General features: G+C 70.3%; 57 protein-coding genes (2 of these 57 running past the window's edge). 21 read left to right on the top strand and 36 right to left on the bottom strand.

Annotated features, from left to right (window positions below; genetic code table 11):
- Both M4960_RS04465 and M4960_RS04460 read left to right on the top strand, forming a co-directional pair.
- Positions 1-1298: the 3' portion of a DNA/RNA helicase domain-containing protein gene (locus M4960_RS04465; protein ID WP_248703564.1), read on the top strand. The gene continues 259 nt to the left of window position 1, outside the view; 1298 of the gene's 1557 nt are visible here — the last part of the coding sequence; its start codon lies beyond the left edge, outside the window; it ends in the stop codon at positions 1296-1298.
- 379 nt (positions 1299-1677) lie between these two features.
- Positions 1678-2472, top strand: a complete 795-nt coding sequence (locus M4960_RS04460; RefSeq protein ID WP_248703563.1) for a hypothetical protein — start codon at positions 1678-1680, stop codon at positions 2470-2472.
- Here M4960_RS04460 and M4960_RS04455 read toward each other — a convergent pair.
- The 10 genes from M4960_RS04455 to M4960_RS04410 all read right to left on the bottom strand — a co-directional run bounded on the left by M4960_RS04455 (position 2457) and on the right by M4960_RS04410 (position 11180).
- The gene (locus tag M4960_RS04455; protein ID WP_194648632.1) at positions 2457-2864 is read right to left on the bottom strand and encodes a (deoxy)nucleoside triphosphate pyrophosphohydrolase; all 408 of its coding nucleotides are present in this window, start codon (positions 2862-2864) and stop codon (positions 2457-2459) included. The two genes, M4960_RS04460 and M4960_RS04455, sit on opposite strands and share 16 nt — an antisense overlap.
- Positions 2828-3313: a DNA mismatch endonuclease Vsr gene (gene vsr, locus M4960_RS04450; protein ID WP_123672538.1), complete on the bottom strand. Its 486-nt coding sequence runs from the start codon at positions 3311-3313 to the stop codon at positions 2828-2830. The genes M4960_RS04455 and vsr overlap by 37 nt, the downstream gene beginning before the upstream one ends.
- Before the next feature lie 64 nt (positions 3314-3377).
- On the bottom strand, positions 3378-4403 hold the full coding sequence (locus M4960_RS04445) for a MupG family TIM beta-alpha barrel fold protein (protein WP_248703562.1): 1026 nt from the start codon (positions 4401-4403) through the stop codon (positions 3378-3380).
- Positions 4403-5911 carry a PTS transporter subunit EIIC gene (locus M4960_RS04440; RefSeq protein WP_248703561.1) on the bottom strand — a complete coding sequence of 503 codons (1509 nt, stop codon included), beginning with the start codon at positions 5909-5911 and terminating at the stop codon, positions 4403-4405. The genes M4960_RS04445 and M4960_RS04440 overlap by 1 nt, the downstream gene beginning before the upstream one ends.
- A gap of 46 nt (positions 5912-5957) precedes the next feature.
- Entirely contained in the window at positions 5958-6881 is a 924-nt protein-coding gene (gene murQ, locus M4960_RS04435) for an N-acetylmuramic acid 6-phosphate etherase (RefSeq protein ID WP_248703560.1), read from the bottom strand.
- 8 nt (positions 6882-6889) lie between these two features.
- Entirely contained in the window at positions 6890-7786 is an 897-nt protein-coding gene (locus tag M4960_RS04430) for a MurR/RpiR family transcriptional regulator (protein ID WP_248703559.1), read from the bottom strand.
- A 187-nt stretch (positions 7787-7973) separates the two neighbouring features.
- Positions 7974-8561 carry a hypothetical protein gene (locus M4960_RS04425; RefSeq protein ID WP_248703558.1) on the bottom strand — a complete coding sequence of 196 codons (588 nt, stop codon included), beginning with the start codon at positions 8559-8561 and terminating at the stop codon, positions 7974-7976.
- On the bottom strand, positions 8543-9148 hold the full coding sequence (locus M4960_RS04420; RefSeq protein ID WP_248703557.1) for a hypothetical protein: 606 nt from the start codon (positions 9146-9148) through the stop codon (positions 8543-8545). The genes M4960_RS04425 and M4960_RS04420 overlap by 19 nt, the downstream gene beginning before the upstream one ends.
- Positions 9145-10437, bottom strand: coding sequence for a hypothetical protein (locus M4960_RS04415; protein ID WP_248703556.1), 1293 nt, complete (start codon positions 10435-10437; stop codon positions 9145-9147). The genes M4960_RS04420 and M4960_RS04415 overlap by 4 nt, the downstream gene beginning before the upstream one ends.
- Entirely contained in the window at positions 10437-11180 is a 744-nt protein-coding gene (locus M4960_RS04410; RefSeq protein ID WP_248703555.1) for an ATP-binding cassette domain-containing protein, read from the bottom strand. Before M4960_RS04410 ends, M4960_RS04415 begins: the two co-directional genes overlap by 1 nt.
- 94 nt (positions 11181-11274) lie before the next feature.
- Here M4960_RS04410 and M4960_RS04405 point away from each other — a divergent pair, with 94 nt between their 5' ends.
- Positions 11275-11703, top strand: coding sequence for a hypothetical protein (locus M4960_RS04405; protein ID WP_248703554.1), 429 nt, complete (start codon positions 11275-11277; stop codon positions 11701-11703).
- Positions 11704-11746: 43 nt separating this feature from the next.
- Here M4960_RS04405 and M4960_RS04400 read toward each other — a convergent pair whose 3' ends face one another.
- A complete protein-coding gene (locus M4960_RS04400) occupies positions 11747-12391 on the bottom strand; it encodes an NUDIX domain-containing protein (RefSeq protein ID WP_248703553.1) in 645 nt (214 codons plus the stop codon).
- Between the two features lie 91 nt (positions 12392-12482).
- Between M4960_RS04400 and M4960_RS04395 the strand changes: the two genes are divergently transcribed.
- Positions 12483-13424: an ADP-ribosylglycohydrolase family protein gene (locus M4960_RS04395; protein WP_248703552.1), complete on the top strand. Its 942-nt coding sequence runs from the start codon at positions 12483-12485 to the stop codon at positions 13422-13424.
- 181 nt (positions 13425-13605) lie between these two features.
- On the opposite strand, the gene M4960_RS04390 is transcribed toward M4960_RS04395, so the two are convergent.
- From M4960_RS04390 to M4960_RS04375, 4 genes are all read right to left on the bottom strand, one after another.
- Positions 13606-14082 carry a DUF4395 domain-containing protein gene (locus M4960_RS04390; protein ID WP_248703551.1) on the bottom strand — a complete coding sequence of 159 codons (477 nt, stop codon included), beginning with the start codon at positions 14080-14082 and terminating at the stop codon, positions 13606-13608.
- Positions 14079-14543 (bottom strand): co-chaperone YbbN, encoded by a 465-nt coding sequence (locus M4960_RS04385; RefSeq protein WP_248703550.1) that lies wholly within the window; start codon positions 14541-14543, stop codon positions 14079-14081. The genes M4960_RS04390 and M4960_RS04385 overlap by 4 nt, the downstream gene beginning before the upstream one ends.
- A gap of 322 nt (positions 14544-14865) precedes the next feature.
- Positions 14866-15237: a hypothetical protein gene (locus M4960_RS04380; RefSeq protein ID WP_248703549.1), complete on the bottom strand. Its 372-nt coding sequence runs from the start codon at positions 15235-15237 to the stop codon at positions 14866-14868.
- Positions 15238-15255: 18 nt separating this feature from the next.
- On the bottom strand, positions 15256-15855 hold the full coding sequence (locus M4960_RS04375) for a TMEM175 family protein (RefSeq protein WP_248703548.1): 600 nt from the start codon (positions 15853-15855) through the stop codon (positions 15256-15258).
- 47 nt (positions 15856-15902) lie between these two features.
- Between M4960_RS04375 and M4960_RS04370 the strand changes: the two genes are divergently transcribed.
- Complete coding sequence (locus M4960_RS04370; protein WP_173168319.1) at positions 15903-16148, top strand: DUF1653 domain-containing protein; 246 nt, start codon at positions 15903-15905, stop codon at positions 16146-16148.
- On the opposite strand, the gene M4960_RS04365 is transcribed toward M4960_RS04370, so the two are convergent.
- From M4960_RS04365 to M4960_RS04355, 3 genes are read right to left on the bottom strand one after another with little or no spacing between them, the layout of a single operon-like run.
- Entirely contained in the window at positions 16121-17422 is a 1302-nt protein-coding gene (locus M4960_RS04365) for a hypothetical protein (RefSeq protein ID WP_248703547.1), read from the bottom strand. The genes M4960_RS04370 and M4960_RS04365 overlap by 28 nt on opposite strands.
- A gap of 59 nt (positions 17423-17481) precedes the next feature.
- Positions 17482-18195: an ABC transporter ATP-binding protein gene (locus M4960_RS04360; protein WP_248703546.1), complete on the bottom strand. Its 714-nt coding sequence runs from the start codon at positions 18193-18195 to the stop codon at positions 17482-17484.
- Entirely contained in the window at positions 18192-20567 is a 2376-nt protein-coding gene (locus M4960_RS04355; RefSeq protein WP_248703545.1) for a phosphotransferase, read from the bottom strand. The genes M4960_RS04360 and M4960_RS04355 overlap by 4 nt, the downstream gene beginning before the upstream one ends.
- A 298-nt stretch (positions 20568-20865) precedes the next feature.
- On the opposite strand from M4960_RS04355, the gene M4960_RS04350 reads away from it, so the two are divergent.
- Entirely contained in the window at positions 20866-24360 is a 3495-nt protein-coding gene (locus M4960_RS04350) for a TM0106 family RecB-like putative nuclease (protein WP_248703544.1), read from the top strand.
- Between the two features lie 206 nt (positions 24361-24566).
- Positions 24567-25430: a nuclease-related domain-containing protein gene (locus M4960_RS04345; RefSeq protein WP_248703543.1), complete on the top strand. Its 864-nt coding sequence runs from the start codon at positions 24567-24569 to the stop codon at positions 25428-25430.
- 105 nt (positions 25431-25535) lie between these two features.
- On the opposite strand, the gene M4960_RS04340 is transcribed toward M4960_RS04345, so the two are convergent.
- From M4960_RS04340 to M4960_RS04325, 4 genes are all read right to left on the bottom strand, one after another.
- The gene (locus M4960_RS04340) at positions 25536-25952 is read right to left on the bottom strand and encodes an SseB family protein (protein WP_248703542.1); all 417 of its coding nucleotides are present in this window, start codon (positions 25950-25952) and stop codon (positions 25536-25538) included.
- Between the two features lie 104 nt (positions 25953-26056).
- Positions 26057-26860 carry an SDR family oxidoreductase gene (locus M4960_RS04335; RefSeq protein ID WP_111086996.1) on the bottom strand — a complete coding sequence of 268 codons (804 nt, stop codon included), beginning with the start codon at positions 26858-26860 and terminating at the stop codon, positions 26057-26059.
- Positions 26861-26947: 87 nt separating this feature from the next.
- Positions 26948-27613, bottom strand: a complete 666-nt coding sequence (locus M4960_RS04330; protein ID WP_248703541.1) for a GPP34 family phosphoprotein — start codon at positions 27611-27613, stop codon at positions 26948-26950.
- Between the two features lie 76 nt (positions 27614-27689).
- On the bottom strand, positions 27690-28637 hold the full coding sequence (locus M4960_RS04325) for an HNH endonuclease family protein (protein WP_248703540.1): 948 nt from the start codon (positions 28635-28637) through the stop codon (positions 27690-27692).
- Between the two features lie 56 nt (positions 28638-28693).
- On the opposite strand from M4960_RS04325, the gene M4960_RS04320 reads away from it, so the two are divergent.
- Positions 28694-29470, top strand: coding sequence for an aldo/keto reductase (locus M4960_RS04320; RefSeq protein WP_248703539.1), 777 nt, complete (start codon positions 28694-28696; stop codon positions 29468-29470).
- 13 nt (positions 29471-29483) lie between these two features.
- Here M4960_RS04320 and M4960_RS04315 read toward each other — a convergent pair whose 3' ends face one another.
- Positions 29484-32966, bottom strand: coding sequence for a DEAD/DEAH box helicase (locus M4960_RS04315; protein WP_248703538.1), 3483 nt, complete (start codon positions 32964-32966; stop codon positions 29484-29486).
- A gap of 127 nt (positions 32967-33093) precedes the next feature.
- On the opposite strand from M4960_RS04315, the gene M4960_RS04310 reads away from it, so the two are divergent.
- Positions 33094-33291, top strand: a complete 198-nt coding sequence (locus M4960_RS04310; RefSeq protein ID WP_123292404.1) for a hypothetical protein — start codon at positions 33094-33096, stop codon at positions 33289-33291.
- 12 nt (positions 33292-33303) lie between these two features.
- Here M4960_RS04310 and M4960_RS04305 read toward each other — a convergent pair whose 3' ends face one another.
- Complete coding sequence (locus M4960_RS04305; RefSeq protein WP_248703537.1) at positions 33304-34731, bottom strand: amino acid permease; 1428 nt, start codon at positions 34729-34731, stop codon at positions 33304-33306.
- Positions 34732-34815: 84 nt separating this feature from the next.
- Between M4960_RS04305 and M4960_RS04300 the strand changes: the two genes are divergently transcribed.
- Positions 34816-35307, top strand: a complete 492-nt coding sequence (locus M4960_RS04300) for a DUF427 domain-containing protein (RefSeq protein ID WP_248703536.1) — start codon at positions 34816-34818, stop codon at positions 35305-35307.
- Positions 35308-35313: 6 nt separating this feature from the next.
- Here the strand turns inward: M4960_RS04300 and M4960_RS04295 are convergent, their stop codons facing one another.
- Complete coding sequence (locus M4960_RS04295) at positions 35314-35649, bottom strand: hypothetical protein (protein ID WP_132100618.1); 336 nt, start codon at positions 35647-35649, stop codon at positions 35314-35316.
- A 76-nt stretch (positions 35650-35725) separates the two neighbouring features.
- Here M4960_RS04295 and M4960_RS04290 point away from each other — a divergent pair, with 76 nt between their 5' ends.
- The 3 genes from M4960_RS04290 to M4960_RS04280 all read left to right on the top strand — a co-directional run bounded on the left by M4960_RS04290 (position 35726) and on the right by M4960_RS04280 (position 37389).
- Entirely contained in the window at positions 35726-36106 is a 381-nt protein-coding gene (locus M4960_RS04290; RefSeq protein WP_111086844.1) for a hypothetical protein, read from the top strand.
- Positions 36107-36312: 206 nt separating this feature from the next.
- Positions 36313-36633, top strand: coding sequence for a hypothetical protein (locus tag M4960_RS19870; protein WP_123292409.1), 321 nt, complete (start codon positions 36313-36315; stop codon positions 36631-36633).
- Positions 36634-36951: 318 nt separating this feature from the next.
- Positions 36952-37389, top strand: a complete 438-nt coding sequence (locus M4960_RS04280; RefSeq protein WP_248703535.1) for a hypothetical protein — start codon at positions 36952-36954, stop codon at positions 37387-37389.
- Between the two features lie 28 nt (positions 37390-37417).
- On the opposite strand, the gene M4960_RS04275 is transcribed toward M4960_RS04280, so the two are convergent.
- Entirely contained in the window at positions 37418-38038 is a 621-nt protein-coding gene (locus tag M4960_RS04275; protein ID WP_248703534.1) for a hypothetical protein, read from the bottom strand.
- A 267-nt stretch (positions 38039-38305) separates the two neighbouring features.
- Positions 38306-39760: an APC family permease gene (locus M4960_RS04270; protein ID WP_123292412.1), complete on the bottom strand. Its 1455-nt coding sequence runs from the start codon at positions 39758-39760 to the stop codon at positions 38306-38308.
- Positions 39761-39858: 98 nt separating this feature from the next.
- Between M4960_RS04270 and M4960_RS04265 the strand changes: the two genes are divergently transcribed.
- Entirely contained in the window at positions 39859-40287 is a 429-nt protein-coding gene (locus M4960_RS04265) for a hypothetical protein (protein WP_248703533.1), read from the top strand.
- A gap of 22 nt (positions 40288-40309) precedes the next feature.
- Here M4960_RS04265 and M4960_RS04260 read toward each other — a convergent pair whose 3' ends face one another.
- Both M4960_RS04260 and M4960_RS04255 read right to left on the bottom strand, forming a co-directional pair.
- A complete protein-coding gene (locus tag M4960_RS04260; RefSeq protein ID WP_248703532.1) occupies positions 40310-40930 on the bottom strand; it encodes a uracil-DNA glycosylase in 621 nt (206 codons plus the stop codon).
- 1 nt (position 40931) lies between these two features.
- Positions 40932-42149, bottom strand: a complete 1218-nt coding sequence (locus M4960_RS04255) for a glycosyltransferase (protein WP_248703531.1) — start codon at positions 42147-42149, stop codon at positions 40932-40934.
- Between the two features lie 76 nt (positions 42150-42225).
- Here M4960_RS04255 and M4960_RS04250 point away from each other — a divergent pair, with 76 nt between their 5' ends.
- Genes M4960_RS04250 through M4960_RS19235 form a run of 3 tightly spaced genes read left to right on the top strand, consistent with a single transcriptional unit; the run spans position 42226 to position 43015 of the window.
- Complete coding sequence (locus M4960_RS04250; RefSeq protein WP_131846296.1) at positions 42226-42417, top strand: antitoxin VbhA family protein; 192 nt, start codon at positions 42226-42228, stop codon at positions 42415-42417.
- On the top strand, positions 42414-42758 hold the full coding sequence (locus M4960_RS19615) for a hypothetical protein (protein WP_308221992.1): 345 nt from the start codon (positions 42414-42416) through the stop codon (positions 42756-42758). The genes M4960_RS04250 and M4960_RS19615 overlap by 4 nt, the downstream gene beginning before the upstream one ends.
- A complete protein-coding gene (locus M4960_RS19235) occupies positions 42752-43015 on the top strand; it encodes a Fic family protein (RefSeq protein WP_260095398.1) in 264 nt (87 codons plus the stop codon). Before M4960_RS19615 ends, M4960_RS19235 begins: the two co-directional genes overlap by 7 nt.
- On the opposite strand, the gene M4960_RS04240 is transcribed toward M4960_RS19235, so the two are convergent.
- Positions 42997-43854 (bottom strand): DUF429 domain-containing protein, encoded by an 858-nt coding sequence (locus M4960_RS04240; RefSeq protein WP_248703530.1) that lies wholly within the window; start codon positions 43852-43854, stop codon positions 42997-42999. The genes M4960_RS19235 and M4960_RS04240 overlap by 19 nt on opposite strands.
- Positions 43855-43980: 126 nt before the next feature.
- On the opposite strand from M4960_RS04240, the gene M4960_RS04235 reads away from it, so the two are divergent.
- Together M4960_RS04235 and ligD are read left to right on the top strand one after the other, a co-directional pair.
- Positions 43981-44688: a G5 domain-containing protein gene (locus M4960_RS04235; protein ID WP_248703529.1), complete on the top strand. Its 708-nt coding sequence runs from the start codon at positions 43981-43983 to the stop codon at positions 44686-44688.
- 107 nt (positions 44689-44795) lie between these two features.
- A complete protein-coding gene (gene ligD, locus M4960_RS04230) occupies positions 44796-45815 on the top strand; it encodes a non-homologous end-joining DNA ligase (protein ID WP_248703528.1) in 1020 nt (339 codons plus the stop codon).
- A gap of 19 nt (positions 45816-45834) precedes the next feature.
- Here the strand turns inward: ligD and M4960_RS04225 are convergent, their stop codons facing one another.
- From M4960_RS04225 to M4960_RS04215, 3 genes are all read right to left on the bottom strand, one after another.
- The gene (locus M4960_RS04225) at positions 45835-45978 is read right to left on the bottom strand and encodes a hypothetical protein (protein ID WP_194673287.1); all 144 of its coding nucleotides are present in this window, start codon (positions 45976-45978) and stop codon (positions 45835-45837) included.
- Positions 45975-46136 carry a hypothetical protein gene (locus tag M4960_RS04220; protein WP_248703527.1) on the bottom strand — a complete coding sequence of 54 codons (162 nt, stop codon included), beginning with the start codon at positions 46134-46136 and terminating at the stop codon, positions 45975-45977. Before M4960_RS04220 ends, M4960_RS04225 begins: the two co-directional genes overlap by 4 nt.
- Before the next feature lie 138 nt (positions 46137-46274).
- Positions 46275-47318, bottom strand: coding sequence for an ATP-dependent DNA ligase (locus M4960_RS04215; protein ID WP_248703526.1), 1044 nt, complete (start codon positions 47316-47318; stop codon positions 46275-46277).
- Positions 47319-47477: 159 nt separating this feature from the next.
- Here M4960_RS04215 and M4960_RS04210 point away from each other — a divergent pair, with 159 nt between their 5' ends.
- Entirely contained in the window at positions 47478-48521 is a 1044-nt protein-coding gene (locus M4960_RS04210) for an MBL fold metallo-hydrolase (RefSeq protein WP_248703525.1), read from the top strand.
- Positions 48522-48538: 17 nt separating this feature from the next.
- Here the strand turns inward: M4960_RS04210 and M4960_RS04205 are convergent, their stop codons facing one another.
- The 3 genes from M4960_RS04205 to M4960_RS04195 all read right to left on the bottom strand — a co-directional run bounded on the left by M4960_RS04205 (position 48539) and on the right by M4960_RS04195 (position 52116).
- Positions 48539-49171, bottom strand: coding sequence for an FMN-dependent NADH-azoreductase (locus tag M4960_RS04205; RefSeq protein ID WP_248703524.1), 633 nt, complete (start codon positions 49169-49171; stop codon positions 48539-48541).
- Between the two features lie 160 nt (positions 49172-49331).
- Positions 49332-50975, bottom strand: a complete 1644-nt coding sequence (locus M4960_RS04200) for a putative Ig domain-containing protein (protein WP_248703523.1) — start codon at positions 50973-50975, stop codon at positions 49332-49334.
- A gap of 238 nt (positions 50976-51213) precedes the next feature.
- On the bottom strand, positions 51214-52116 hold the full coding sequence (locus M4960_RS04195; RefSeq protein WP_111086860.1) for a LysR substrate-binding domain-containing protein: 903 nt from the start codon (positions 52114-52116) through the stop codon (positions 51214-51216).
- A gap of 105 nt (positions 52117-52221) precedes the next feature.
- Here M4960_RS04195 and M4960_RS04190 point away from each other — a divergent pair, with 105 nt between their 5' ends.
- On the top strand, positions 52222-55518 hold the 5' portion of the coding sequence (locus M4960_RS04190) for a bifunctional proline dehydrogenase/L-glutamate gamma-semialdehyde dehydrogenase (protein ID WP_248703522.1). The gene runs 162 nt beyond the window's last position; only the first 3297 of its 3459 coding nucleotides appear in the window; its start codon is at positions 52222-52224; its stop codon lies beyond the right edge, outside the window.

Here is a 55518-nt window from a genome sequence, read left to right as displayed (position 1 = left end):
TCGCCGAGATCGAGAACAGCGAGCTGTTCAAGCTCTCGCCGTTCAAAGCGCTCAACCGTGATCAGGCCGTCGTGATGGAGGACATCCTCGAGGGGCTGTTCGACGACTTCCTGGCCGGCTCCGGCAGCACCATCGTCGTGCAGGGCGACCCGGGCACGGGCAAGACGATCGTCGCCGTCTACTTGCTCAAGCTGCTCCGGGACATCGCGAACGGCGTCGGGGTCGACGAGGTGGACGGTGACTCGATGTTCTCGGACTACTTCACCGAGGACAACCGTGACCTGCTGGCTGACTTTCGTGTCGGTCTCGTCGTGCCGCAGCAGGCACTCCGCTCCTCTTTGAAGAGGGTGTTCCGCAAGACCCCTGGCCTCGAGAAGACGATGGTGCTCACTCCCTTCGAAGTCGGGAGGAGCACTGAGAAGTGGGACCTGCTGGTCGTTGACGAGTCGCACCGACTGAACCACCGCGCGAACCAGGCATCGGGACCGCAGAACAAGAGCTTCGGCGAGATCAATCAGCAGCTCTTCGGCGCCGACGCTGATCACTTCACGCAGGTCGACTGGATTCGCGACCGGAGCACACACCAGATCTTCCTGATCGACTCGGAACAGAGTGTCCGACCTGCGGACCTACCGCAGGAACTGCAGAAGGACCTCGTGAACGCGGCGAGGCAGCATGACCGTCACTACCGGCTCTTCACGCAGATGCGCGTCCAGGGCGGAGCCGACTACGTGTCCTACGTGCGCGCGATCATGCGGGGGGAGTCGCCAGAACCGAGGACCTTCGGCGACTACGAGTTCCGCATGTTCGACGATCTGGGTGAGATGCACGATGCCATCCGGGCACGCGATGAGGAAGTGGGTCTCTCACGGCTCGTCGCTGGCTACGCCTGGAAGTGGAAGAGCAAGCACGACAAGAGCGCCATCGACATCGAGATCGACGGTCGCGAGTTCCAGTGGAACCAGACACAGACTGACTGGATCACCTCACCGGGTGCCGTCGACCAAGTCGGCTCGATCCACACTGTGCAGGGGTACGACCTGAACTACGTAGGGGTCATCATCGGCCCTGACATGCGGTTCGACCCGGTCTCGAAGAAGATGGTGTTCGACCGGTCGAACTACTTCGACAAGAAGGGCATGGAGAACAATCCGCGGCTCGGGATCTCGTACTCAGACAGCGATCTCCAACGTTTCGTGAGCAACATCTACTCGGTGCTTCTCACGCGCGGTGTCCGAGGAACGTACGTCTACGTGGCCGACACAGCGTTGCGCCGTCGCCTCGCGCAGTTTCTCTGAGCGCTCTGCAACGACGTGGGTTCTGGCTTCGAGGAGAAGCCACTCCGTGGGACTCGAGTGACGTGTTTGCCCCGTTCGCCGACTTCGCGATGTTGTTGCGGCTCGATGGTCCGCGCTGAGCGGAAGACCGCAGAGACCGCATCGAGGGCCGCGGAGGACCTGGCTCTTCGGAATTCCGTTCGTTAGCCTCTCACCTGTTAGGAAAACGGGCGATGGGGCAAGCGTGCGGATCTTCTGGGTCAACCAAGGGCAGACGTTCGAAGAAGAACTGAAGGCAAGTATGCTCTGGGCGCCGAAACGTTCGCGTCCGAGAGCGGGTCAGAGTACGGGAACTGCTCGCGCGCATTGGGATCGGTTGCTCGACGCTGACGAGGGTGACGTGGTCATCCACTACTCCCGCAAGGCGATCCGCGGTTGGAGCACGGTTGTCCGGCCGGCGTTTGACGGGCCCCCACCGTTCGACCACTCGAGTACGCCATGGTCAGTTGACGGTCGTCGGCTCCAAGTGAGCATCCGGGAACTGGAGCTTCCCATCGTCCTCGCCGACATCCCACACGAGCTACGGACCGAGCGGGACGTCACGAGCTGGCCGTTCTCGAGAGATGGCGCGGTCAAGCAGGTGTACCTGTCGGAGGTGACGGGCTCTCTCGCGAACTGGTTGTTGGATGAGGTCGGGCTGCGGGTCGACGCAGCGCAGCTGACCTCCTGGCCGGAGCTCGATGAAGCGGGAACCACTGTCGACTACCGCGGGGACCGACAGGTCGTGGTTCAAGTCCGCGGCGAGCAGACTCGCTTGCGGAGGTACTTGTTCGGGGCCGATGTCGTGGCTCCCTGCGCCCTCTGTGGCCGTGACCTGCCTGTTGCGATGCTCGTGACTGCGCACATCAAACGACGCGCCGAGACGACGAACGCCGAACGGCACCGCACAGACACGGTGATGGCCGCTTGCCGGCTGGGGTGCGACTCGATGTTCGAGCTCGGCTACGTGGTGGTCGGGCGGAGCGGAGCGATCGAGCGCGGTCCTCGGAGGACTCCGATGAGCGCGGACCTCGGCCTCGCCGTGGAAGCGATAGTCGGCCGGACCTGCGCTGCTTGGAGTGAGACCACGGAGCGGTACTTCGCCCATCATCGCCGTTGGCAGAAGGCTGAGAGCCGACGTTACGGGCTTGACTGACCTTGACGCAGAGCGGCGACCGCTTTCAGGTCAGGTAGCGCCCAGTGCAAGCCATTCAAGTGTTCGGGGCTCGTCCACCGCATTTCGTCGTGGTCGGTACTCCGTAGCGGTTCGTCGCCGATCAGCGCCGTGCGGTAGCAAGCGAGGTCGATCAACAAGTCCCCGACAGCTGTCGTGTCCCGAGTGATCAAGTCACCTATCTCTCCCTCGATGGCCAGCTCCTCACGGAGCTCTCGTCTGAGGGCATCTCGGGCGCCCTCGCCCTCCTCTACCTTGCCGCCGGGGAACTCCCACATCCCTGCCGACGCGCGGCCCACGGCGCGCCTGCAAACGAGGATCTTCCCGTCTGCTCGTGTCAGAACTGCCGCGACGACTTCGATGGTCTGCTGCACCGTTCCGTTGTACACGGGCGACGTCGGTTGATGATCGAGCTCCATCGCTCGAGCTCGTGTTCCACACGATCTGCGGATCGAGAGACGTCGTCGTGCTCCCAGGCTCTGATGACTCGCCAGCCCTCGGCGACCAAGATCGCTTCGTTCTGCGCATCGCGCTGACGGTTGGCCAGCAGCTTCCGGCGCCAAAGGTCGGCATTGGCTTTCGGGAGGTGGGCGTGCTCCTCGCAGTAGTGCCAGAAGCAGCCATCGATGAACACCGCGACCTTGGCGCGAGGGAAGACGAGGTCAGGCCGTACCCGACAACGAGCGCTCACCCGCCGGTCGACGAAGAAGCGCCGCCCACGTCGGTGCAGTTCGCGGCGAACAGCCAACTCGGGCGCCGTGTCGCGACGACCGAATCGGGCCATGTGTCGTCGCCGCGCGTCATCCGCTTCCCAGTGCTCCATTGCCGGAATCTTGGTCGAAGGTCGGCGCCTCGTGGGATGGGCGCGAGGATCAGCGGAATCGGAGTCAGCCGAGGACGATTGTGAGGGACTGGTCTCCCAACGCCGCCAAGGGCACGGTGAGTGCTCCGAGGACGGCGACACGATCGTCAGCAGGCAAGTCCCGCAGCGTGATCGCCACCTCCCCGCAGTACCTCCCCGCCCCCGCCAACTGCACGATGACCGACCGCGCCGGCCTCGGCTGCCCACCGACCTCGGGCAGCGGTAGCCCGGCGAACCGCTCCCGCGAGTGCTCCAACCGGATCATGGCCTCGGCAGCATCGGGTCGGTTCCGATCGGGGACCGCCAGCGCTTCGATGACCAACGGGTGCACACCCGGTGCAGCAGTCCCGTCGAGCACGACGACGTCATCGCGGACGAACGATCCCAACCGCGACCACGAGTGATCCGTCAGCGCAGGATCTCCGACGTACACATCGTCCACGCCGGCATCGACGAGCGCGACCGCTTGGAACAGCGGCGGCACGGTGCGGTGCCCCTCGACGGTCGGCAGCCCCTCGCCGAGCGGCCCCCGACGAACCGAGTCCCCGGCGATGAACGCGCCGACCCGCCAGCCGAACTGCCGAGCAACAGCAACCGAGGAGGCCACTGAGGACAACGCCAGCCCGGTCCACTCCCGCGGGTAGAAGTTGTGGATCAGCTCGACGTCCAGGTCAGCGAACGGCGCCAGGTCGGCGGCCCGCAGCGTGCTCGCGTTGAGGGCGATCGGCAGGACGGCAGCGATCGAGAGGATCTCAGGGACCGAGAACCCGAAATCGATCCGCGCCCGGGCCACTCCGATCGACCGCAGGAAGTCCCACGGCGAATCCCCGAGCAACCGAGCGGTGTTCGGGGAGACATCGGCGACGACGGACAGCCCCGAGGACGCAGCAGCCGACACGATCGCGGTCGCAGCGGCTCGGGCACCCGAGGGCGAATCCTCCGGGATGTGCAGCGAGGTGAACGCGAGCGTCGCACCCGCGGCCGCGGCAGCCTCGAAGGTCGGACCAGCCAGCGGACCATGCGCCAGGTACGCGCTCGCGCCCAACCGCATCAGCGTGCAGCTCCCACGGAGTCAGCCGGCGTGACCTGCACGTCGAGCGGGGCGTCCGGAGCGACGGGGTCGCCGGACGGCGCAGACGACTGCGCCTCGAGGTCAGCCCGCACCGAGTCGGATACCCCGAACAGCAGCGTCGCCACGAACCCGACGACGTACGCCACGATCAGCCCGGACCCGTACCCGATCAGTGCCCAGCCGTAGCCGGACGAGCCGTTCAGCAGGGGGAGCAGGGACAGGTCTGAGGCGCCGATGGCGATCGCCCCGACGGAGTGTCCGAGCTGGTCGAACAGCCCGACGACACCGCCGCCGAACGCCCCACCGATGCACGCGGTGATGAACGGCCGGCCGAGGGGCAGCGTCACACCGTAGATGAGGGGCTCGCCCACACCGAGGAGCCCGGCGGGCAGCGCACCACGGATCGTGCGGGAAAGAGCCTCGTTGCGACGGAAGCGCATCCAGAGCGCGAGCGCCGCACCGATCTGGCCGGCCCCACCCATCGCGAGGACGGGCAGCAACACGGTCCACCCGGTCTGGTCGATCAGGGTGGTGTGGATCGGCGTGAGGGCCTGGTGCATGCCGGTCATGACGAGCGGCAGGAAGAAGCCTCCGAGGACGAAGCCGGCGAATGCGCCACCGTTGGCGAGCAGCCACGTGGCAGCGGTCCCGATCGCGACGGAGACGACACCGGCGACGGACATCAGGATCCCGAGGGTGATCGACCCAGCGACGAGTACGGTCACGGTCGGGACGACGATGAGCGCGATGACGTCGGGGGTGACCTTGCGCATGAACCGCTCGACGTAGGCGGCGAGGATCCCGCCGGCCATGGCGCCGAGCACGCCGCCCTGCCCGGGAGCGAGGGTCTCCCCGAACACGGTCACGTTCGCGACACCGGCCGCGACGATGATGCCGCCGACCGCGCCACCGAGGATGGGCGTGCCGCCGAACTCCTTCGCAGCGTTCATCCCGACGAACACGGCGAGCAGCGACAGGAATCCGGACGACAGCACACCGAGGAACGGCGTGACGCCGGGCACCCACCCCAGGTTCGTCAGGATGCCGTTGATCCCGGCGATGAGCCCGCAGGCGATCAGTGCGGGGATGAGCGGGATGAAGATCGCGGAGATCTTCCGGATCGCGCGCATGGTGCGGCCGTCGGAGCGGGACCGCGCGGAGGCCTTGATCGACGCGCCGCGAGCAGCGAGCTCCTCAGGCGACGCACCAGACCCACCAGCCGCAGCCGCCGGGGCGGACGCGCGCAGGGCCTCCAGGTCGACGGCCACACGGTCGACGAGACCCGGGCCGAGCACGATCTGCAGGTTCGAGCCGGCCGCGATGGCGGCCATGACACCGTCGGTGGCCTGCAGCGCAGGCAGGTCGACCGACGCGGGAGACGAAACCTCGACCCGCAGTCGGGTCATGCAGTTCTCGACGTCGGCGATGTTCGCGGAACCGCCGACGGAGTCGAGGATCTGCTGGGCGAGTTGCTGTGCATCGGGCATTGCTGTGCTCCTCGGGGGAAAGGAAACGGAAAAGGGAGAAAGAGCTCTACAGCGCGGCGCGCAACGAACCGTCGGCAGCGACGAGGCGCTCACGGGCCGAAGCCGCGGAGGCTCCGGTCAGGATCACGGCGATGGCGGTCTTCACCTCGCCGTTCGAGACGTCGAGCGCCGCCTGGACCTCGGCGGAAGGCGCGCCGGTGACGTCCTGCACGAGCGAGAAGGCCCGCGCGACGAGCTTCGCGTTCGTGGCCCGCACGTCGACCATGCGGTTGCCGTACGTCTTGTGGCTGCGCACCATCGCGAGCGTGGTGAGCATGTTGAGCACGAGCTTCTGCGCGGTGCCCGCCTTCAGGCGGGTCGAGCCGGCGATGAACTCGGGGCCGACGACGACGTCGATGGCGATGTCCGCCTCCCGCCCCGCGGCCGAGTCGGGGTTGCACGCGACGGAGACCGACAGGGCGGAGCGGCGCCGGGCCTCCAGGATGGCTGCGATGACGTAGGGCGTCCTGCCGGACGCGCTGATCCCGACGACCACGTCGTCGGCCGTCAGGCCGAGCGCGTCGAGGTCGCGGACGGCCGCTGCTTCGTCGTCCTCCGCGCCCTCGACGGCGGTGGTCAGGGCGACGTCGCCGCCGGCGATGAGCCCCACCACCTGGCTCGGGTCGGTGCCGAAGGTGGGCGGGCACTCGCTGGCGTCGAGGACGCCGAGCCGGCCCGGCGTGCCGGCGCCGACGTAGACGAGTCTGCCGCCGCGCGCGAACGCTGCGGCGATCGAGTCTGCCGCCAGGGCGATGGCCGGGAGGCACGGCTCCAGTGCCGCAGGCACGCTGCGGTCGCCGGCGTTCATGCGCTGGGCAGCTTCGAGCGTGGAGATCGTGTCGATGTCGTCCAGTGAGTGGTCGGTCGCCTCGGTGGTGAGGGCGGCGAGTTCGTCGCGGAGGGCGTCGTGGCTGTCGTGCTTCGTGGTCATGGTGGTGCTCAGTTCCGGTGGTGGGTGCGGACGGCGTCGCGGCTGCGGGCGAGGAGCGGCTGGGACCGCTCGTCGGTGCGCTGCGCGACGACGATGAAGAGGGCGTCGACGATGGCGAGTTGGCTCATCCGGCTACCCATGGCGGCGGGTCGCAGGGCACTCTCGGCACCGGCGACGCCGAGCAGGACGTGGTGGGCCGCGGTGGCGAGCGGAGCGTTGGCGTGGCCGGTGATGGCGACGATCGTCGAGCGCTGGGCTGCGGCGGCGTGGGCGACCTCGAGCGTCTCGGTGGTGGAGCCCGAGTGGCTGACGAGCACCAGGACGTCGTGCTCACCGATGACGCTCGCGAGGGTCAGGGCGTTGTGCGGGTCGTCGGCGATCGAGCTCACGATGCCGATGCGTTCGAGCTTGAGGTGCAGGTCCCGCGCGACGATGCCGCTCGCGCCGACGCCGTACAGGACGACGCGGCGGGCACTGCTCACGGCTGCGGCCGCTGCTTCGAGGGCGTGCGGGTCGAGCGCGGCGCGGGTGTCGGCCATCACGGCGCGGACGTCCTCGGTGACCTTCGCGATCACGGTGGCGACGTCGTCGTCGACGGCGACCCCGGCGTGGATCTCGGTGTGCTCCCGCTCGTGGATGCCGCGCTCCACGGCCCGGGTCATGCTGCGCTGCAGGCCGGCGAAGTTCGCGAAGCCGAGATGCTGGGCGAAGCGGGAGACGGTGGCGGGGGAGACGCCCGCGCGGCCGGCGAGTTCGGCGGCGTTCGTGGTGGCTGCGGCTGCCGGGTCCTCGAGGACGGCGTCGGCGATGGCGCGCATGCTCGACGGCATCGTGGCCGACTGGGTGCGGACGAGGGCGAAGGCGTCGGCACGCTCGACCCGGTCGGCTCGCTCGGTGATCGTCATCCCGCTATGAAAGCGTCTTTCGCGCGCGAGCGCCAGGGGTGAAAGTAAATTGCGTGTTACGTCGAGGTGGGCGTGCCGGGTGCGGCGGCGAGGCGCGGTGCAGTTCCGTTTCGCACAACCAAAGTCAGCTCGCGCCGCGGGATCGCGCGGCTCGGATGCGCTTTGGTTGTGCGGGCGGTCGTGCTCGTCAGGCTTGCGGGGCCGGGGATGCCTCGATGGTCGCCGCCCGCAGGTACCGCCGCGATCGACGTGCCGCTCGCAGCAGGATCGGCGTCATGATCAGTGCGGTGATGAGCAGTGCTGCGCAGAGGAACCGCGAGAACGCCGAGCCGGAGACGTCCTCGTCAGCGAGCCTCGGGAACTGGATGCCGGCGATGCCGAGGTAGAGCAGGAGGAACTGCGCGAGGGCGAGCGGCTGGTAGGTGGAGAGCAGCCGTGCATGCTCGCGTGCCCGGAGGGCGAGGTCGGACTCGGGTGGCTGGATCGGGCTACCGGTCTTGATCGCCTGCGTCACCATGCGCTTGCCGGCAGGGGAGAGCCCCGCCGTGGTGGCCTGCATCGCGGTCGACATCCCGATGGTCGTGGCGAGGATCGAGAAGGTACCGGTCAGGCCACCGACGGACGCGCCGAAGCCGACGACGGTGAGGACGGCGACGGCGCCGGACTCGGTTGTGGCCAGCGACCAGCCGATGACGGCGCCGACGACGGTTCCGATCAGCGCGAGCAGGGTCGTCCGTCGCCAGGCGCGCCGGGCTGTCAGTTCGAGTTCCCCCATCCCCCCACCCTACGAGCGGATCGCCCGACCGTGACGACGGCCGCGACGATGACGATCGGTGCGACGAACAGCCAGTAGGTGAGTTCGGTGTTCGTCGTGACGATGCCGGCCCAGACGGCAGGGCGATCCGGCGTTCCGCGACCGAACAGCCCTGCGACGAGCAAGTACAGGACGCCCGGCACGGACTGGTAGCGATCACCGAGCACCGCGCGGCTGGCCATCGCGAGCGCACAGAACGCGATGGTGTTCCGGATGATGGCGAGCGAGACAGCAGGGTCCGCGCCGAGGGCGAGGCCGACGGCACCGATCGCGCACACCAGTCCGATCACCACGAGGACGGTGCTCAGCTCGAGCAGGTCGGTCCGTCGGGCCGGAGCGGGGAACGGCGCGCGGCTGATCGATGCACCCGCCGCGATCGCGAGCACCAGCGGACCGACCGCTGCGACGGGGATCATCGCGAAGGGTGCGCCGCCGCCGAATGACGGGAACAGCATGCCGATCGGTCCGAGGCCGATCGAGAGCACCGTGACGGCGGTCGTGAGCCCGAGGAGCGCTGCCGTGCGGTGCACACGCAACCACCAGATCATGCGGCCGGCACTGCGATGTGGCCGATCGAGCAGTCGGTCAGGCGGTGGATCGTCGCGGTGACCCACGCTGCCTGCGCCGAAGTCGGGGCATCCCGCAGTTCTCGCAGCAACGCGTGGTCGTCCATCTCGAGCGCGGGCTCCACGCGATCCGCATCGACGATCCCGCGGGCAGCCACGTCGATGAGCCAGCGGTTCGCGACGGCGGCGTCATTGAGTCGCTCGGTGTCGTCTGGTTCGGACTCGCAGTACGCGACCTCTGCGTCGCCCAGGATCGAGGTGGTGAGGCTGTGCACCAGGTCGGCGTCCGTCATCCGCACCTGCACGATCATGTTCAGGTCGTCCGGAGAGGAGGGCGCGTTGCTCGCCCGGATCGTCGGCTGGATCGTGATGCCCGAGCGGCTGAGGTTCTCGGCGGCTCTCCGGATCACGGCCCCAGGGTCGCCGTCGGCCCGCTGCTCCGGGAACAAGCAGATCGTCGGACGGTGACCATTGCAGACCGACTGCGATTGCGGGCGCTCGGTGACGGGCGCGGCTCCGAGGCCCGAACCGGACACGAGCGCGATCACCGTGACGACTGCGAACGAGGTGGCGCCGATCTGGACGCCGAACCGATGGAGTCGATCGCCACTCGTGCGCCGCGCAGCCGCGATGAGCAGCAGGCTGAGTCCCGCGAAGGCGCTGAACACGGTCGCGATGATCGGCGCTCGCAGATCGAGTGACGTCTCGACCGAGCAGCAGTCGGCCATGACGAGACCGGCGAGGTAGCGCAGCGGGAAGTAGTCGACGGCCCACGAGAAGCCGAGCCAGCTGTACGACGCGAGCAGGCTGAGCGGCAGCGACGCGACCGGCGGGAGCCAGCGACCGATGGCGAACCCGACGCACGTGTGGAAGAACAGGATGCTCGTGAAGGCCAGGCCGACGAGCGGCGACGGGGCACCCGGAGCACCCCAGGTGTCGCGGCTCATGAGCACGACGGCGACGGCCTGGAGCAGGACACCGGCGGCGAGCGGCGTCCACAGGTGATCGGCGAGGACTGCTGCACTCGATCTGCTGCTGCTCTGGATGGCGGATGCGTTGGACCGGTACCGCCGTCCTTCCCAGGCGCCAGCGGTGGCAGCGACGCCGCACGAGAAGACCAGGTAGATCGCGGAGCCGGCGATCGCAGCAGGCCAGTACCCGGCCACGGAGGTCTCGGACGAGAACTGCACGCTGTACGCGACCACGCCGATCAGCCCGGGCGCGAAGAGCCATACCGCGGCGCGACTGCGCCACGGGATGATCGGGCGCATCAGTCGTCCTCGTTCGTGAAGCGCGCGTACGACGCGGTGATCGCGTCAGCGGGGGAGAGCCCCTCGAACGGTTCCGTGAAGGCGTCGACGGAACCGGAGAACGGGACGTGTCCGTCAACGAGGACGGTCACGTGGTCGTACGTCGCAGCGACGTCCTCGGTCTGGTGAGTCGAGACGATCACGGAGACCTCGCTCGGCAGGTTCTGGATGACCTGCGCGAAGCGTGCCCGTTGTGCCGGGTCCAGTCCGGCCGTGGGTTCATCGAGCAGGATCCACTGCGCTCCTGAGACGAGCGCGCCGGCGACGCCGAGACGACGGATCTGCCCGCCCGACAGGGTCGTGGCCCGCACATCGGCCCGTGCGGCGAGATCGACTGCCGTGAGCGCTGCCGCGGAGCCGTCCCAGGCATCACTGCGCGAGAGGCCCTTCAACCAGCCGCAGTAGGCGACGTGCTCCCGAGCGGTGAGCCCGGGGAAGGCGCCACTCCGTTGCGGGAGCCACGCAACCCCTCGGCGGTACCGTCGTCGGTTCCCGCGATCGCTCGGGCTGCCCAGTCCGTCGACGCGGATCGTGCCGGCCTGTGGTCGGAGCGTGTCGGCAATGAGTCCCAGGAGCGTCGACTTGCCGGCTCCGTTCGGCCCGAGGAGGACGCTGGCCCCGTTCGGGAACACCGCCGACAGGGACGGGAAGACCTGGTGGTCTCGTCGGTACCCGAACGCGAGCTCATCGATCTGTACGGCCAAGACAACCCCCTGAAACCTTGCACTGATGTTTCACCGTACATTAGCGTGCTCACGGCTCGGATCTCCCGGGCCATCACCTCGAGGGGGGAAACAGATGATCAAGTTCAGTCGTCGAGCGGCGGCAGCAGTCTCCGGCGGTGTCATCGTCGCCACGGTGTTCGCGGCGTCGCCTGCATTCGCTGAGGGCTCGTGGGCGTCGAAGCTGACCGGCGTTGCCATCGGCAAGAACTCGCGCAGCTGGCAGGACTCGCACAAGGACAAGGTCCGGACTGCCACGACCTTCGCGGGCTGCCGCATCTCGGGGAATCTCAACGGGTTCAAGTCCGCATCCGTGCGGCTCATCGATGAGCGCGGATGGCTTCCGGACAAGAGCATGGGCACGAAGGTCAACAAGTGCGGCAGGAGCGACTGGGGTGTGATGACCAGGCCGGACCGGTACCACTGGACGATCTGGGCGCTCAACGGTGCTTCCCACGAGCAGACGCTGCGTCTTTCAGTGTCGACGGTGCGCCAGGCCTACTGAGCGGGCGTCGCCGGTCGGTCGCCCTGGTGGCCGACCGGCTCCGTCACCCCCGCCGGTACCGAGTCGCCGGCTTCCCCGGCCCGTCCGCGCGCTTCGTGTCCGTCGCGACCAGCTTCGGCAGCATGGCTCGCCGGAACGAGTCTGGCAGCAGGCGCTCGCCGAGGACTGCCTCGTGCAGCTGCCGCAGCTCCGACATCGTGAACGGTTCGTCGAGCAGCCCGTGCGGATCTGGGGCAGCGCTGTAGACGGACCGGAGTCGAGCGACCGCGAACTCGAGGATGTCGTCGTGCCCGTGCACCATCCCGCGCGCCTCGAACACCGGCGTGAGTCGCACCTGGGGCTCGTCCAGGTCCAGAACACGAGCCGGCACCACGTCGAGGTGCGCCACCGACAGCACCCACCCACGGTCGTCCCGCGCCGGATCGTCGAACACGTGGAGCTGCTCCGGCGCGAGCCCCGTCACGCCCGCCTTCGTGGAGAGCGACCGCAGGACGGCCGAAGCCAGCCGCTCACCCTCGTGCACGAACGTCCCCGGAAGTCGCCAGTCGCCCTCGGTGGCATCGCGGACCTGCACGACGGACAGTGGTCCGCCCGCGGGGACGGTCAGCACCGCGGTGTCCACGGCGACGGAGGGTTGCGGGTAGTCCGTCAGGCGTCGGCCGCTCGCGTCGCGGTACTCGTCGGTCATGCCGGTGAGTTTACGCACACTTGCGCAAACGTGACGAGTGGGGCAGGATCGGTTTTACGCAATCTCGCGCAAATCCGATCCGGAGGTCCACATGACCACCCCGCAGATCCACGACCGAGCAGTCGGTGCCGTCCTCGGCTCCGCCGCCGGCGACGCCCTCGGCGCCGGGTACGAGTTCCGACCGGCAGTGCCCGAGCCGACCCCGATCACGATGACCGGCGGTGGCTCCTTCGGCTGGGCGCCGGGGGAGTGGACCGACGACACGAGCATGGCCGTTCCGATCCTCCGCACGGTCGCCCGCGGCGGCGACCCAGCGTCGGAGCCAGCCCTCGACGGCCTGGTGGCCGCCTGGGCAGCGTGGTCGGTCAACGCGCCCGACGTCGGCATCCAGACGCGCAACGTGTTGACCGGTCTGGAGGCGCGGATCGCCTCCGTCGCGCGGGCTTCGGCCCGGCAGGAGCACGAGTACAAGGGCCGCTCCGCCGGCAACGGGTCGCTCATGCGGACCGCACCGTTGGTGCTCGCCTACCTGCGCGGTGACGTCGGCGAAGAGGAACGGCTCGCAGCGGCGGCTCGCGCGATCAGCGACCTGACGCACTACGAGTCCGACGCGGGGGACGCGTGCGTGCTCTGGTGCGTGGCGATCCGGCACGCGGTGCTGACCGGCGAGCTCGACCTCCTGCGTGGCGTCGACCTGCTCGACCTCGACCGGCGCCGAGTGTGGGTGGACCGGATCGTCACGGCCGAGCACTCGCAGCCGGTGGACTTCACGGAGTCGAACGGGTGGGTGGTGTCTGCGCTGCAGGCCGCCTACGCCGCGGTGCGCCAGAGTTCCTCGCTCGAGGACGCCTTGGTCCGCGCAGTCCGCACCGGCAACGACACCGACACGGTTGCCGCGATCGCCGGCGGGCTCGCGGGTGCGCTGTACGGAGCGTCGTCGTTGCCGGCCCAGTGGCGGGAGCTGCTGCACGGCTGGCCGAACCTGCGGGCGGACGATCTCGTCGCGCTCAGTGAGCAGGCGCTCGCCGTCTGACCGGGCCGGCGTCGGAGGCTGCTGTGGGGGGAGCCTCCGCCGCCGCACAACCAAAGTCACCTCGAACCGCGGAATCGCGCGGCGCGAGGTGACTTTGGTTGTTCGCCGGGCGGTGGGCGCGACCACGCTGTCGGCGCGGGCGGTGGGGCGGAGGTGAGCCGGGCCTCCCGGTCGACCGCCGTCAGGCGATGCCGCGTCGCGGACGGAAGACGCCCGCGCGGACCAGCCACACGTAGAGCAGGCAGCCGATGCAGACGTCGAACACGGCGTTGAGGAACGCGGCGATCAGGGCGACGGCGGCGCCGATGGGGGCCGCGTAGGGCACGCCGAGCAGGGCGAGGAGCAGCGCGACGGCGGTGACGAACAGGCCGACCTGCTGGGCGAAGGTCGGAGGTTCAGGAGCCTCGAGCTCGGCGGGCGGGGCGAGCCTCGGCCGGACGAAGCGACGGAAGAGCGCGCCGTAGGGGTGGCGGCGGATGCCGGCGATGCCGCCGATGGCGAAGAGCACCACGATGACCGCGAGCAGGACGATGCCGGCGACCCACGTGGCGGGGATCAGCGTCAGGACGATCGTCAGGGCGAGCAGGACCGTGGTGATCGCGGCTCCGAAGCGTGGGGAGCGGGGGTCGATGCCTGCATTGTCGGGGGTGGTGGTCATCGGGACTCCTGTGGGCCGGTGAGGACGGTGTTGAGGGCTGCGGCGAGCTCCGGTGGGCGGGGTGGGCCTCCGAAGCGGGTGCGGACGGCGTGGGAACCGTCGACGAGCAGGACCGTGGGGGTCTGCAGGACGTTGAAGCGCGTGGCGAGGTGCGGGTGCTCGGCGAGGTCGATCTCGAGCCGGGTCACGCCGGCGTGCTGCGCTGCGAGGGCGTCGAGCTGGCGGGCCGTCGCCGGGCAGCGGGCGCAGGTCGGCGTGGAGAACTGGACGAGGGTGGCGCGGGTGCCGAAGGCGGGCGGGGGAGCGATGCCGGCGACGGTGCGATCGGGGCTGGCGTGGGTGTTGCGCGCGCGGCCGGTCTGGGGGACCGCTCGGCCCGTCCTCGTGCGCAGGAGCAGGCCGATCACGGTGGCGAGTGCGAGGACTCCCACCAGGACGGCGACGGCCACGATGACGGTCATGCCGTGACGGTACGTCGTTCTCGTGCGTCCGTGGGTGAACGTGACCGAACGTGACGGTCTCGGAGCGGTCGGACGAGCGTGGAGGGGCTCGCGTCCAGAGGTCCGACCGGCCGGGCGGCCGGGCGGCCGGCCGGCCGGCCGGCCGGCCGGGCGGCCGGGCGGCCGGGCGGCCGGTCGCCGGCGCCTAGAATAGGCATACCATTCAAGGGACCGGGACCGGGACCGGGACCGGGACCAACACCTGGACCGCCGCCCAGGGCGGCGCTCGGCGGTCGCCGGACGCGGTGGACCGGCGACGTGACACGGGCGGGCTCGCGTGTCGTCAGAGCGCGGCGCGCGCCTGGTTGATCCGCTCGATGAACGCTCGAACGCCCCAGATGACGAAGGTCAAGCGCGGCCCGTCTTCCAGGACGACCTGCATCTGCCGCGAGACGTTGCGTGAGCTGTCGTGGAGCTCCGCGATGGATTCGAGCGGGATGCCGAACGTCGGCCGGACGAAGTTGAACGGGTGCGCGCGGAACCAGAGGACCGCGGGGGTCAGGGTGAGTCGGCCGCCCGCGGCTTCGTGGCGGCGCATCCCGAACCGGCCGGGTGCTGCGATCGAACGGACGAGGCCGGCCTCCGCTGCCGCTTCGTCGATGACGAAGTTCGCGTTCTTGCGTGCCAGTACGGTCTCCGCGTCCCCCAGGCCCATGCGCTGACCGTACCGCGCTCAGACTCGGCGCAGCAGCCGGGCGACCGTGCCCTGCAGCACGAGGAGCAGGGCCCAGAGAAGGCCGATGCTCGGGAACACCACCGACAGGATCAGGGCGAGCGACAGCAGGCCGGCGGCGATGAGCCCCCGCGCCGAGTCGCCCAGCGGCGTGGAGAGCAACGCGGGGTTCCGCCGGAGCACCAGTTCGATGCCGGTGAGCGCCAGGCTCGTCACGACCATGCTGCCGAGGTAGAGCGCGTGCGCCACACGGTCGTCGTTCTCGCCGCTGTTGAGCAGGTTGGCTGCGAAGGGCAGGAACACGATGCTGATGAGCCACACGAAGTTGAGCTGCATGACCCGGGCGTTGTAGGAGCGGACGTGCTCGAACACCTGGTGGTGCAGGATCCAGAACCGCGAGATCAACCAGAACGTGATGAGGAACTCGAGCAGGGCGGGCCAGTGGGCTCTGAGCAGGTCGCCCGCGCCCTCGCCGTCGCGCAGGTCACTGGCGATGTCGACCAGCGGCAGGATCAGGAGCGTGATCGCGATGGCGACCGTGGCGTCCGAGAAGTTGACGAGTCGGTCGAGGCCGCGGTCCGTTCGAGCGTGCTCGGTCATGGCCCGAGTGTAGGAGCGCTCTGCCACCCGGCCCTAGCATCGCGGGTGTGAGCGACGACGTGACTCCTGGCCGGTACCGCCACTTCAAGGGCAACGACTACGAGGTGCTGCTCGTTGCCCGTGACGTCGAGACCGAGGAGCCGGTGGTCGTCTACCAGGCGCTGTACGGCGAGCGGGGGCACTGGGTTCGGACGCTCGCGGACTTCACGGCGCACGTGACCCGCGACGGGTACGACGGGCCGCGGTTCGTGCCCGTCGGCGACGGTCAGGTGCGTTCGACACCTCCGCGATGATGGCGACGGCGGTGGTGGAGAACGACTCCGACGAGCTCGCTGCACAAGAACACCGCCGCAGTGCCGAGCGTCGCCGTGAGAGCGGAGACGAGTGGCACGGTCGGGTCCACGGCCGCGATCCACGAGGCATCCACGCCGCTCGCGAACGCGACCAGGGCCACACCGAGGGCCGCACCGAGCCCGATCAGGGACCCGCTTGCGCCGATCGCGACGGCTGCCACGGAGAGCGTGGTGATCGTGCCGCCCTGGGTGGAACCGACGTGCCTGAGCGTGGCGAGGTCGCTGCCGGTCCCGCGGCTCTGTGCGAGCGCCGAACCCACCGATGCTGCGGCAGCGATGCAGAGCGCCGGACCGAGTGTGAGCCCGAGTTCGACCAGGCCCGCTCCGGCCCGTTCGCTCGCCAGGCTGCTCGCGACGGTTGCGGTCATGGTCCTCGTGACCGTCAAACCGACCCCGGCTGCGACGAGCGTCGTGAGCGCACCGAACAACCCGATTCGGGCTCGGGCCAGGCAGAGTCCGATGAACGGCGAGAGCGGACCGGAACGCAGGAGGCGAGCGGCGATCCCGACCATGGTCTGGGATGCGTCCGCGGCGACGATGGCTGCCGCGCCGACGAGCCCGAAGCCAGCGGCGGACATCACGATGAGCGGACCGTCGGACGAGTCGAGCACGGTCAGGCGGCTGGCAGCTGTCTCGTCTCCGGCACCGCTCACCATGCTCATCAGGTGCGGCGCGAACGCAACCGCGAGCACCGAGGGCGCCACGAACAACGCTGCCACCGTGAAGGCACCGACCGCCCTCCAGGCACGACCGGACCGGACGACGGCGAACCGGCCAGCTCGCAGCCCACTCCACCAACCCGCTGCACAGACGACCGCGAGCAGACACGTGATCACACCGCTCGGGATGCCGCCTGAACGAGGAGCCGTCACGCCGAGGGCCTCTGCCAGACCGACGACCCAGCTCGTCCGGAGCCGTTGTTCGACCACGACCGCGAACAGCACGGCGACGACCGCTGCGGAGGAGATGACCACGGCTCCGAACGTCCAGAACGTCGTCGAGCTCGTGCCCAGTGCTCGAAGGCAGCGCGTCTCCGGAAGCAGCGAGATCGCGAGTCCCCGGGCCGACACGAACGAAGCGACAGTCGAGCTGAGCGCCGTGAGTTGCATGACCGCTTCGAGTGCTCGTGCGGTGTCCTGGTGGGCGCCCGCGAGATCGAGCCCGCCGCCGACCACCACCGCGAGCCCGAGCACGGCGGCGACCACTGTGATCACGAACCCGAGCACCGGACGGGGATCAGCGCGAACCGTGCGAGCCAGAGCGAGGAGCGCGATCACGAGGGCGCCGTCATGAGGCGGCGGACCTGCTGCTCGGTCGGACGATCGAGCAGCGCTGTCGTCCGGCCGTCGACCAGCTGAACGATCCGGTCGGCGTCCGCTGCCAGCTGGAAGTCGTGGGTGACGGCGACCACTGTCCTGCCCGAGCTCACCGCGCTCCGGAGGACTCCACGGACGAGCCCGGCATGCGAGTCGTCCAGCGCCGTGGTCGGTTCGTCGCAGGCCAGCATCGCCGTACCGGATGCGCACGCTCGCGCGAGGGCGACTCGCCTCCGCTGCCCGCCCGACAGGTGCTGGACCGGCGTTCGCCGAACGTCGCGGTCGAGGTTGAGCGCCGCGCACACCCGTTCCGCGAACGATCGGTCGATCCTGCGAGCGAGACGTTGACCGAGCAGGACGTTGTCGTCGACCGACAGCGCATCGATGAGGTCGTCACCTTGTCGTGCTGCGGCGAACACCCGCGCTCGCAACCGTGCTCTGCCGGAGTCCGTGGCAGGGTGCATGCGCGTGTCGCCGAGCAGGACCGAGCCGGTCGCTGGCACCTCGATGCCCGTCACCAGGTCGAGCAGGGTCGACTTGCCGGCTCCGGACGGTCCGACGATGGCGGTCAGGCTGCCGGGCTCGGCGCGGAAGCGCACGTCGCTGATGATCCTGCGGCCGTCTGGACGGATCGAGCGTGACGAGATCCCGAGGACGGAGAGCGCGATCATCCGTGTCCGCCGCGGAGGAACGACGGGACATCGTGTTGCAGGCCGCGACAACGTTCGAAGTCCTCGATCGCGGCCAGGGCGGTGAGGACACCCGCTCCGCCATGGCCCCAACCGTCGTCGACTGCTCGGAGATGCTGGTCTGGGTAGGCAACCCCGTCGGGAGTCTGGAGGCGGTGCAGCGCGAGACGCCGGCGGTGCTCGTCCAAGCGCGTGGCGACGGACTCGGCATCGAACGGTGCGATCCCGATCTCGCCGACGTCCACGAGGAAGTGGATGAGTCCCGCGCGTCCGTCGAGCAGGCCCGAATGCGCGGTGAACTCCGGCGACGCTGCTTCGGCCACGCTGTGGAGCACCGGCAGGAGGTCCTGGTCGGTCGTCGCGCGGAACACCTGCACGAGCGCGACCCCGACGCCGGCGGAGCCGGACCCGAGGAAGGGCACGAGTCGGCCGCTGTGGCGGAGCTGCCGGCCCCACCCCTGTCGGTGCTCCAGGCGGTGCAGGTCGATCTCCAGCATGCGTCGGGAGGCCTCGACGGCCGCAGCATCATCGTGCAGGCGTCCGTGCAGCGCCAGGAACAACGCGATGCCGGACGGTCCGTTGCGGAGGCCGGCAGGCAGGCGCAGAGCACGGTTGTCGTCGTGGCTGAACTCCGTGAGACGTTCCGCGATCACGTCCACGGTGTCCCGGTGGACGCTCCGCGTCGGAGCACTGAGGAGCGCGAGGCCGATCCCCGCGAGCCCGTCCTCGAGGTCGACGCGCAGCATGCCGCGGACCTCGTCCCGCAGTCGGGCGAGGAACGCCGGCGTCGTCCTGCCCAGGAGTACCTCAGAAGCCCGGCCGGAGAACAGGCCCGCGCCTGAGGGCGCTTCGCTCGAGAGCGGACCCGGGGGAGTTCTCGTGTCGGGCTCAGACCGTTGCAGCGCAAGTGCGAGGCCGTCCGCTCCGCGCTCGAGGCCGGGCCGGTGCGCAGACCCGGGCGCTTCCCTCCGCGATCTGATCGCGTCCCGGAGCTCGGCAACACTGGGTGGCGTCATCCGCGCAGTGTTCCCGTCCGGCAGGGCAACGCACCGGCCGATGACGCTCCGCAGCGCGTCCACTGGCGCGGTCGGGAACCAGACCCGGGCCGCGGCGAGTACTTCATCGATCTTCCCGGGGTCCAGTGGGAAGAGCGTCGTGAGGGGAACGAGTGCGGCGAGGTGCAGGCATGCGATCGCGAACAGATCTCGGTCTGGCCCACGGACCGCGTTCGGCGCGCTGAAGCCCGGTGTCGTTGGCCCGACCGTCCCAGAAGGTTCCCCGACTGTGCACGATTCGAAATCGATCAGCCGCGCGGCCGTCGGAGACTCCACGAGCACGTTCCGCGGTGAGATGTCACCGTGGACGGCACCGAGCGCGTGCAGTCGCTCGACTTGACGCTCGATCGCGCGCACGGCCTGTCGGACGCTCGCTGCGTGTTCGTCGAGCGTCGTGCGGTCAGCCTCGGCGGCGGTGAGCGGGTTCTGCGACATGACTGCGCGGTTGAACGGAGTGCCCGGCACGGGTTCGCTCATCATGAACGCCGAGCCTCCGGAGCGGAACGTTCCGTGGACCGGCGGTGCCACCCCTGAACCTTCCAGGTGTCGAAGGGTCTCGTACTCGTCTTCCACACGACCGGCAGCGTCGCGGCCAGCCTGTTCTCCGACGTACTCGCGCCCCTCTTTGAGGACCACTTCGCCGTGCGCGTCGTGCAACGCTCGGTACACGCCGCCAGCGTTGGAGAACGAGTACGCGCCGGAGACGCGCATCCGTGAGAGCGGGTCGTCGACTCCACCTGATCGAAGCCGTTCGGCCTCGAGCCAGTTCGGCAGCTCGACCCAGTCGGGCGGGTCGAACACGACCCCTCGGCGGTCCGGCACGAGGGCACCGCTCGGATCTCGGATGGCAGGCTTGCCGTCCCAGTCGGAGAGCGAACGGAACGCTCCGTAGCGAACGTGCACCACGGACTTCCGCCACTGGAGGTCGCCGAGGATCCGTGGCCCGCGACAGTCGCCGAAGATCGCAGCCAGATGGTCGAGCAGCGCTTCGTCGACCGCGGACGCCGGAGGGTAGATCGTCACGAACTTCCCGCTGCTCGTGCGAGGCGCATCCTTGGCGTTGGCTCGTTCGAGGACCGTCCTGGTCGTCAGGTACTTGAACGACCACTCCGCGGTCCTGCAGAAAACGGCAGCCAGCGATCGAACCCGCTCGGCGTCCTGCAGCCGAGCCGACAAGTGGATCTTCCAGCCCTGGTCGGGCGGTCCCCCCTCGGGCTGTCGATGGTGAGTCCAGTCGGGGTCACTCGCCGTCCGCCACCCTGTCCAGTCGCCGCCCAGCCGTGCCCACCCGGTTTCCATCCCGAGATCGTGGCACCGAAGTGTTGACATGTCAAACACTACGTGTGTACGTTCGCAGTGTTCGATCAACGACGAAAGGATGACCGATCATGAACACCCACGATCTGCAGGCCGTCGAGGCCGACACTCCCGAGGACGGCAGCCACATCTTGCTCTCCTCGATCAGCCTCTACATCTGCTGGTAGCTCGAGTACACAGCGAAACGGGTCGGACTCCTGACAAGGAGTCCGACCCGTTCTCGTTCCGTGTCGGCGCTCGCCCCTAGGCTTTCAACGCACCAGAGAACAAGGGGAAACGCATGCAGATCGGCGTCGACGGGCACGTGCTGCTCAGCCCGAGTGACCTCAGCACGTGGTCGGCCTGCGAGTGGGCGTTCCTGCGCCGGCTCGACGTCAAGCTCGGTCGCGGGGAACCCCTGCCCGAGGCGCACGACGACATGCTCGAGCGCACAGCCCGGCTGGGGGACCAGCACGAGCTCGACTACCTCGCGATCCTGAAGGACACGCGGAACGTCGTCGAGTTCGACCGCCCCTCCCCGCCGGACTACGCACGCGCCGCAGCCGAAGCGCGACAGGCCTTCGCCGACGGCGCCGACGTCCTGTACCAGCCGACGTTCCACGCGGCGCCCACGACGGGCAGCCCGGGCTTCATCGGCTTCGCGGACTTCATCATCCGCAACGACCAGGGCGAGTACGAGGTCTACGACACCAAGCTCGCCCGGCACGCCAAGATCAGCGCCCTGCTACAGCTCGCCGCCTACGCCGAGCAGATGCAGGCACACGACATCCCTACCGGTGCCCAGGTGCACCTGGTGCTCGGCGACCGGACGACGACCACGCACGACCTCGCCGACATCGCGCCGGTGTACCGCACGCAGCGCGCCGAGCTGCAGCGGGTCATCGCCGAGCGCATCGCCGCCGACGCCGAACTGCAGTGGGGTGACCCGCGGTACTCCAGCTGCGGGCGCTGCGCCGTCTGCTCGACCCAGGTGGCCGAGCACCGCGACCTCGTCCTCGTCGCGGGCATGCGCCTCGACCAGCGGGCGAAGCTCATCAAGCACGAGGTGCGGACGATCGACGACCTGGCGGTCCGCACCCGGGCAGTGCCGGGCTTGTCCCGCGCGACGCAGGATCGGCTGGTGCGCCAGGCGAGCCTCCAGGTCGAGACGGAGACCGCCCGACGGAACGGCGCGGACGGGCCGGACCAGCCCGCGAAGCCGCGCTTCGAGGTCCTCGATGCCCGCGCGCTCGATGCGATCCCGGCCCCCGACGCCGGCGACGTCTTCTTCGACTTCGAAGGCGACCCGCTGCACACCGAGGACGGCGTGCACTGGGGCCTCGACTACCTGTTCGGCCTGGTCGACGACCGCGCGGAGTTCACCGCGTTCTGGGCGCACACGATCCGCGACGAGCGAGTCGCGCTGGAGCAGTTCCTCGCGTTCATCGAGGCCCGGCGGCAGCAGTACCCGGGCATGCACATCTACCACTACGCCGCCTACGAGCGGACGCACCTGCTGTCGCTCGCCGCCCGGCACGGGGTCGGCGAAGAGGCCGTCGACGACCTGCTGCGCGCTGGCGTCCTGGTCGACCTGTACCCGATCGTCCGCAAGGCCCTGGTCGTCGGCAGCCACAGCTACTCGATCAAGAAGCTCGAGCCGCTGTACATGGGCGACGACCTGCGCGAGAGCGACGTCACGAACGCCGCCGACAGCATCACCGCCTACGTCGACGCGATCGAAGAACTCCGCAACGGGGACCCCGCCGCCGGCCAGCACATGCTCGACGAGGTCGCCGACTACAACGCCTACGACTGCCGCTCGACCCTGCGCCTGCGCGATTGGCTCCGGTCGCTCCGCAGCGACGACCCGGACGCAGCGGATCCGGCACTCGAGCTCGACGTCCCGCCGATCCCCGTCGAGCGCGAGCCCAACCCGGTGTACGTCGCACTCGCGTCGCACCTGGAGGACGTCGACGCCCTCGACCGCACGCCGGACGAGACCGCGTTGGCGCTCGCCGCAGCTGCGATCGACTACCACCGGCGCGAGGCGAAGACCTTCTGGCAGGACCACTTCGACCGCCTGCGCAACCCGGTCGACGACTGGGCCGACACCCGCGACGTCCTCGTCGTGGAGCGCGCGTCCGTCGAGCGGGACTGGGACACGCTGCCGCGTGCCCGCTCGCAGTCGCGAGAGCTCCGGTTGTCGGGAACGCTCGCGCCCGGTTCACGGCTCCGGCCGGGAGGCACGCCCCACCTCGTCTACGACGACCCGCTTCCGCCGTCGGTCGTGTCTCCGGGCCCCGGGTCGAAAGGCGCGTCGGATCGCGCCAGCATCGTTGACGTGCGCGACAACGGCGACGCGATCGAGGTGCTGCTGATCGAGCGGCTGCCCGTCGGCGGCGAGCCCCACCACGACTTCCCCGTCGCACTCGCGCCGTCGGCACCGCCCCGCGCGAAGCCACAGCCCGAGGCGATCGCCGAGTGGGGGCAGCAGGTCCTCGACGAGCTGCCCTCGATGGTGTCGGACCCGGCCTTCGACCTGCTGCGCCGGGTACCGCCGCGCGGAGAGATCGTGCCCGTGCAGGGCGACGACACGGTGTCCGCCGTGGTGGCGACGCTGCTCGGCCTCGACCACTCGTACCTGGCGATCCAGGGGCCTCCCGGCACGGGCAAGACCTACGTCGGGTCGAACGTCGTCGCACGGCTCGTCCGCGAGTACGGCTGGCGCGTCGGCGTCGTCGGGCAGTCCCATGCGACCTCGGAGAACTTCCTGTCCTCGGTCGTGAACGCCGGTGTCCCCGCGGACCGGGTCGTGAAGGTGCCGAAGTCCGGTGCGACCGAGGACGAACTCGACGCCGCCGCGTGGACGCCCGTGAAGAACGGTGCTGCCGTCGCCGCGTTCCTGTCGTCGTGCGAGGCATCGGGCACCGGCGGCGTGGTCGGCGGCACCGCGTGGACGTTCGCGAACGCGTCGACGATCGACCGCCGCTCCCTCGACCTGCTCGTCGTCGACGAGGCCGGGCAGTTCTCGCTCGCGCCGACCATCGCGTCCTCGATCGCCGCGACCCGACTCCTGCTGTTGGGGGACCCGCAGCAGCTCCCGCAGGTCTCGCAGGGCTCGCACCCGGAGCCCGTCGACGAGTCCGCGCTGGGCTGGCTGGCGGACGGCGAGCACGTCCTGCCGCCGGAGTTCGGCTACTTCCTGGCTCGCACTCGTCGGATGGAGCCGGCGCTCACCGAGTCCGTGTCGGCGTTGTCCTACGACGGGCAGCTCGCGTCGATGGTGTCCGGTCGGCACCTCGACGGCATCGACGCGGGCGTGCACCCCGTGCCGGTCGTGCACGCGGGCAACACGACCTCGTCACCGGAGGAAGCCGCCCGCGTGGTGGCCCTCGTCGGCGACGTCGTCGGCCGAACGTGGACCGACGGTAGGGACGCTCGCGCCCTGACCGACGAGGACGTCATCGTCGTCGCCCCGTACAACGCGCAGGGTGCCCTGATCCGTCAGGAGCTCGACCGTGCAGGCTTCACCGGCACCCAGGTCGGCACGGTCGACCTGTTCCAGGGCCGCGAGGCCGTGGTGTCGATCGTGTCCCTGGCAGCGTCGAGTGCAGCAGACATCCCGCGCGGGCTCGACTTCCTGCTCATGCCGAACCGGCTGAACGTGGCGATCTCGCGGGCGAAGTGGGCGGCGTACCTCGTGCACTCGCCGGCGCTGACGACGGGGCTCCCGCCCTCGATCGCCGGCCTGTCGCTGCTGTCCCGCTTCATCGAGCTCGTCCAGCCCGCTCGCTGACGACCGCGGCGGCCGCGCCGGCCGCTCCGCCGCCGCTCGGTGGCGGAGCCCGGCGTGCTGCCAGGCGAGTGACGGTCCTGGTTCAGGAAGTCCGGCAATCGTGAACCAGAACCGTCAGCGTGCCAGAGCGCCGAGCCGCACCGCCGCGGCTGTGACGCCAGAACGAGGGCTGGTCCCGACACCTGTCGTCCTGGGACGGTGGACACATGGGGGAGAACACCGCTGTCGCCGACCACCGCTCGACTCCGAGGGGCGGGGCCGCGCTGACGCTCCGTGCACGGAAGCCCGGGTACGCGGTCATGCAGGAGTGCCTGGCCATCCAGGCCGAGGGGCCGGCGCGAACCGGCTGGCAGCGCTTCTGGGGGCACGACCCGCTTCGTGACGAAGCCCGCTCGTGGTTCAAGGGCGCTGTGGGAGAACGGCAGGTCGCTGCCCAGCTCGATGCGCTCGGCCCCGAGTTCACGGTGCTGCACGCGGTACCGGTCGGGAAGAGCACGACGGACATCGACCACGTCGTCGTCGGACCCACCGGCGTGTTCTCGATCAACACCAAGAACCATTCGGGGCAGAAGGTGTGGATCGGCGGACGGATGCTGACCGTGAACGGGCAGCGGACACCGCACGTGCACCGCGCCCTCGCCGAGGGGGAACGGGCGACTCGCCTGTTGTCCGCCGCAGCCGGCGGACCGATCCCGGTCCAGCCAATCCTGGTCATCGCAGCGGGAACGCTGCAGTTCGGGAAGACCGCACCGGCCGTCGTGACGGTCGAGCCCCGTCAGATCGGCGCTTGGATCAGGGATCTGCCGCGAGTCCACTCCGACGAAGCCGTCCGGTTCCTGTCGATGCTGGCCGAGGAACGCGGGACCTGGCACGTCGAGGCTGTCGTGGTCAACGACACCCTTCGCCACGTCCAGCGATTCGAACGGCTCGAGCGGGAGATCGCCCAGGCGGCAGCTCGGAAACGGCTGATGCGACGCGCCGTCGCGGTCGCCGTACTTGCAGTCCCGGCAGGAGCGCTGCTGGGCTACTGGTGGGCGATCGCCGGTGCCGCTCTGACCGCGAGCAGCTGAGAAGCGGCCGACCTGCCCGGCGCTAGATTGGTATGCCTATTCTAGCGTTCGTCGAATGACGACGGCCTGCCGCCGGCGCCTGCCCCGCACCCGCTCGGAAGGGCCTCAGTCGTCAGCCGTCGGGACCCCACCCTGCATCTGGACCCGCATCTGGGCGAGGACGTCGGCGTGCAGGAAGTTCGCTTCGGCCGCACTCGTGGGGTCGACCACGATGCCGAACTCCTCGGGCAGGGCGGTCACGAGCTCGGACATCGGAACCGGACGCCCCTCGGCCTCGGGCAGGCCAGCGGAGAGTTCGGCGGGGTCGGTGAAGACGGGCACGAACGGCTTGTCACGGATCATGACGTGGGCGACGCTGCCCGCCTCCGGACCGCCCGCCGGCTTCCACGGCACCCACGCCGCGCTGCGCAGGAAGCCCGCCGGCGAGGCTGCCATCCGGCGGCGGAGTTCGGCGGCCGCGGTGGGCGGGGCCTTGTCGACGCCTCGGCCGAAGGCGGATCCGTTCGTCTCGTCGTTGCTCACGCCGACCATGCTGTCACGCTGGACGGACACGCCGGGGCCGAGCTGCGCCTCCAGGTCGTCACCCGGCGCACGAGGAGGTGCGCCGGGCGTCGGACCGGTGCGGCTCAGTACGCGGCCGACTGCCCGCCGTCGATCGGGACGACCGTCGCGTTGACGTAGGACGCGTCATCGGACAGCAGGAACGCGACGACGGCGGCGATCTCGGGGGCTTCGCCGTAGCGCTTCGTCGGGTTGACCTGGATGAACTCCTCGGCGGCCTTGCGGGGGTTCTCCGCGTCGAGCTGCTTCATCGAGTTCTCGACCATGGGCGTCCAGATGGCTCCGGGGGCGATGGCGTTGATGCGGATGCCGTAGCGGCCGTACTCGACGGCGGAGTTGCGGGTCAGGCCGACGACGCCGTGCTTGGCGGCGGCGTACCCGGACTGGTTGCCGATGCCGCGGATGCCGCCGACGCTCGCGGTGTTCACGACCATGCCGGAGCCCTGCTCGCGCATGACCTTGAGGACCTTCTCGAGCCCGAGGAACACGCCGCGCAGGTTGATCGACACGACCTTGTCGAACTCGGCGGCGGTGAACGACTCGGTGGGGTTCTGCTTGCCCTCGATGCCGGCGTTGTTGAAGAAGCCGTCGATGCGGCCGAAGCGCTCGGTGGTGGCTGCGACGTAGGCGTCGACCTGGGCCTCGTCGGACACGTCGGCGACCGTGGTCAGGACCTGTGCGTCGGGGGTGGCCTCGAGCACGGCGGCCTTCGAGGCCTCGAGTCCCTGCTCGGAGACGTCGACGAGGGAGAGCGCAGCGCCCTCGGCGGCCAGGCGGACGGCGGTGGCGCGACCGAGGCCGGAGCCGCCGCCGGTGATGAGGACGACGCGGTCGGCGAAGCGGGACGTGCTGGTGCTGGTTTCGGGCATGGGGAGGCCTCCTGAGGTCTTCGACGATGAATTCCCTTTAGGCTACACCTGTCGTTTTGCAGGATGATCAGGGGTTGCCTGCCGACCTCAGCTCGTGATGACCGTGGTCGTCGTCGCGGTGGTCGCCGCCATGATGACGATCATCGCCGCGGCCTGGATCTCCTCGAGCACGGCCTTCACCGCCGGGCTCGCCCAGGTACCCGACGTGATCTCCTGCACCAGGCCCTTGTCGACGGCGCCGAACTGCTTGCGGAGCGTGTTCGTCGCGTCGAGCAGCCCGATGACCGCAGCGGAGAACGGTGTCGGGCCCGCCCGCCGAGCCAGGACGTCCGCGATGGCGGATCGCAGCAGTGCCTCCGGGGCTCCGTCGCGCTCCGGGTGCTTCGTGGTGGGGAAGAGCCCGAGCACCTTGCCCTGCTCGACGCTGATGATCCCTCGCTCGACGAGTCCGGCGAAGACGTCGTCGCGGAGCCGCTGCTTCCCGAGCCGGCTCACCCACCACTTCGCCTCGCGCGGCGCGCCGGACGCCGCGATCGAGCCGACGACACCGTCGAGCACCGGGTCGCCCGTGGCGGCGCCGTCGACGACGGTGACCAGGCCGTTCTGCAGCGAGACGGCACCGCGGAGCGCCAGGTCGGCGAGGACCGCTCCCGCGAGACCGGTGTCCAGCGTCTGCCCGTCGAGGGACTTGCGGCCGTCGGGTTCGACCTGGAGGAGCGCGAACGCCTGCGGGACCGTGAGTTGCTCAGCCATGTCCGCAGCCTGCCACGCGGGGCGGAGGTGCGCCGGGCCTCCAGGTCGACACTCAGCGGCTGCAGACCGCCTGACGTCAGCAGGCGCCGAGCACCCGCTCCATCGCATCGCGCTCGGCGGGCGCGACCCACAGTCGGTACTCGGCCTTCACGGACACCTGGTGCTCGATGTACGTGCAGCGGAAGGCCTTGTTCGCGGGCAGCCAGGTCGCGGCGTCACCCGAGCGCTTCTGCGAGTTCGATCGGCCGTCGACGGCGAACAGGTTCGACGGGTCGTTCGCCAGGGCCTCCCGCTCCGACTGACTGAGCTGCTGGGCACCGGTGCGCCAGGCATTCTCGAGCGCGACGACGTGGTCGATCTGCACGAGGGTCGAGGTCGTGTTGCCGCGCACGAAGTCGATCGTCGCCCCGGTGTACGGCGAGACGAGCGTGCCGGTCACCACCTTGCACGGCCCCTGCCGCACGATGCCGCTGAGGTCGCGCGCGAGCACGTCGTTCCGGGTGTCGCAGCCGTTGTGGTCGACGTCGATCCACGCGCTGCCGAACTCGCCGGTGCGGTCGTAGCCGGTGCCGGCGGCCTTGCCCTTGACGGGCAGCGTGGCGAGGAGCGCGCGGGCGTCCGCAGCGTCGGTGTCGGTCGACGTGCTGACGGTCGGATCCGTCGCATCCGTCGCATCCGTCGGATCCGTCGGACCCTTCGGACCCGTCGGACTGGAGGCCCGGCTCGGCTCCGGTGCGTCGCTCTCGGTGCCGACCGTGGCCGTGGCGACCGCCGTTGGCCCGGCTGCGGCGTCGGCGTCGGCGTCCGGCCCGAGGACGCCGGTGGCGTCGAGGGCGTAGCCACCGACCGCGAGGGCCAGGACGACGAGGACGGAGGTGAGGCTGATGCGGGTGCGGCGGCGTCGGCGGGACGTCATGGGTGCGTGGAACTCCTGGTGGTGCAGCTGTGCAGCGGTGCGGTGGTGCGGTGTTGCAGTGGGGCCGGCCGGGGTGGCCTCGACGATCATGGCGGAGACCTCGGACATGGCCGTGGACCGCCACGCTCGGAACGGCCGAACGGCCACGGCGTAGACAGGTCCGCATGACCGATTACGCGAATCCGTCCGTGTCCGTCACCGGTGGGTCGATGCCGCTCTTGGGCTTCGGCACCTGGCAGATCCCCGACGGCGAGGCCCCCGCCGCCGTGGGCGAAGCACTGGCGGCCGGGTACCGCCACATCGACACCGCCACCGGCTACAGCAACCAGCGCGGTGTCGGCAAGGCCCTCGCCGAGTCCGGCCTCGCCCGCGACGACGTGTTCGTGACGACGAAGTTGCCGCCGGACAACACCGACCGCGTGCGCGAGACGATCGAGGAGAGCCTCGACCAGCTCGGCCTCGACCACCTGGACCTCTGGCTCGTGCACTGGCCGCCGAACGGCGAGGCCCGCCCGGACGTGTGGGAACAGGTCGTCCAGGCACAGGCCGACGGACTGACCCGCGCCGTGGGTGTGAGCAACTACTCGCTCGACCAGATCGACGAGCTCGTCACCGCGACCGGCACCACCCCGGCCGTGAACCAGATCAAGTGGAGCCCGGTCGAGTACGACCAGACGATCGCTGACGGGCTGTCCGAGCGTGGGGTCGTGCTCGAGGGCTACAGCCCCTTCAAGGCGAGCAACCTGCAGGACCCGACGCTGCTCGACATCGCCACCGCGCACGACGCCGACAGCGCCCAGGTCATCGTCGCGTGGCACGTCGCGCACGGCTTCGTCGTCATCCCGAAGTCGTCGAACCCGGAGCGCATCCGGTCGAACGCCGCCGGTGCCCGCATCGAGCTGTCGGCGGACGAGGTCGCGGCGATCGACGCGCTCGCCTGACCGCTCCGGCGCGTCAGGCGAGCAGCGAGCGGATGTCGTCGGCGGTCAGGTCGTCGGCGAACAGGGCGTCGTCGTCGATCATCGTGGCGAACAGCTCGGCCTTGCGCGCGGCGAGTGCCAGGACCTTCTCCTCGATGGTGTCCTCGGCGATGAAACGCTGCACGCTGACCGACCGGGTCTGCCCGATGCGGTGGGTTCGGTCGACGGCCTGGGACTCGGCGGCGGGGTTCCACCACGGGTCGAGCACGAACACGGTGTCGGCCTCGGTCAGGGTGAGCCCAAAGCCGCCGGCCTTCAGCGAGATGAGGAACGCGGGCGCGGTGCCCTGCCGGAAGCGCTCGATGACCTCGGGGCGCTTGCGGGTCGAGCCGTCGAGGTACTCGTAGCCGACGCCCCGTTCGTCGAGGGCATCGGACACCATCCGCAGGAACGACGTGAACTGGCTGAACACCAGGGCGCGTCGGCCCTCGGCCGCGAGCTGTTCGAGTTCGTCGAGCAGCAGGTCGAGCTTGGCGGACGGGATCGGCGTCGACGGCGACAGGGGCGAGTCCGACCCGCTCGAGACCAACGCCGGCGACAGCGCGAGCATCCGCAGCAGCGTCAGCGACCGGAACACGATCATCCGGTTCTTCGACAGGTCGTCGATCAGGTCGAGGACCTTCAGTCGCTCGCGGTTGAGCGTGCGCTCGTACAGCTCGCGGTGCGCGGGGTCGAGCGTGACCCGGACGACCTGTTCCTGCTTCGGCGGCAGGTCGGCGGCGACGGCCTGCTTCGTCCGGCGGAGCATGAGCGGCCGGATCCGACGCCGGAGCTTCGCGGTGAGCTGCTGGCGCGCTTCGCCCCGGAGTTCGGGGGAGGCGAGCGGCTTCACGTAGTCGTCGCCGAACCGGGTCCAGGTGGACAGTAGCCCGGGCGCGACGATGTGGAACAGCGCCCACAGGTCGGTCAGCCCGTTCTCGAGCGGCGTGCCGGTGATCGCGAACTTCACCGGTGCCTGCAGCTCGGACGCCACCCGGTGGGTCTGCGACTGCGGGTTCTTCACGAACTGCGCCTCGTCGAGCACGAGCGCCGACCACGGCAGGTCGGTCCACGCCTGCGAGTCGAGCCGGAGCAGCGCGTACGAGGTGACGACGACGTCGGCCTGCGAGGCCGTGCGGGCGACGAGCCCGGGGTCCTTCAGCGACGTCGAGGTGACGGCCGCCACCCGCAGTGACGGCGTGAACTTCGCCGCCTCGGCCACCCAGTTGCCGACGACCGAGGTCGGCGCGACGACGAGGAACGGCGGCCCGTCGGGCTCGGCGGCACGGCGCGCGGCGACCATCGCGAGCACCTGCAGGGTCTTGCCGAGGCCCATGTCGTCGGCGAGCACCCCGCCGATGCCGTGCGCCGCCAGGAACGACAGCCAGGCGAACCCGGCGTGCTGGTACGGCCGCAGTTCGGCGTGCACGGTGTCCGGCACCGGGACGTCACCCGGGGGAGTCGCCCCCATCAGCCCCACGGTGATCGCCTGCCAGCGCTCGTCGTGCGAGGTCTCGTCGGCGAGCAGGTCGAACTCGGTCCACAGCCCGGCCTGCAGCGGCGTCACCTGGATCGGCTGGTCGGGCTCCCACTCGTCGAGGTCGCGAGCCTCGTCGATGAGTTCCTTGAGCCGGTCGAACGCGGGATCGGCGAGCGACAAGTAGGAGTTGTCGACGAGCTTCAGCCGCCGCTGCCGACCGGCCAGGGCGGTGAGCAGCGGGGTGAACGGGATCTGCTTGCCGTTCACGCTCACGATGATGCCGAGGTCGAACCAGTCGTGCTTGTCCGACGGCATCGTCGTGACGCGGATGTGCGGCCGCCCGCTCAACCGCTCGTAGTCGAGGCGCTCACCCTGCACCACCGTGCGGACGCCGAGCGCCGGCAACTCGGGCAGGAACTCGTTCGCGAACACCGCGACGTCGGCCCCGTCGATGGTGCCGTCCTGGAACCAGTCCAGTCCGCCACCGGGTCCGGCAGGGCGGACGGGAGGCTCGCCAGACGTCGCGTCGTCGGCTCGCGCTGTCGACGTGGCGGGTTCCAGGGCCGCTGGCACGTCCGCGTCGGCGGTCGCCGCCTCGGTGCCGGCCGGAACGTCGGTGCTGGCCGGGTCGTCGGCGCTGGCTCGGTCGTCGGTGCTGGCTGGATCGTCCGCGGCGCGGAGCCCGGACAGGTCGGGAAGCGGGCCGTGCAGCGACACCGGGTCCTTGCGCCCGTCGACGTGCCAGCGCCAGTGCAGGTGCACCCGGTCGTCGGTGCGGGGTGCCCGGGCCGGCTCGAACGTCGCCGTCAGCACGAGTTCGGGCGGGGTGCGCTCGGGCAGCTCGACCGACCCGTCGGAGCTGACGAGCCCGAGGGCACCGCGCAGCCGGGGCGACCAGTCGGCCAGGAACTCGTCGACCTCGGCCGTCGGCACCGTGATGCGGGTGCCCTCGAGGAGCATGCGCCGTTGGTCCTCGGGCACGGGCGCCGGGGTCGGTGCGAGCCCGACCGTGAACTCTGGGCTCTCGCGGAACACGTACACGCCGTGGTCGCCGACCATCCGCGCTGCACCGGGGACCACCGGGCGGCCGTCGAGGACCGCGCTCGCACCGATCACCACGGCGTCGTCGTGCCGGGCGACACCGGGCCGGGAGACATCGAGCAGCACCTGGGCCTGCTCGCCGAGGACCACTCCGCCCTCGCGCTTGCCGGTCACGAAGGCGATGTCGAGCCCCGACGCCTGCCGGAGCAACGGCCACAGCAGCGGGCTGCGGAAGTCGTCGAGGTGCAGCCAGTCGCTCTCGCCGGGCAACCCCGCGAGCTGGCCGGCACGGTGCAGGGCCGCGAGCTGCATGAACCACCCGTGCTGCTCGGCGCCGAGGCCCAGGCGGTTCTGCGAGTAGGGGAGCGTGCCCCAGGTGAGCTGCCCGCGCACCCAGTTGCCGGCGTCGCTCCGGGTCACGGGCCGGACCCCGAGCCGGACCGTGCGGGACGGCGCCGGTAGGGCTCGGCCGGCGGCCCGGGCGCGGGCCGCGAGGGCGGCGGGGACCGCGTCACGCAACTCGAACTGCAGACCCATCCGGGTGCCCTGCGGGGCGACCGCCTGCTCGTCGTCACCGGCGAGGCGGGCGAGGTCGTGCCTCCAGTCCGAGGGCGGCGGAGCCGGCGCTTCCGGACGCGGGCCGGCGTTGGCGGCCAGGGCACGCGCGTTGATGGTGAGCAGTGCGGCGGCGACGTGCTTGCAGTCGCCGCCGAGGGGGCAGCTGCACGTGCTGCGGACCGGGCGGATGAAGTCGCCGCGCGCCACGGTCATGTCGATGCGGCACTCGTACGGGTCGTCCGCGGTGCCGGAGACGGTCGCCGTGACGGTGCCGTCGTCGGCGTTCCAGACGGCATCGTCGACCAGGCCGGCACGCACGACGTCGCGCGCGCGACCGAAGGTCTGCGGCCCGACGAAACGGATGACGTCGACGGCGTCGATCATCGGGGCTGCTGGCACGGGTCAATCGTGCCAGGTGCCACCGACGCGCGGAGCCGCCGACCCGAACGGCACACATCGAGCAGGGCTACCGTCTGCGTGGACGGGCGACGACTGCTCGCCGCTCTCCACTCGATTGGACACGCTCATGCCGGACCGCTTGCGGTGGGTGCACGACTCCGCAGACCACTGGAACGTGTGGCTCGGCTCCGAGGTCGTCTGCGACGTCACCCGGACGGACCAGTTCACGGTGGACTCGCCGGACCACTCGATCAACGGGGCGCACTCCTCGCTCGAGAGCGCTGCGGCGCAGGTGCAGGGCTGGGTGCGCTGGAGCGGACGCTAGGGCGCCTGCTCGCTACGGCTTCGTCGCGTCGGTCGGCTCGCTGGCCGCCAGCTTGCTGTGCTTCCGCGAGTAGCCGAAGTACACGCCCAGGCCGATCGCGAACCAGACCGCGAACCGCACCCACGTCTCCCACTGCAGGAACGTCACGAGCCACAGCGACGCGATGACGCCGATGATCGGGATGACGGGCATGAACGGCAGCCGGAACTGGCGGTCGAGGTCGGGCTGGCGGTAGCGGAGCACGATCACCGCGGAGCAGACCACCACGAACGCGAGCAGGATCCCGATGTTCGTGAGTTCCGCGACGACACCGATCGGCAGGACGCCCGCCAGGATCGCCGATGCGATGCCGAGGATCCACGTGACGCGCGTCGGGACGTGGCGCTTCGGGTCCGTCTTCGAGAACCACTTCGGCATCAGGCCGTCACGGCTCATCGAGAACCAGACGCGGCTGGCGCCGAGCATGAACGTGACGAGCACCGTGACGATGCCGACGATGGCGCCGATCGCGATGACGTTCGCGACACCACCGAGGCCGACCGACGCGAACGCCGACGAGAAGCCCGAGGCCGGGTCGATGTCCGTGTACTTCTGCATCCCGGTCAGCACCAGGGTCGCCAGCACGTACAGGACCATCGAGATGCCGAGGGACAGCAGGATCGCCTTCGGCATGTGCTTGCGGGCGTCGACGGACTCCTCGGCCGCGGTGGACATGGCGTCGTAGCCGAACACCGCGAAGAACACCGTCGCGGCACCGGTCATCACGCCACCGAAGCCGAACGGGAAGTAGGGGGAGTAGTTCGCGCTGTTGATGTGGAACACGCCGAGCACGACGATGAGCACCACGAGCGCGACCTTGATGCCGACGGCGACGAACTCGAACCTTGCGGCGCTGCGGATGCCGCGGGTCAGCACGAACGCCGTGACGAGGCACAGGATGATCGCGAAGACGTCGATCACGTGGCCGTCGCCGGTGCCGGGGGCGCCGAGCATCCACGCGGGCAGGTCGATGCCGAACTGGCCGACCATGAACCCGACGTAGCCGGAGATGCCGATCGCGACCACCGCCACGATCGCGGTGTACTCGAGCAGCAGGTCCCAGCCGATGAACCAGCCGACGATCTCGCCGAGGACCGCGTAGCCGTACGTGTACGCACTGCCGGCCTTCGGGATGAGGCCGGCGAACTCGGCGTACGACAACGCTGCGGCGGCACTCGCAACGCCGGCGACCAGGAAGCTGATGAGGACCGCGGGACCGGCGACGCCGTTCGCCACGGTGCCGGCGAGGGTGAAGATCCCCGCGCCGATGATGCCGCCGATGCCGATCGCGGTGAGCTGCCAGAGGCCGAGGTGCCGTTTCAGGCCACCCTCGGCTCCGGTGTCGTCATCGATCGTCTCGATGGGCTTCCGTCGGAAGAGCGTGCGTGTCGTCGTCGTCACCCGCCCATGGTGCACCTTGCGGCGGCTCAGGGTTTCGCGCGCGCCCGCAGCCCGACCGCAGCCGTTCGGCGTAGACACGATCCCATGCGCCATCCCACACGGATCGAACCCGGCCCCGGACAGGAATCGGTCTGGGACTACCCCCGCCCGCCCGTCGTCGAGCCCGTCACCGCCCGCGTCGTCGTCCGGTTCGGCGGCACCGTCGTGGCCGACACGACCGATGCGGTACGCGTCCTCGAGACCTCGCACCCGCCGGTGTACTACCTGCCGATGGCGGACCTCGACCTCCGCCCCGCGCAGGGGTCGAGCATGTGCGAGTTCAAGGGCCGGGCGCGGTACTTCGACGTGGTCGGCGGGGACGGCACCGTCGCGAGCCGCGCCGCGTGGAACTACCCGACGCCCGAGTCGGGGTACGAGTCGCTCCGGGACCGCGTCGCGATCTACCCGTCGGCGATGGACTCGTGCGAGGTCGGCGGCGAGGTCGTGCAGTCGCAGGACGGCGACTTCTACGGCGGCTGGATCACGTCGGACGTCGTCGGCCCGTTCAAGGGTGCGCCGGGCACGCTCGGCTGGTGACCCGCGTCAGCGGTTCGCGTAGGGCGACCAGAACGGCGGCGGGAACGCCCCGGCGGTCGCGATGACGAGCAGCTGCCAGACGATCATGGCCAGCCCGGCGGCACCGATCACGATGCCGATCCAGGCCCAGACCTGCACCGCCCGGCGACGGCGACCGGCGATGACGATCGCCCGCCAGCCGCTCAGCACGCAGACGACGCCGAATGCCGCACCGAGCAGGACGTGCCGGACCGTGCCCTGCGCCGGCACGATGATGCCGAGGTAGAACGCGACCGGGCCGAGCAGCACGGCGAAGGTCGCGGGGGCTGCTGGCGGTTCGTGGTCCCGAGAGGGTGCTCCCATGCGTCTGAATGTACCGAGCCGGTCGGGTTCCGTACACGTGCGAGCACCGTCGCCCGGGAGCAGGCACGATGGAGGCATGCGTTCCTTCCTCCGCGTCCTGCTCGGCCTGGCGCTCGTGTTCGCCGGCACGAGTCACCTCACCTTCGCGCGCAAGGAGTTCACGGCGCAGGTCCCGGAGTTCGTGCCGCTGTCCGAGGACACGACCGTGCTGGCCTCCGGTGTGGCCGAGATCACCCTCGGTTCGGCCCTCGTGCTCGCGCCGAAGCCGGCCCGGCGCTTCGTCGGTTCCGTCGCTGCACTGTTCTTCACGGTGATCTTCCCGGGCAACCTGTCGCAGTGGGTCAACCGCCGCGACGCGTTCGGCCTGGACACCGACGAGAAGCGCGTCGCGCGCCTCTTCGGGCAGCCGCTGCTCATCGCCGCAGCCCTCTGGTCCACGCGCGGCCGGCGGTCCTGATGGACGCGCCCGCCCGGTCGTCCGGTCCGGCCGACGCCGGTTCGGCTCCCGGGTCCGGGCCGGAGTCTGTTCCGGGTCCGGGTCCGGGTCCGGGTCCGGGTCCGGAGTCGGTTCCGGGGGCGCGTCTCGATCCGCTCGGGTCGGCTCCGGCACGGTTCGGACGGGAGGCCCGCCACCCCCTGGCAGGCCGCCGCCGCGTCGCGGACATGGTCGCCTCCATCGCCCTGCTCGTGGTGCTCACGCTCGAAGCGTTGGCAGCGGGGTGGGGCATCAAGCTCATGTCGTTGGCGTTCGTGTCGTGCGCTGCCCCGGGGAACACCTGCAACGTGGGGCTCGGTGACTCGGTCGTGACGGTCGGGCCGATCCTGATCGCGCTGGTGCTGGTCGCCTCGATCGTGGTGTGCATCCTGCGGCTGGTGCGGCGTCGGCTGGCATGGCCGGTCGTGCTCGTCGGGATGGCCGCCGTCGTCGCGGTGTTCTTCGCGGCGCTGCTCCTCATCGAGAGCTCGGTGACGCACGGCATCTGAGGGGTGCTGCCGTCCCGAGGTTCCGAAATCTCGGCATGTCGGCGCCCTGTTCGTCGAGGTCTGGAACCTCGGGGATCAGCGTGCGGCACGTCGTGGAACCTCGCCGAGCCGGTCGGGTTCGGACTGGAGGCCCGTCCAGCGTCCTTCTCGCGCTGGTCGAACCCGTGCACCGCGACGACCGCGGGGGCGTCGCGATCGCCGAAGTCGGACGGCTCGCGGCCTCAAGGTCGTCCTCCACAGGTGGCTGCGGCGGCGAGGTTGTCCACAGATGCACACGGCGGCCGTCGGCGGGCGGGCCGGGTTCGCGACGCTGGAGTCATGCCTGACACCGACACCCTCGACCGCCTGATCCGAACCCCTGTCCGTACCGACGACGACGTCGTCCAACTCGTCGCCGCCCTGGTCGACCGCCCGGTGCGCCGGCAGTGCTGGGTGGTGTTCCTCGACGAGCTCGGGATGTCGATCCCGTTCCTGCTGCCCATCGCGGACCTGCCCTACCAACCAGACGAGCACGTCAGTGACTTCGCGTCGTTGATCTCCGAGATCGTCGGTCAGCTCGGCGCGGTCGACGTCGTCCTCGCGTGGGAGCGGCCCGGTGTCGACCGGGTGCACCCGGTCGACTGGGAGTGGGTCGATGCGTGCGCCTGCGCCCTCGACGAGCACGCGATCCGGCTGCGGGCACAGGTCATCGTCCACGACGGCGGGGCCGCGATGGTCGAACTCGACGAGCACGACCAGGACGAGGACGTCGCGTGACCGGCGGGCCCGGCGGTCTCGTGCCCGGTCAGCCCTGTGGCGCGGTGTCGGGCACGGTCTCGCCTGTCAGCCCCTCGACGACGGCCTTCGCCGCGGGCCAGGACTTCGCGTAGTGCTCGGGGTCGGAGTTGATCTGCACCGCGTGCGCCATCTGCGTCGGCGTCATCGCCTTCCAGCCGGGGACCTTGACGAGCTTCGCGTAGAACATCGACGCCGCCGTGTACGGGTCCATCCGCTGCTCGTACGTGCCCCAGGCGCCGTTGTCGCGCTGCTGGAACAGGCCGCGGCTGTCCGGTCCCGCGGCATCGCCGTGGTCCAGGTTCACCAGGCTCGACTCGCCGATCGCCGTCATGACCCCGACGGCCTGGGTGTGCGGCCCGATGCCGACCGCCTTCGCGGCCTGGATCACCGACGCGGCGTTCACCAGGCGGTCCTGGCAGAAGCCCGCGATGGGGCCGGCGGGGACGACCATGCCGCCGACGGTCTTGGAGGCGACCTTCGGGCACGTGGGGGTGGCGTCGGCGGCGCTGGACTTCGCGATGCCGGCGATCGAGTTGACCGCGATCACGACGAGCACCACGACCCCGATCCCGACGACCACGATGCCGGCGCCGAACACCGACGCGAGCGTGATGCCGACACGGCGCATGACGGGACCTCTCGACGGACGGGGTGGGGCAGGCGGAGCACGACGAGCGTACGGGCGCCGCCTGGGAACCGCACCCGCCCGATCGGGGGTCGCTGTGACGCACTGACGGTCCTGGTGCACCGAACACGGGGTTCGTGCACCAGGACCGTCAGCCGCGGCGTCAGCGTCGGCGTCGGCGCGACCTGCTCCGACCCCATCCGCCGGCGGACAGGGAGACGAGCGCGATGGCGGCGATGACGATCGTCCAGATGACGGCGGTCGCGTCCATCAGACGTCGCGGTGGTCGTGCGGCGGGTGCTGCACCTTCGTCGGTTCGGTGACCAGGCCGGTCGGGGCCTTCTCGGGCTGCTTGCGACCGTGCGTGAACCAGGTCAGGATCCACAGCAGCACACCCAGGGCCAGCAGTGCACCGGCGATCTGGTACTGCTGCGGGTCGCGGCCGGACGAGAACGGCAGCACGAGCCACAGACACGTGATGATGCCGATGACGGGGATGATCACGCCGGCTCGGAAGTGCTTGTGGTCGACCTTGTCGCGGCGGAGCACGAGCACCGTCAGGTTCACGACGGCGAACACGGTGAGCAGCAGGAGCGAGGTCGTGCCACCGAGGACCACCACGATCGGGGAGTCCGGGTCGAGCGAGACCCAGCCGATGAGCAGCAGGGAGATCGCGGTGGTGAAGACGATCGCGTTCGACGGGGTGCGACGAGCGGGGGAGATGCGGGCCAGGAAGCCCGGCAGCACGCCCTGCTTGCTCATGCCGTACAGCAGTCGCGACGCCATCATCATGTTGATCAGGGCGGTGTTGGCCACGGCGAACATCGAGATGAACGGCAGCAGGTCGGCGATCGGGAAGTCCGGGGCGGCGGTCTGCACGACGGTCACGAGCGGGGTCTCGTTGCCGGCGAGCTCACCGATCGGCACGACGGCGACGGCGCAGATCGACACGAGCGTGTAGATCACGGCCGTGATGCCGAGGCCGGTGAGCATCACCTTCGGGAAGATGCGCGAGGGGTCCTTGGTCTCCTCGGCCATGTTCACCGAGTCCTCGAAGCCGACCATCGCGAAGAACGCCAGCGACGTCGCCGTGGAGATCGACATGAGCAGGGTCTTGTCCTCCGGGGTCTCGAACATCACCACCCGCGAGAAGTCCGCGTTGCCACCCGCGATCGCCCAGAAGCCGATCAGGATCACCATGACGAGACCGGACAGCTCGACCAGGGTGAGGACCACGTTCGTCTTCACGCTCTCACTGACACCGCGGAAGTTGATCGCCATCACCGCGAGCATGAAGCCCATGGCGATGAGCATCACGACGGCGTTCGGCAACTCGAGGCCGAACCCGACACCGAGGTTGGCGGCGAACGCCCGCGACGCCGTCGACGCCGAGGTGATGCCGGAACACATCACGATGAAGGTCACGATGAAGGTGATGAAGTGGACGCCGAAGGCCTTGTGCACGTAGAGAGCAGCGCCCGCGGTCTGCGGGTACTTCGTCACGAGTTCGAGGTACGAGAACGCTGTCAGCAGGGCGACCGCGAAGGCGATGAGGAAGGGGAGCCACGCTGCTCCTCCGACCTCTGCCGCGACCTGACCGGTGAGCGCGTAGACACCCGTTCCCAGGATGTCGCCGACGATGAACAGCAGCAGGAGCTTGGGACCGATGACCCTGCGGAGCTCGGGCTGCTCCTGCTGTGGTCGGTCCGTCTTGGTGGTGGCCATGCGTCACCCTTGCGCGCGAGACGCCTTGCTGTCTAGTCCCACAGGAAGGTTTCTCGCGATCGCAACACGGTCGCTCGGCGACGGATACTCTCCGGGCCATGGACCACGAGTCGAACACCACCGAAGAGCCCGTCGAGTTCGCCGACTTCAACGCGAAGCTGCTGGTGCTCGACGTCCTCTGCTACGACCTCGACGTCCTCGACCCCTACGACCCGGAAACGGCCGACGAGACGGACGAGGACCTCGACGTCGACGGCCAGGACGACCGGGCCCGTGAGTACTACGACGGCCTGGAACTCCTGCCGTCGCACCTGTCCCTCGTCACGGAGATCACCGTCGACACCGAGCTCGAGGTGCTCCAGGACGTGCACCCCGGGTGGGAGGGCTCCGACGACCGCTTCGACCCGCAGAACTGGGACGACGTCCTCGACCTGCCGGCACTCCGCACCGTGTACGCAGCTGCGCCGCTGCCCGCCCACGTCGCCGAGGCCCTGGCCGCGAAGGGCGTCGAGGTCCGCTCAGCCTGACCGGAGGAACCGGCACGGGGAACTACAGCGAGCGGTCCAACGCTTGCAGCTGCTCGGTGAACTGCTTCGCGCCGCCCTGCGCGGGGTGCCGGACGGCGATCGCCTCGATGCCGGCCAACGCGAGCGCACCCTGGGCCTTCCGCCCCACCGCGACCACCCGGACCCGGTCGACGCCACCGAGTGCCTCGAGCAGTGCGAGGGCGACCGATGCTCCCGACCGCACCTCGGCCGGACGGGGTGTGCGGTTCGTCAGCCGGTCCGGGGCGACGAACGGGTGGTGCGGGAAGATCGCCCACGCCACGGGGAGCGCCTCGGTCCAGTCGGACAGTGCCGCCTGCACCACACGTGATGAGGCCTCCCACGGAGCGGTCGGCTCCGGCGGCACCAGGTAGTCGGCGCCGAACAGGTCCGTCCCGAGCTCGCGCATGCTCGTGAACGGGATGCCGGTGTTCGTCATGCCGCGCCACCCGGGTGCCTCGGCCACGAGCAGGGTGTCCGCCGCCGGCCCGAACTGCTCCAGGTACCGCTGCAGGTTCGACCGGCGCAGCCGCCCCTCGGCCGAACCGAGATCGTACAGCGCCTCGGCGTCCGCCTCCACCGGCACGGCGTCAAGCGCTGCCCAGAACGCGTCGAACGCCGTCATCTCACGATCCGACCCGCGACCCGCTGCCGAGCACCCGGCGGTACACGTCCTCGAGCCCCGAAGCCGACCGCTCCCAGCTCAGACGCTCCGCGTGCTCCCGCCCGGCCGAGGACAGCGCGGCCGCGTACCCGGAGTCCGTCAGGATCCGCTCGATCTCGGCGGCCCACACCGACGGCTCACGGGACTCGAGCACGACACCCGTCTCACCGTCGACCACGGCCTCACGCAGCCCCCCGGCAGCCGCGGCCACGACCGGCACCCCGGACGCCGAGCCCTCCAGCGCCACGAGGCCGTACGTCTCGGAGTGCGACGGCACCAGCACGGCTGCCGCGCCACGGAACAGGAACGCCAGGTCGGCACGCGACTGCGGCCCGATGAAGGTGACGCGGTCGGCGATGCCACGCGCGGCGGCGAGCCGACGCAGTTCGTCCACGTAGTCACCCGCCTCGCTCGAAGCATCCCCGGCGATGACCAAGGTGGGACGGGCCTCCTGGTTGATGCCCGCGATCGCCTCGATGGCCAGGTCGAGCCCTTTCAACGGCTGCACGCGAGCCGCCGCGACGACGTAGGGGGTGGCAGCCCGGCGCGCACCGGCGGCCGCCGGACGGAAGACCGACCCGTCGACCCCGGGCGGCACGATCCAGATCCGCGCGTCGGCGCCGCCGAGCCTCGTCCGGACCGTCGACGCCTCGGCTTCGGACACCACGACGACCGCATCGGACTCGCGCGCCAGCTGCTGCTCGCCCGTGATGCGACCGGCGGACTCAGGCCGCTCGCCTTCGGACAACGGCGTCTCGGGGTCGGCGGCGATCGAGTGGAACGACTGCACGTGCGGGATGCCACGCTCACGGGCCACCGGCAGGGCAGCGGCACCGGAGAACCAGTGGTGCGAGTGCAGGACGTCGAACGGCCCGAGCTGCTCGAGCTCGTGGCGGAACGGCTCGATGAACGCGTCGTGCTCGCCCTTCGGCACCGGCTCCGCCGGACCCGCCGACAGGAACCGCAGGCACACACCCGGCACGAGCGACACCGAGTCCGGCTGCGTCGGCGCCGAACGCCGCGTGATGATGTCGACGTGGTGGCCACGATCGGCCAACGCCTCGGCCTGGTGCCGGACGACGACGTTCATGCCGCCGACCTCGCCCGAGCCGGGTTCGTCTCCGGGGGAGGTGTGCAGCGACACCAGCCCGATGTGCAGGGGTTCGCTCGTCGTGCTCACCGGTCAACCCTAGCCGCGCGTCGGTGCGTCCACCCGGCTCTGGAGTGCAAGGGCTCGACCGCGTAGAATCGGTCTCATGGCCAAGCGAGTCGTTCGAACCGTCAGTGGCGCCGAGCGCGCCAAGCGGTCGCACGCCGTGGCGGCGGTCATCCACTCCGGCCGACTCGAAGGGTTCGAGGACAACCCCGAGTGGATTCAGTACATGAGCCGCTTCGCACGGGGTGAGATCAGCCGCGAGGAGCTCCGGGCCTTCGCACACCGCCGGTGAGTCGACCGGTCGGCGGTTACCACGACGAGCACTTCGTTCTGCGGAACAAGTTCGGAGCGACGAGCAGAGCCGCACTCGCGGCACTCGAAGTGCCTGAGGTGCAAGACCGCGAACTCGACTTGCTGCTCGGCGAGGTCGGCGGTCTCCGCGGTCTCCGACCATCGCAGCGGATTCGACGAATCCACGCCCACCTCTTCCAGGACGTCTACGAGTGGGCTGGCGAGTACCGTCTCGACGGCATCGCGAAGAACCCGGACGAACCTTTCCTGCCTCCCCAACTCATCGCTCCGCGGATGGCCCAGCTCGACGGCGAGTTGGCTGGCGGGGGGGAGAGATGCTGAAGCGGCCGCTCGACTTCCTCACGGAGCAGTTCGCGACGCTCAACTACATCCACCCCTTCATGGAGGGCAACGGTCGAACGCAGCGAGAGTTCTGGCGACAGTACGCGGCTGAGCACGACGTCACGCTCGACTGGCAGCAGGCGACGAAGTCCGAAAACCACTCTGCAGCGCGCCGCTCGATGCCGGGCGATCTCGGTCCACTGCGCGACCTGCTCGCAAAGGTGATCGCTTCAGACGCTCAGCGCGAGCACGACTGAACAATCTCCGGCGGCCTCCGCTGCGACGGGCGCGCAGGCGCCACCACGACGGGCCGGCGGCTCGCCTCGTCCACCGGGTCGGACGGGAGGCCCGGATCGCCTCCCAAGATCTGCACGCGCTGGTCACCGTGCCGCTCCCAGAACGCCGCCGTCCAGGCACAAAGGGCACCGTCGAGCAGGTCCTCGCGGTGCTTGTGGGTCGGGCCGTGGAGCACCGACGGGTCGGCGAGGCCCGCAGTCAGCGGATGCGAGTCGAGCTGCAACGGCGGGTCGAGCGGGGTCTCGCGTAAGCGCCGGACGAGCTCGTCGAACGCCTCGGCGCGGCGTGCCCGGGCCTCGGCTGCCGGCACCCTGAGGTCCAGGCGCTTGTACCGGGGCCGCTCGACGTCGTACCCGAGCTCCTCCACGCCGACCAGGGTCGTGTACGGGTAGCACTCGAACATCGCCGGCCCGGTCCTGGCGTGCATGGATGCCGTGTCGGACACGTACTCGACGCCCAGTGCGGTGAGCCGGTCGAGCAGGCTGGCGCCGGCGCTCGCCGCGGAGGCCTGGTTCGTCGGGTTCGCCGCCACCTTCCACCGGCCGTAGCGCTGCCCGACCTGCCGTTCGGATTCGCGGATGCCGGTCGGGTTCGTCACGACGAGCGAGGCGTCGACGGCGATGAGCGACCGCGGCCCGAGGTGTTCCGCGACCCAGGTCGTGACGTCGTCGACCCCGCGGGCCCATCCGGCGTCGGTGATCGTGCCGTCGGCCTCCATCGCGACCAGTCCGGTCTCGTTGGGCGCGCGGCTCGCGGTGCCGAGTCCCCACGCCAGGTCCACTCCGAGGTACGCGCTCACCCACCCCATCCTGCCCGTCGGACAGTTCATCCCCACAGCGCGGCTACCCCGGACTGGGGCTGCCGCGGTCGACCGAGCACGGTGCACGCTGGATCGTTCGTACCGAACACGAGGGGATGTCGCAGGATGCGTTGGTCAGCACTACCGACGAAGGCAAAGGCTTCGGTCGTCGTCGCGATCGCAGCAGTGGTGTGGCTCGGCGGCGTCGGAACGGCCGGTGCTGTGGTGGGCGCTGCGGTGACGAGTGCCAGTCAGAGCGCCTCGGCGCCGGTCACAATTGCCGACACCTCACGAACGCCGACTCCATCGGCACCCACGCCGACGCGCACGGCCACATCGACGCCGACCCCGACCCCGGTCGTCGAGGTGTCGGAGGTCGCGAAGAACTCCCCGATCCACTTCCGGAAGACAACGGTCGACGACCCGACCCTCGCGAAGGGCCAGACACGGCTGCAGACAGCGGGCGCCGACGGCGTCCTCACCCGTACGTACCGCGTGACGACGACCGACGGCGTCGAGACGGACCGGGTCCAGGTATCCAGGACCGTCACGAAGGCACCGGTGGCCGAGGTGTCCGCGGTGGGCTCGTACGTCGAGCCGGCTCCAGTCCCAGCCGCTCCCGCTCCCGCTCCCGCTCCCGCTCCCGCACCAGCAGCTCCGGCTCCCGCGCCGGTCGAACAGGCACCTGCACAGTCGCAAGACCTCATCACGCCCGGTGCGTTCTGTGCCGACGCGCAAGCCGGTGTCGTCGCTCAGGCAGCGAACGGCAACTCGTACACCTGTGGCGGCAAGGGTCCTGACGCGAACGGACACCTGCACTGGAACGTCATGTGAGGCAGTGCCGCAAGACACCGGTGTTCGCGCGCTGAACACCGGCACGCGGGGGTTCGACCTGCGAACACCGGTGTTTTGCGGATCGACCGGCGAGTACCTTCCGCTGCATGGCGATCGAAGCGACGACGGTGCGGGTGCCCGGTCCGGACGGGGACCGCGAGGTCCGGCTCAGCAGTCCCTCGCGTGTCCTCTGGCCGGACGCCGGGATCACCAAGGCCGACCTCGCCGAGTACCTGGTGACGGTGGGCGACGCGTTCGTCCGCTCGAACGGCGACCGACCGATCTCGCTGCAGCGGTTCCCGGGCGGCGTCGACGGCGAGCAGTTCTTCTCGAAGAACCCGCCCAAGGGTGCCCCCGACTACGTGCGGTCGGTCACGGTGACGTACCCGAGCGGCCGGAAGCACCCGCAGCTCGTCATCGACGAGCCGGCCGTCGCGGTGTGGGCCGCGCAGATGAACACCGTGGTCTTCCACCCGTGGGCCTCGCGCGCCGAGGACAGCGACCACCCGGACCAGCTCCGCATCGACCTCGACCCGCAGCCCGGCACGGACTTCTCGGACACGGTGCCCGTGGCGCAGGAACTCCGGAAGGTCCTGGACGAAGCGGGTCTGACGGCGTGGATCAAGACGAGCGGCAACCGCGGTCTGCACGTGTTCGCCCCGATCGCACCCGAGCACGAGTTCCTCGACGTCCGGCACGCCGTGATCGCGGCCGCCCGAGAACTCGAACGGCGGATGCCCGACCGGGTCACGACGGCGTGGTGGAAGGAGGAACGAGGCCAACGGGTCTTCGTCGACTTCAACCAGGCGAACCGCGACCGCACGATGGCGGGTGCCTACAGCCCACGGGCTCTCGCGCACGCTTCGGTGTCGACGCCGATCACGTGGGACGAGCTGCCGACGGCGGACCCGACGACCTTCACGATCCGGACCGTCCCCGAACGCTTGGCGACGATCGGTGACCCGTGGCAGGCGATGCACGACGAGCCGGTGAGCATCGAGCCGTTGCTGTCGTGGTGGGAGCGCGACCTGGAGAACGGCGAGGGCGAACTGCCCTTCCCGCCGGACTTCCCGAAGATGCCGGGCGAGCCGCCGCGCGTGCAACCGTCCCGAGCGAAGAAGTCCTGACCCGAGCCAGCGGGGACCGTCAGACGGCGGGCAGCGTCTCCGTCGAGCGGTCGGGGTCGTCGACGCGGGACGTCTGCATCGGCAGTCCGACGCTCGCGGTGTGCAGGCGGGTCAAGCGCGACCAGGTGCCTCGGTGGGCGTCGCTGATGCCGTCGACGATCACGAGCCCAGGCCGATCGTGACCAGTGCGAGCGCGGTTGCGGTCACGCCGGCGATGGCGCTGATGACCGCACTGAGCTGCAGGGTGCGCTGGCGGCGTGCCTCGCGCACCTCGTTGAAGGGGTTCCGCTGCGAGTGGCGGACAAGCGTGCTGGTGCTCATGTCGATCCGCTTTCGGTCCTGGGGCTCCCGGGATGGGTGCCTCGTGCTGCTGGTCTCCATCGTGGCAGTGTTTCGCTAGTTCGGCTAACTACTTTCCTGCGATCACCGGCAAGACGACGAAAAACGGACAACCACGCGTCAGGACAGGACATCCCGCAGGTCGTACGCCGACGGCACCTCGAGCTGGTCGAACCCGCACGACGCCGCGTCGCGGTCCGGACGCCACCGTTCGAACTGCACCGTGTGCCGGAACCGGTCGCCCTCCATCTGGTCGTAGCGGACCTCGAGTACGACCTCCGGCGCCAGCCGGACGAACGACGTGTCGCGACCCGACGAGAACCGCGACCGTTCCCCGTCACCGGTGACGGGCCTCCCGTCCGCATCGCGGAGCACGACGGGCTCGAGCTCGTCGACCAGGGCGAGCCGGCGCTTGTCGGAGAAGGCTGAGACGCCGCCGACCTGGCGGAGCTCCCCGTCGTCGCCGTACAGCCCGACGAGCAGCGACCCGACGCCCGAGCCGCTCTTGTGCACGCGGTACCCGATCGCGACGACGTCGGCCGTCCGGTGGTGCTTGATCTTGAGCATCGTCCGCTTGCCCGGTTCGTACGGCTTGGCCCGGCGCTTGGCGACCACACCGTCGAGTCCGGCGCCCTCGAAGGTGGTGAGCCACTCGCGTGCCTGGTCGACGTCGAGTGTGGTGCGCGTGACGAACAGCGGGTCGGACATGCCGCTCGCGAGCTGTTCCAGCCGGTCGCGTCGTTCGTCGAACGGCAGGTCGACCAGCTCGTCACCGTCCGCTGCGAGCAGGTCGAACGCGACGAACTGCGCGGGCGTCTCGGCGCTGAGCTTCGCGATCCGCGAGGCCGCCGGGTGGATGCGCTGCGACAGTGCCTCCCAGTCGAGGCGCTCGGCTCCGGGCTCGCCGGAGCGCAGGATCACCTCGCCGTCGAGCACCACCGGGTGGTCACGGCCGCCGAACTGCGCGCGGAAGGCCTTGACGAGTTCGGGGAAGTAGCGCGTGAGCGGCTTCGCCCCGCGGCTGCCGATCTCGACGTCGTCGCCGTCGATCGTCACGATGCCGCGGAAGCCGTCCCACTTCGGTTCGTACCGCAGGCCACCGGTCACGCTGTCGGGTTCCGGGACGTCGGCGACGGCCTTGGCCAGCATCGGTGCGATCTCCATGCGTCGTGTCTACTCGGGCGCGGGTGGGCAGCGCTGCGCGCTTCGTGAGCAGGAATGGTCGGGTCCGGCGCGACGACTCGACCATTCCTGCTCACGACGTGCGGCCGGGAGGCCCGGATCACCCGGGGCAGGTCGGCTCGCGTCAGTACTGTGGTGCGGGTGACGACCGTGCCCCCGTCGGCAGCGCCGGCTCCGGAACCGATCAGCCCCGTGCAGGCCGCCGCGCTCCGCGACGGCGTCCTGCCGCCCGTCGAACAGGTCCGGCCGGGGATCTGGACCTTCGCGGTGCCGTTCCGGTTCGGGGTGCCCGACGCGACCCTGGTCTACGTCGTCGAGGGGTCGGACGGGTCCCTCGCGCTGATCGACCCCGGGTGGTCGTCCGACGGCGGGCTCGACGAGGTCCGCGCCGCACTGTCGGCGATCGGCCGGTCGCTCGACGACGTGTCCCTCGTCGCCGTGACGCACCTGCACGCCGACCACCTCGGTGCTGCCGCCGCGGTCCGCCGAGCGACCGGTGCGCGGGTCGCGATGCACGGGCTCGAGGTGGACGCCCTCGACCGCGAGCGCACCGACGCGGTGCGGAACGACGCCGACATCGCCACGTGGGGCCTGCCGCCCGAGCTGCACGACGGCGTCGTCGCGGCCTGGGGGAGCGGGCGACGGATCGGGCTCGGGCGGAGCGAGGCGCCCTACGCCGACCTGCTGCTGGCCGACGGCGAGGTGCTGCCGATCCCCGGGCGCACCATCCGGACGCTCTGGACGCCCGGGCACACCGCCGGGCACGTGTGCTTCGTCGACGAGGCGGACGGGCTGCTGTTCACCGGGGACCACGTGCTGCCGCGGATCAACTCCGGGATCGGCCTCGGTGGTCGGACCGCCACGAACCCGCTCGGTGACTACCTGGCGTCGCTCGGCCGACTCGACGTGTACGCCGGGCTCGAGGTCTGCCCGGGCCACGAGTACCGGTTCGCCGACGTCGTCGCCCGCGCGCAGACGTTGGCTCGACACCGCGAGGAGCGGTCACGGCACGTCGCCGAAGCACTCGACCTGCTCGACCGGCCCACGCTGTTCGAGGTCGCCGCGCGTGTGCCGTTCAGCGGCGGGATCGAGTCGATGACCGGGTTCCTGCTCGCGAGCGCGCTGACGCAGACGGCGTTCCACGCCGAGCTGCTCGGCCGGTCGGACGAGATCCGTCCCGCCTGACCGCTCGCGTCCTGACCTCAGCCGAGGGTCGACGCCAGGCGCTCGATCGTCGTCTTCGCGTCGGCGAGCTCGGCGGACGCGTGCTCGGCGAGCGGGGCGAGGTCGGGCAGCCGGTCGGCCAGGGTCGCACTGACCGTGATCGGGTAGAGCTTCATGCCGAGCGCCGTGCCGAGGATGAGGTGCAGGACCGGCGAGCCGTGGTCCCAGTCCTCGGTCGGGGTGCCGGCGTCGTAGGTCGCACCGCGGCTGACGACGGTCACGACCGGACGGCGCGCCAGGGGCTGCACGTCGCCCGCCAGGACCCCGGGGATGTGGATGCGGTCGATCCAGGCCTTGAGCGTCGACGGCACCGTGTAGTTGTACAGCGGCGACCCGACGACCACGACGTCGGCGGCGAGGAGTTCGTCGATGACCTCCTGGCGCAGGGCCTCGGCCTCGGGAGCGACGGTCTCGTCCGCGGTGCGGTCCGCTGCCGCCCAGTGCAGCGCCGAGGTCTCGAGGTGCGGGAGCTGGTCGACGTGCAGGTCGCGGCGGACCACCGTGTACTCCGGTCCGCGTGCGCGCCAGGCATCGGCGAACGCGGCGGTCAGCGCGCGCGAACGGGAGTGGGAGAGGTCGGCCGAGGAGTCGATGTGCAGCAGCGTGGGCATGGTGCCCACGCTACCGACGGTGGGACGGAAACGGCCCCGCCGCCCCGGTGCGGGGTCAGGCGGGGCCGAGCCGGGCCTCCCGTCCGTCACGCGGGCACGCGACGGACGGGAGACGACTGGGGACCGTCAGCGCTGGTCGTACGTCAGCGCTGGTCGTACGTCAGCGCTGTGCGCGGCGACGGCGCAAGGTGCGGGCGCCGATCAGGCCGGCACCGGCGACGAGCAGACCGAGGGCCCAGGGCAGGGCGCCGGTGGCGTCCGAACCCGTGTAGGCGAGCTGGCCGCCACGGTTCGTCGGGGTGACCGGTGCGGCCGCGGGGACCGGGGTGACCGGAGTGGCCACGCCGGGGACGGCCGGGACGGCGGTCGGCTGGACGTCCACCGCGAACGAGGTGGTGAACGCATCAGCGGAGACCGTCAGGTTGTGCGTCGATGCGTGCGGGAACGTCACGCTGACGATGCCGAACTCACCGAAGTCGGGGTCCGGCGCGATGACGTCGCTGGCCACGTCCGAGGTGACGGTCGGGACCACGACGGGCCCGTCCTCGTCATCAACGATCGAATTGCCGTAGCGGTCGACGAGACCACCCTCGATGACGAGCGTGCCACCCTGCTTGATGGTCGGCCGGCCGCCGTCGGTGATCGAGCCGGTGAACCCCTCGTCGTCGGACTCGAACGCCAGCGTGGTGATGCTGCCGTCCGGCGCGATGATCCAGGTCGTCTGCTCTCCGTCGTCGTCGAGCAGGTTCGTGCGGTCGGTCGTGTAGACCTCGATGCCGAGCGGCGCTGCGGCCTCGACGGTCAGGTCGACGTACTGCGTGACGGTCTCGGTGCCGCTCGTCGCGGTGACCGCGAAGGTCCAGTCCCAGGCGTCGGTCGAGACGCCGCTGAGCTCACCGGTGGAGGCGTCGAACGTGATGCCGTCCGGGAGCTGCTCGTCGGGCTCCGGGACGTACTCGTCACCGTTCTCGTCGTAGTACGTGGTGTCCTCGAGCTCGTCCTCGTCGAACCACGCGAGCGCGTACTTCGGCTCCGGGAAGCCCTGCGCACGGAAGGTGTGCGAGAACGCGTCGCCGGCGGTGGTGCTCAGCTCGAGCGGGTGGTCGGCGTCGGCGCCGGCCTTCGTCGGCTTGCCGTCCTCGCCGAGGAAGGCCGGGGTCTGCGTGACGGGCGCGGTCGCCTCGGAGGTCACCGAGGTCGTCTCGGTCGCGCCGGGCAGCGTGCCGGTCACCGTGACGGTGATCGTCTTGCGCACGTCGGTGGGGTCGATGCGGTAGGTCGCGGTCTTCGACAGGACGTTGCGGTCCTGGTCAGCCCACACGTACTTGTACGAGGAGTCCTCGTCGAAGCCGGTGACGACGGCGCTCAGGAGGGTGCCGACCTTGGCCGCACCGTCGATGGTGACGGTCGCGTCGGCGGCCTTCGTGGTGACGTCCGGGGTCGGCGTCGCGGTCGGAGCCGGGGTCTCGGCGGCGGGAGCGGTCGTCGCGGGGGCGGTCGGCTCGTCGGCCGGGGCGGTCGCGTCGTCGCTCGGGGTGGGGGCCGGGGTCTCCTCGGCGGGTGCCGGGGCCGGGGTCTCCGTGGTCTCGTCGGCGGGGACCGACGGCTCGTCGGTCGGTGCGGGCGTCTCCGTCGCGACGGGGGCCGTGGTCTCGTTCGAGGAGACGGGCTGCGTCGAGTCGGTCGGCTCGACGGCGCTGGCGGCGGTCGCCGACATGATGCCGAGACCGGTGGTCAGACCGACGAGTGCGACGGTGGTGCCGACGGCGCAAGCGCGACGAACGGCGGAGGTGCTGCGGTGCACGGGTTCCCCCCATGTTCAGGTCCGGCTGGGTGGCCGGATCGTGAGAATCTGCCGAGAGTTTCGGCCTGTTCGGATCGTAGTGCGGCTGCGTGGCCGTTCAGGCGTCGGTGACCGGAATGTGACCATGGTTGGGGGTCCGTGCGGAAACCCGCGTCGGACGGGAGGCCCGTGGCGGATCCGCCACGGGCCTCCCGTCCGTCATCCAGTGCGGTGCACCGCGTCAGGCGCGTCAGGCAGATCAGTCGCCGACGGCCGCCGCGGCGCGTTCGAGGGCTGCGCGCAGCGCACGGACCGCGGGCGAGGACGCCCCGGCGGCGCGCACGACGGTGAAGATCGTGCGGCGGGGCTGCTCGGGCAGTTCGAGCAGCCGGCAGGTCGTCGTGCGTCCGGTCCACATCAGGTCCGGCATCAGGCTGACGGCGTTGCCGGACTCGACCAGTCGGATCTGGGTCTGCAGGTCGGCGGTCTCGTAGCGGACGTCCGGCTCGAAGCCCCAGCGTCGGCACACCTGCTCCGCGAAGTGCCGCGAGGCCGTTCCGCGGGGTTCCATCACCCACGGCAGGGCCTCGGCGTCCTCGAGGCTCGAGACCGGTAGCAGCGCCGTGTCGAGCGGCGGCAGCGCCAGGCGGACCGCATCGGTGGTCAGGTCCGAGCGGTCGAGCCCGGACAGGTGCGGGGCAGCGTGCGCCGGGTACTGCTCGGCGATGACCATGTCGAAGTCCCGCGCCCAGGTCTCGTTCAGGGCGGTCTCCGGCTCGCGCTGCACCATCTCGACCCGGACGTCGGGGTGTTCGGTGGCCATCTCGTGCAGGGCGTTGGGCATCAGCGCGAGGGCGGCGGACTGGAACACGGCGACGCGCACTCGCCCCTGGACCGACGGCAGGGTGTCCTCGACCTGCGCCTGGGCCTGCTCGAGCACGTCCTGCACGTGGCCGGCGGCGGCGACGAGCACCTCGGCCTGCGGGGTGAGCTGCAACCGTCGGCCGGCCTTGCGGAGGAGCTGCACGCCGGCCTCGCGTTCCAGGGCGCTGAGCTGCTGCGAGACCGCCGACGGCGTGAAGTTCATGGCCTCGGCGACGGCGGCGATGGTGCCGCGGATCGACAGCTCGCGGAGCAGGACCAGGCGGCGGACATCGAGCATGGTCTGACGGTAGCGGGGTCGCTGTGGATTCGGTAGTGCAACTGAACGGTACCCATCAGGAACGGTCGCTTCCGCTACCGTATCCCGGGCCTCCACACTGATCCCATGACGACCCTGCAGGAGCACCCCGCCACCGACCACGACGCGCTGGCGGACCAGTCCGTCGCACTCGTCCGCCAGTGGCTGGCCGAGGCCGAGTCGTTCCCGGTGGACGGCTCCGCCAAGCAGCTCGCCGGGGTGCTCGCCGACCCCGCAGGTCTGGATTTCGCCGTCGGCTTCGTGGACGGCGTCGTCCGCCCGGAAGACCTCGCCGTCGCCGCGCGCAAGCTCCGGCAGATCGCGCCCGGTGCCCCCGGGTTCCTGCCCGCAGCGATGCGCGGACTCGTGCGCCTCGGTGGCGGCATGGCACCGGTCCTGCCGGGCGTCGTCGTGCCCATCGCTCGCCGGGTGCTGCGGGGCATGGTCGGCCACCTCATCGTCGACGCGACCGACTCGAAGCTCGGCCCGGCGATCGCGAAGATCAAGCGGGACGGCGTCCGCCTCAACGTGAACCTGCTCGGCGAGGCCGTGCTGGGCGAGCGCGAGGCCGCACGCCGACTCGAGGGCACGCACAAGCTCCTGGCACGCGACGACGTCGACTACGTGTCGATCAAGGTCTCGTCGACCGTGCACCCGCACTCGCCGTGGGCGTTCGACCACGCCGTCGACGACATCGTCGAGCAGCTCCGCCCGCTGTTCGAGCGCGCCGCGGCCTCGACCCCGGCGAAGTTCATCAACCTCGACATGGAGGAGTACAAGGACCTCGACCTGACGATCGCGGTCTTCACGAAGCTCCTCGACGAGCCGGCGTTCCTCGGGCTCGAAGCCGGCATCGTGCTGCAGGCGTACCTGCCCGACGCGCTCGCCGCGATGGAGCAGCTGCAGGAGTGGTCCGCCGCCCGCCGCGGCCGAGGTGGTGCCGGCATCAAGGTCCGCCTGGTCAAGGGCGCGAACCTGCCGATGGAGCAGGTCGAGGCCTCGGTGCACGGCTGGCCGCTCGCCACCTGGCACACCAAGCAGGACTCCGACACCAACTACAAGCGCGTGCTCGACTGGGCGCTCACCCCGTCGCGCATCGAGAACGTCCGCGTCGGTGTCGCCGGGCACAACCTGTTCGACGTCGCGCACGCCTGGCTGCTCGCCGGCGAACGGGGCGTTCGGGACGGCATCGAGTTCGAGATGCTGCTCGGCATGGCGCAGGGCCAGGCGTCGGCAGTGAAGAACACGGTCGGTTCCCTCCTGCTCTACACGCCGGTCGTCCACCCAGGAGAGTTCGACGTCGCGATCGCGTACCTGATCCGCCGCCTCGAAGAGGGCGCCTCGCAGGACAACTTCATGTCCGCGGTCTTCTCGCTGGTGTCGTCGCCGGAGCTCTTCGCCCGCGAGGAGTCGCGCTTCCGTGACTCGCTCGCGCCGCTGTCGCTCCCCGGTGGACTCGACGCCCCCGCGTCGCACCGCGTCGCCGACCGCTACGCCGCCGTCGGACGCCCAGGGCCCGGCCGGTTCGAGAACACGCCGGACAGCGACCCGTCGGTCGCGTCGGTGCGCCAGTGGGGTTCGGCCATCACGGACCGGATCGCGTCGTCGACGCTCGGCGTCCGCGCCGTCCAGGAGGCCCGGGTCGACTCCGCCGCGTCGCTCGACTCGGCGCTGGCTCGCGTCCAGGCCGCCGGTACGGTCTGGGGGACCTGGTCCGGTGCCGCTCGTGGCGCCGTGCTGCACGCCGTCGGCGACGCTCTCGAGGCGAACCGCGCAGCGCTCATCGAGGTCATGGCTGCGGAGACCGGCAAGACCATCGACCAGGCCGACCCCGAGGTGTCCGAGGCGATCGACTTCGCGCACTTCTACGGCTCGCTCGCGTCGCAGCTCGACGACCTCGACGGTGCGACCTTCACCCCGGCCACGCTGACCCTCGTCGCACCGCCGTGGAACTTCCCGGTCGCGATCCCCGCCGGCTCGACCCTGGCCGCACTCGCTGCCGGGTCCGCCGTCGTCCTCAAGCCGGCGCCGCCCGCCGAGCGCTCCGGAGCCGTCCTCGCCTCGATCATCGAGACCGCGCTCGACGCCCACGGGGCCCCGGCCGACGTGCTCGCGTTCCTGCAGGTGTCCGAGAACGAGCTCGGCCAGCAGCTCATCGCCTCGCCGATGGTCGACCAGGTCATCCTCACCGGTGCCTTCGAGACCGCCGAGCTGTTCCGCTCGTTCCGCTCTGACCTGCCGCTGCTCGCCGAGACCTCGGGCAAGAACGCCGTGATCGTCACCCCGTCGTCGGACCTCGACCTCGCGGTGAAGGACGTCGTCGCCTCGGCCTTCGGGCACGCCGGCCAGAAGTGCTCGGCCGCGTCGCTCGTGGTGATGGTCGGCTCGGTCGCGAAGTCGAAGCGCTTCCGCAACCAGCTGCTCGACGCCGTGTCCTCGCTCACCGTCGGCTCGCCGACCGACCCCGCCACCCAGATGGGCCCGATCATCGAGCCTGCCTCGGGCAAGCTGCTCGCCGGCCTGACGACGCTCGGCGCGGGGGAGACCTGGGCCGTCGAGCCGAAGCAGCTCGACGAGGCCGGCAAGCTCTGGAGCCCCGGTGTCCGCCAGGGTGTCCGCCGTGGCTCGGAGTTCCACCGCACCGAGTACTTCGGTCCGATCCTCGGCATGATGACCGCCGACACCCTCGACGAAGCGATCGACATCGTCAACGAGGTCGACTACGGCCTGACCTCGGGCCTGCACTCGCTCGACCCGGCCGAGATCGGCACCTGGCTCGGGCGGATCCAGGCGGGCAACCTCTACGTCAACCGCGGCATCACGGGCGCCATCGTCCGTCGGCAGCCGTTCGGTGGCTGGAAGAAGTCGGCCGTCGGCGCGGGCACGAAGGCCGGCGGGCTGAACTACCTGCTCGGGCTCGGGTCGTGGGCGCCTGCTCTGTCGACTGCTGCGTCCGTTCCTTCTGCTCCGGTCAGCGCCTTCGTCCGGGCTGCCGGTGTGACCTCGGAGGTGCTCGACCGGTCGCTGGCGTCCGACGAGCAGGCCTGGTCGACGCTGTTCGGCACCGCGACCGACGTCTCGGCCCTGAGCGCCGAGCGGAACATCGCGCGGTACCTGCCGTTCCCGTCGGTGCAGGTGCGCCTGGCTTCTGGTGACGAGGATGCTGTTCCTGACCTCGTCCGCGTCGTCGCGGCTGCGCTCCGGGCCGGCACGACGATCGAGGTGTCGGCGGTCGCGGCACTGCCGTCGTCCGTCGCCGCGGCGATCCGATCGTTGCCCAACGTGCGCTCCGTGTCGCAGTCGGTCTCCGACGAGTCCTTCGCGTCGTCGATCGGGGCGGGTCCGTCGACCCGTGTCCGCCTCATCGGCGGCGACACCTCGGCG

This window comes from Curtobacterium sp. MWU13-2055, assembly GCF_023242305.1.
Lineage (GTDB): Bacteria > Actinomycetota > Actinomycetes > Actinomycetales > Microbacteriaceae > Curtobacterium.
This window is presented reverse-complemented; position numbering and strand designations above follow the sequence as displayed.

Excerpts from the sequence above, each read along its gene's own strand:
- M4960_RS19235 (WP_260095398.1), top strand. The coding sequence starts at position 42,752 with ATGCTGAAGCGGCCGCTCGACTTCCTCACGGAGCAGTTCGCGACGCTC.
- M4960_RS04375 (WP_248703548.1), bottom strand. The coding sequence starts at position 15,855 with ATGACCGAGCACGCTCGAACGGACCGCGGCCTCGACCGACTCGTCAAC.
- M4960_RS04270 (WP_123292412.1), bottom strand. The coding sequence starts at position 39,760 with ATGGCCACCACCAAGACGGACCGACCACAGCAGGAGCAGCCCGAGCTC.
- M4960_RS04385 (WP_248703550.1), bottom strand. The coding sequence starts at position 14,543 with ATGACCGTCATCGTGGCCGTCGCCGTCCTGGTGGGAGTCCTCGCACTC.
- M4960_RS04295 (WP_132100618.1), bottom strand. The coding sequence starts at position 35,649 with ATGGGAGCACCCTCTCGGGACCACGAACCGCCAGCAGCCCCCGCGACC.
- M4960_RS04405 (WP_248703554.1), top strand. The coding sequence starts at position 11,275 with ATGATCAAGTTCAGTCGTCGAGCGGCGGCAGCAGTCTCCGGCGGTGTC.
- M4960_RS04290 (WP_111086844.1), top strand. The coding sequence starts at position 35,726 with ATGCGTTCCTTCCTCCGCGTCCTGCTCGGCCTGGCGCTCGTGTTCGCC.
- M4960_RS19870 (WP_123292409.1), top strand. The coding sequence starts at position 36,313 with ATGGTCGCCTCCATCGCCCTGCTCGTGGTGCTCACGCTCGAAGCGTTG.
- M4960_RS04430 (WP_248703559.1), bottom strand. The coding sequence starts at position 7,786 with ATGACGATCACCGAGCGAGCCGACCGGGTCGAGCGTGCCGACGCCTTC.
- M4960_RS04280 (WP_248703535.1), top strand. The coding sequence starts at position 36,952 with ATGCCTGACACCGACACCCTCGACCGCCTGATCCGAACCCCTGTCCGT.
- M4960_RS04320 (WP_248703539.1), top strand. The coding sequence starts at position 28,694 with ATGACCGATTACGCGAATCCGTCCGTGTCCGTCACCGGTGGGTCGATG.
- M4960_RS04425 (WP_248703558.1), bottom strand. The coding sequence starts at position 8,561 with ATGGGGGAACTCGAACTGACAGCCCGGCGCGCCTGGCGACGGACGACC.
- M4960_RS04380 (WP_248703549.1), bottom strand. The coding sequence starts at position 15,237 with ATGGGCCTGGGGGACGCGGAGACCGTACTGGCACGCAAGAACGCGAAC.
- M4960_RS04355 (WP_248703545.1), bottom strand. The coding sequence starts at position 20,567 with ATGGAAACCGGGTGGGCACGGCTGGGCGGCGACTGGACAGGGTGGCGG.
- M4960_RS04275 (WP_248703534.1), bottom strand. The coding sequence starts at position 38,038 with ATGCGCCGTGTCGGCATCACGCTCGCGTCGGTGTTCGGCGCCGGCATC.
- M4960_RS04390 (WP_248703551.1), bottom strand. The coding sequence starts at position 14,082 with ATGACCACCACCCCCGACAATGCAGGCATCGACCCCCGCTCCCCACGC.
- M4960_RS04300 (WP_248703536.1), top strand. The coding sequence starts at position 34,816 with ATGCGCCATCCCACACGGATCGAACCCGGCCCCGGACAGGAATCGGTC.
- M4960_RS04330 (WP_248703541.1), bottom strand. The coding sequence starts at position 27,613 with ATGGCTGAGCAACTCACGGTCCCGCAGGCGTTCGCGCTCCTCCAGGTC.
- M4960_RS04260 (WP_248703532.1), bottom strand. The coding sequence starts at position 40,930 with ATGACGGCGTTCGACGCGTTCTGGGCAGCGCTTGACGCCGTGCCGGTG.
- murQ (WP_248703560.1), bottom strand. The coding sequence starts at position 6,881 with ATGACCACGAAGCACGACAGCCACGACGCCCTCCGCGACGAACTCGCC.
- M4960_RS04445 (WP_248703562.1), bottom strand. The coding sequence starts at position 4,403 with ATGCGGTTGGGCGCGAGCGCGTACCTGGCGCATGGTCCGCTGGCTGGT.
- M4960_RS04215 (WP_248703526.1), bottom strand. The coding sequence starts at position 47,318 with ATGGAGATCGCACCGATGCTGGCCAAGGCCGTCGCCGACGTCCCGGAA.
- M4960_RS04335 (WP_111086996.1), bottom strand. The coding sequence starts at position 26,860 with ATGCCCGAAACCAGCACCAGCACGTCCCGCTTCGCCGACCGCGTCGTC.
- M4960_RS04360 (WP_248703546.1), bottom strand. The coding sequence starts at position 18,195 with ATGATCGCGCTCTCCGTCCTCGGGATCTCGTCACGCTCGATCCGTCCA.
- M4960_RS04205 (WP_248703524.1), bottom strand. The coding sequence starts at position 49,171 with ATGCCCACGCTGCTGCACATCGACTCCTCGGCCGACCTCTCCCACTCC.
- M4960_RS04195 (WP_111086860.1), bottom strand. The coding sequence starts at position 52,116 with ATGCTCGATGTCCGCCGCCTGGTCCTGCTCCGCGAGCTGTCGATCCGC.
- M4960_RS04325 (WP_248703540.1), bottom strand. The coding sequence starts at position 28,637 with ATGTCCGAGGTCTCCGCCATGATCGTCGAGGCCACCCCGGCCGGCCCC.
- M4960_RS04350 (WP_248703544.1), top strand. The coding sequence starts at position 20,866 with ATGCAGATCGGCGTCGACGGGCACGTGCTGCTCAGCCCGAGTGACCTC.
- M4960_RS04440 (WP_248703561.1), bottom strand. The coding sequence starts at position 5,911 with ATGCCCGATGCACAGCAACTCGCCCAGCAGATCCTCGACTCCGTCGGC.
- vsr (WP_123672538.1), bottom strand. The coding sequence starts at position 3,313 with ATGGAGCACTGGGAAGCGGATGACGCGCGGCGACGACACATGGCCCGA.
- M4960_RS04400 (WP_248703553.1), bottom strand. The coding sequence starts at position 12,391 with ATGACCGACGAGTACCGCGACGCGAGCGGCCGACGCCTGACGGACTAC.
- M4960_RS04250 (WP_131846296.1), top strand. The coding sequence starts at position 42,226 with ATGGCCAAGCGAGTCGTTCGAACCGTCAGTGGCGCCGAGCGCGCCAAG.
- M4960_RS04420 (WP_248703557.1), bottom strand. The coding sequence starts at position 9,148 with ATGATCTGGTGGTTGCGTGTGCACCGCACGGCAGCGCTCCTCGGGCTC.
- M4960_RS04395 (WP_248703552.1), top strand. The coding sequence starts at position 12,483 with ATGACCACCCCGCAGATCCACGACCGAGCAGTCGGTGCCGTCCTCGGC.
- M4960_RS04345 (WP_248703543.1), top strand. The coding sequence starts at position 24,567 with ATGGGGGAGAACACCGCTGTCGCCGACCACCGCTCGACTCCGAGGGGC.
- M4960_RS04235 (WP_248703529.1), top strand. The coding sequence starts at position 43,981 with ATGCGTTGGTCAGCACTACCGACGAAGGCAAAGGCTTCGGTCGTCGTC.
- M4960_RS04265 (WP_248703533.1), top strand. The coding sequence starts at position 39,859 with ATGGACCACGAGTCGAACACCACCGAAGAGCCCGTCGAGTTCGCCGAC.
- M4960_RS04310 (WP_123292404.1), top strand. The coding sequence starts at position 33,094 with ATGCCGGACCGCTTGCGGTGGGTGCACGACTCCGCAGACCACTGGAAC.
- M4960_RS04415 (WP_248703556.1), bottom strand. The coding sequence starts at position 10,437 with ATGCGCCCGATCATCCCGTGGCGCAGTCGCGCCGCGGTATGGCTCTTC.
- M4960_RS04220 (WP_248703527.1), bottom strand. The coding sequence starts at position 46,136 with ATGAGCACCAGCACGCTTGTCCGCCACTCGCAGCGGAACCCCTTCAAC.
- ligD (WP_248703528.1), top strand. The coding sequence starts at position 44,796 with ATGGCGATCGAAGCGACGACGGTGCGGGTGCCCGGTCCGGACGGGGAC.